This window comes from Cuneatibacter sp. NSJ-177, from assembly GCF_022867805.1.
Classification (GTDB): Bacteria; Bacillota; Clostridia; order Lachnospirales; family Lachnospiraceae; genus Pseudolachnospira.
In genome coordinates this window covers 1-57,671 of the sequence record NZ_JALIFO010000014.1, presented here as the reverse complement: position 1 = coordinate 57,671, position 57,671 = coordinate 1, and the positions used below count along the sequence as shown (strand labels likewise).

Genomic DNA, 57,671 nt, shown 5'->3' with positions numbered 1-57,671 from the left:
TTCGGCCTGGCCTCCCTTTTCATCTTCAGTTTGGGCATGAGAAAAGACAATTCCAAACTTTTCCGGTGGGGGCTTCTCATTTTCGTCGTGCTTTTATTGGGAGAAACCTGGTCTAAGCTGATTCGCCTGGTGCAGGAGCGGATTCAGATGGAAGTATATAAGAAGATGGCCTACCAGGATGTTCTGACCGGTTTAGGGAATCGAACGGCTTTTGAAGAAAGGATCGAGGAACTGGAGGAGAGCCTCGCTGCCGGGAGTCTGGTTTCGCTGGCGATGCTGGATCTGAACGGATTAAAGCAGGTCAACGATACCGGCGGACACCGGGCCGGGGATCAACTTCTGCGGGATATCGCCGGCTGTCTGCGGCGGGCTTTTGAAGGCATGGGGGAGTGTTACCGGATCGGCGGAGATGAGTTTGCGGTGCTGTTTCCGGGGACAGAAATGACGAATGATACCTGCCGGACCATGGTGCACCGGGAGCTTGCGCGTTTTCATGAGGAGACGGGAAGAGAACTTTCCATATCCGGAGGCTGCGTCAGCAGCCGGGTGGAGGAAAAAGGAAAATTCCGGATTTCCGGAATGATGGAACAGGCGGATGCCTTGATGTACGAAGAGAAGAGAATGTTTCATGGCAGCCGGGACGGAGAGGGGAAATAGTCCTTGACTCCGCCCCGGATTCGGGTGCGCTCAGGCAGAGCGTTCAGGTTTTCGGGATTTGTTTTCCGGTAGGGTCAACGGTGGCTTCCCCACTGTGCAGAAGCTGGGAGATCGGGACCAGCTCATAGCCCTGGGCCTCCAGCCCGGTGATCACGGATTCCAGGGCTTCCGCGGTATAAGTCGCTCCGTTGTGCATCAGGATGATGGATCCGTTTGCCAGATTTTTGTGGTTGCAGACGGTTTTGATGATCGAATCCACCCCGTAGTCTTTCCAGTCCAGACTGTCCACGTTCCAGAGGATACACTGATAGCCGAGGGAGTTGACGGTGGTGACCAGCTTATCGTCGTAATCGCCGTAAGGCGCGCGGAACAGCGACATTTCGACTCCGGTCAGTTCCTTTACTTTTTTATGTACGGACTGGACTTCTTCCCGGATTTCTTCTTCGGTCAGTTTGCTCATCTCTTTGTGATTTTCACTGTGATTTCCCAGATCATGGCCCTCGGCCGCGATCATTTTTACATTTTCCGGAAAGCTGTCCACCCAGCCGCCGGTCATAAAAAAGGTAACTTTGACATTGTGCTTTTTTAAAATTTCCAGGATTTTTGCAGTGTCTTTGTCACCCCATGCCGCGTCGAAACTGAGCGCAATCTGTTTTTTGTCGGTATCCACGGAGTAAATGGGCATTTCCTTGCCCAGCATCACGCTGACCGAGGCCATCACCGAAGGCCAGTAGGAAAAGGCTTGGGAAAGAAGCCCGGCCAGGAAGAGGAGGAGAATCCCTCCAAGGAGAAAGTGCTTTTTCCGTTTGCTTTTTTGTTTCATTTGGTTTTGCTCCTGCTGTTTGTCACTAATATATGCGAAGGCCTATCCCCTTCATTCCCAATGGGAGCAATATCCAGTTGCTCCGGGAGGTTTTCGCATGATACAATACGGATGTCGTACTGTATCTGATAAAAATGTAACGAAAGGAGTTAAAAGCAGCGAGTGAGACAAAATACGAATGACAAAAAAATTATGTGGTATGGTCTGGCATTCATGGCGTTCTCCACGGTCTGGGGTTTCGGGAATGTAATCAACGGATTTTCCGAATACGGCGGCCTGAAGGCGATCGTGGCCTGGATCCTGATTTTTGCCATTTATTTCGTGCCCTACGCGCTGATGGTCGGAGAGCTGGGAAGCGCTTTTAAAAGCGCCGGCGGAGGGGTAAGTTCCTGGACCCTGCGGACGATTGGACCCCGGATGGCGTATATGGCCGGCTGGACCTACTGGATTGTCCATATGCCCTATATTTCCCAGAAGCCGAACGGGTCCCTGATTGCAGGAAGCTGGGCGATCTTCCGGGATAACCGAATCAGCTCGATGAATACGATGGTGCTGCAGGCCGCGTGCCTGGTGCTGTTTCTGTTTGCCATCTTTGTCGCGTCACGAGGCCTGAATGTGCTGAAAAAACTGGCGACTCTGGCCGGCTCCATGACCTTTGTGATGTCGATCCTGTTTGTGCTGATGATGATTGCGGCGCCTTCGATCACGGGCGCATCGACGCTTTCGATCGACTGGTCCTGGAAGAATTTCCTTCCGGCCTTTGACAGCAAATTTTTCCTGAGTCTTTCCATTCTGGTTCTGGCCGTCGGCGGCTGCGAAAAGATTTCCCCATACGTCAATAAGATGAAGAACCCTTCGCGGGATTTTCCAAAGGGAATGATTGCCCTTGCCATTATGGTGGCAGTCTGCGCCGTGCTGGGGACTGTGGCTCTGGGAATGATGTTCGATTCGGAAAACATTCCTCCGGATCTGATGACCAACGGAGCCTATTATGCTTTCCAGCGTTTGGGGGAATACTACCATGTAGGGAATTTCTTCGTGGTAATCTACGCTCTGACGAATCTGATCGGGCAGTTTACGGTCATGATTCTTTCCATCGACGCGCCTTTGCGGATGCTGCTGGACAATGCGGATGAGAACTATATTCCGAAGTCCTTGCTGAAGCAGAACCGCCATGGTACTTATGTAAACGGGCATAAGCTGGTCTTCGCCATCGTCTCGGTTCTGATCGTCGTGCCTGCGTTCGGGATCGACAGCGTGGACGTTTTGGTGAAATGGCTGGTGAAGGTGAATGCGGTCTGTATGCCTCTGCGGTATCTGTGGGTGTTTGTCGCCTACATTGGCCTAAAGAGGGCGGGAGATAAAATCCCGGCGGATTACCGGTTTGTAAAAAATAAAAAGCTGGGAATCTTTTTCGGCGCCTGGTGTTTTGCTTTTACGGCGTTTGCGTGTATCTTAGGAATTTACTCCGAAGATCCGTTTCAGTTGATTCTCAACATTGTGACACCATTTGTGTTGATTGGTCTGGGCTTTATCCTGCCGATGGTCGCAAAACGCTCCCGGCAGGCGTAGGCGGACCGGAAGAAGGAGGAGTACAGGATGTATCAGGAAACATCAAGGGAATTGCTGCGGTTTATTGAACAGAGTCCGAGTCCTTTCCATGCGGTGGCTTTCCTAAAGGAAACGCTGATCCAAAATGGATTTCAGGAGCTGCCGGAGGAGGATCGATGGCAATTAAAATCCGGGGGGCGTTATTTCACCACCCGGAACGGCTCCGCTCTGATTGCTTTTTCCCTGCCGGAGGGCGAGTGGAACGGGTTTCGGATCGCGGCGAGCCACAGCGACTCTCCCAGCTTTAAGATTAAAGAAAATCCGGAGATGGAGGCGGAGGGGCACTACGTCAAGCTCAATGTCGAGCGGTACGGCGGAATGCTCTGCGCCCCCTGGTTTGACCGCCCCCTCTCCGTGGCCGGCCGGGTGGCCGTAAAGGAAGGCGGGAGAGTGACGGCAAAGCTGGTCAATGTGGACCGGGACCTGCTGATGATACCGAATCTGGCGATTCATATGAACCGTCAGGCCAACGAGGGATATTCCTATAATGCCCAGAAGGATCTGCTGCCTCTCTACGGAAGCGCCGCCGCCAAGGGAACCTTTTTCCGTGTGGTGGCGGAGGCGGCCGGGGTCCGGGAAGATGAAATCCTCGGACATGATCTGTTTTTATACAACCGGCAGAAAGGAACCATCTGGGGAGCGGAGGAAGAATTTCTCTCCATCGGCCGGCTGGACGATCTGCAATGTGCCTTCTCGACCCTAAAAGGATTCCTGGCCGGAGAAAAGAAGCGGTACGGAGCGGTTTACTGCGTGCTGGACAATGAGGAAGTGGGAAGCGGCACCAGGCAGGGCGCTGCCTCCACTTTTTTGAAGGACGTGCTGATGCGCATCTCGTTCTCCCAGGGCGGCGGCATGGAGGATTATCTGCGCCGGATCGCCGCCAGCTTCCTGGTCTCAGCGGACAACGCTCACGCCGTACACCCCAATTACGGGGAGAAGGCGGACCCGGTGAACCGTCCGTATCTGAACGGCGGCATCGTGCTGAAATACAGCGCGAACCAAAAGTATTGTACCGACGGCCTTTCGGCTGCTGTGTTCAAAGATGTCTGCCGGGAAGCCGGGGTGCCGTTCCAGGTGTTTACCAACCGTTCGGATCTGCCGGGCGGCTCCACGCTGGGGAATATTTCCACCTCCCAGGTGGCGGTCAGCGCCGTGGATATCGGCTTGCCGCAGCTTGCGATGCACTCGCCTTATGAGACGGCGGGGACCATGGATACGGTCTATTTGATCCGCGCGGCAAAAAAATATTTTGAATAGGGAAGATAGAAGCAAGGAACGCGTTTTCAGTGGGAAATTCCGCAGGAAACGCGTTCTTTTTCTTGACAAGAATCGCCTAGATGTTATAATAAAAAAGACTGGTTAGTCAGGATATTGATAAGAAAATTCTATTTATTCAATTTTTTCATGGTGGCAGGCCGCAAATCTCCGGACAGTGAGAATCGATGGAAGAAATTGCCGGATAGAAGCAGCCTGTTTTTTTACAGCAGAATTGTTTTAGCTGATGACCGGGCGGATAAGCAAAAGTTTCGCATTCCGCAGCGGGAGACGGCTATTGCGATCATAGACCTTTTATGAATCAGAGGAGGAAGCGATGAGTAGACTGAGGATTTCAACGCCGGATGAGGCACAGCTCACCATGGAGCACCTGTATCTGGACCTGGAACGGCACATTGCGGCCAGCGCTCCAGGACTCTGTCCCGTGGATCTGCAGATTTCCTTTCTGCGCCTGTGCCACGCCCAGTCCTGCGGGAAATGCGTCCCCTGCCGGGTCGGTTTAGGGCAGCTGCAGCGACTGATGACCGATGTCCTGGAAAACCGGGCGACGCCCCAGACGTTGGATTTGATTGAGCAGACGGCGAGGAACATTGAGGCGTCTGCGGACTGCGCGATCGGTTACGATGCGGCGAGGATGGTGCTGAACGGCCTTTCAGGATGCCGGGAGGATTACCTGTCCCATATCCGCCGGGGCCGCTGCGCAGCCGGAATCACCCAGCCGGTTCCCTGTGTGGCGCTCTGTCCGGCCGGTGTGGACGTGCCTGGATATATCGCACTGGTAGGAGAAGGCCGTTATGCGGATGCAGTGCGCCTGATCCGGAAGGACAACCCGTTCCCGACGGCCTGCGCCATGGTGTGCGAGCATCCCTGCGAAGCCAGGTGCCGCCGGAATATGATCGACAGCGCCGTGAACATCCGCGGCATCAAGCGCGTGGCGGTGGATCATGCCCACGCGGATACCGTATTGGTCCCGTCCAACGAGCCCTCCACCGGCAAGCGGGTGGCCATCGTCGGCGGCGGTCCCAGCGGACTCAGCGCGGCCTATTACCTGGCCCTGATGGGGCACCGGGTGGATCTGTATGAGGAGAAGCCCCATTTAGGCGGCATGCTCCGCTATGGAATCCCCGCCTACCGGTTTCCGAGAGAACGGCTGCAGGAAGATATCGACGCGATCCTCTCCACCGGAATTGAAGTACATATGAATGTGAACGTAGGAAAGGACGTTACGATCCGTGAGCTGCACGAACAGTTTGACGCGGTTTACGTGGCGATCGGCGCCCAGACCAATAAAAAGGTCGGCATTGAGCCGGACGGGAAGGTGAGAGAGGGCAATGTGATCTCCGCCGTGGAGATGCTCCGGGATGTGGGCATGGACCGTCCCATCGACTTGAAGGGAAAACGGGTGGTGATCGTCGGCGGCGGAAACGTGGCCATGGACTGCACCCGCACCGCCATCCGTCTCGGCGCCTCTCAGGTCATGGTGGCTTACCGGCGGCGCAGAAACGATATGACGGCCATGCCGGAGGAAGTGGAAGGAGCCATCGCGGAAGGCGCTGAGCTGATTACTTTGAACGCGCCTTTGAAAATAGAGACCGACGAAGAGGGAAATGTGGCTGCGCTTTGGGTACAGCCGCAGATCTGCGGCGCCATGGATTCCCAGGGACGGCCCCGTCCGGTCAATTCCCACGAGGAGCCGGAGCGGATCCCCTGCGACGTGGTGATCACAGCCATCGGCCAGGGCATTGAGACCGCCCACTTTGAAGAGTTCGGACTGGAAGTCAAATGGGGCGTTTTGCAGACGGTGGACGAGAGCCTGGAGGGCGATATCCCCGGCGTGTTTGTCGGCGGCGACTGCGTGACCGGACCGGCTACGGTGATTCGGGCCATTGCGGCAGGGAAAGTGGCGGCCGCCAATATTGACGAGTATCTGGGCTTCCACCACAATATCAGCTGCGACGTGGAGATCCCCAACGCCAACCTGGCGGATAAGAAACCTTGCGGCCGTGTGAATCTGCGGGAGGTCGGCACCGGCGAGAGGCGCGGCAGTTTCGAGCACATCGAAAAGGGCATGACCGACGAGGAAGCAGCCCAGGAGTGCGGACGCTGCCTGCGGTGTGATCACTTTGGCTATGGAATCTTGAAAGGAGGCCGGAATTCCCGATGGTAAATCTGAAAATTGACGATAAGAAGGTGAAGGTTCCGGAGGGAACAACTGTGATGGAGGCAGCCGCCTCCATGGGAATCCGGATTCCAAGCCTCTGCTATTTAAAAGAAATTAACGAGATTGCGGCTTGCCGCATCTGTCTGGTGGAACTGGTTGGCAAGGACAAGCTGATCACTTCCTGCAACAATGTGGTGCAGGAAGGCATGGAAATTTACACCAACAGCCCGAAGGTGCGCTCTGCCCGCCGGACCAACATCCAGCTTTTGCTGTCCCAGCACGATAGCCGCTGCGCGATCTGTGAGAGAAGCGGGAACTGTAATCTCCAGCAGATCTCCAATGATATGGGGATCGTTTCCAATCCGTTTCCCGATGACTGGAACGTGGAGCCCTGGCCCGCGGATTTCCCGCTGGTGCGCCATTCCCAGAAATGTATCCGCTGCATGCGCTGCGTCCAGGTCTGCGATAAAGTCCAGGGGGTCGGCGTTTGGGACATCGCCAATACCGGCGGCCGGACCACAATCGGGGTTTCCGGGATCCGGAAGATCGAGCAGTCCGATTGTGTGCTCTGCGGACAGTGCGTGACTCACTGCCCGGTGGCCGCGCTGCATGCCCGGGAGGATTGGCAGCAAGTCATCGACGCCATGGCGGATCCGGAGAAGATTACAGTGGTACAGATCGCTCCCGCGGTCCGTACCGCTTGGGCGGAAGGCCTCGGCATTCCCAGGGAAAAAGCGACGGTGGGACGCCTGGTGGCGGCTCTGCGCCGTCTGGGATTTGACTATGTATTTGACACCACGTTTTCCGCGGATCTTACGATCATGGAGGAGGGAAGCGAGTTCCTCGCCCGCTTTGACGAGATCAGGGAGAGCGGAAAACCTATGTTTACCTCCTGCTGTCCGGGCTGGGTGCGCTTCGTGAAGTCCCAGTACCCGGATATGGTGGAACAGCTTTCCACTGCAAAGTCGCCGCAGCAGATGTTCGGTACGATTGCAAAGACCTACTATGCGAAGCTGTTGAATGTGGATCCGAAGAAGATTTACTGCGTTTCCATTATGCCCTGCGTGGCAAAGAAGCATGAGGCGGCGATTCCGGTGATGAACGACGGAGGCGCCGGTCCGGATGTGGACTGCGTTCTGACGACCAGAGAGCTGGCCCGAATGATCCGCGCCGACCGCATCATGGTGGAGGCTTTGGAATCGGAAGAATTTGATCTGCCCTTGGGCGTGGGAACCGGAGCCGGCGTGATCTTCGGCAGCACAGGCGGCGTGATGGAAGCCGCCCTGCGTTCGGCCTATTACCTGATTTCCGGTAAGAACCCGGCGCCGGACTCCTTCCGGATTATCCGGGAGCCGGAAGGCTGGCGGGAAGGCGAGTTCAATATGGCCGGAACCAAGGTAAAGGTTGCCGTGGTCAGCGGTCTGGCCAATACCAGAAAACTGATCGAAGCGCTGCGCCACGGCGAGGCCCGGTATGACTTTGTGGAAGTGATGGCATGTCCCGGCGGCTGTGTCGGCGGCGGCGGACAGCCGATCCACGACGGGGAAGAGCTGGCGGAACTGCGAAGCCAGTATCTCTATGAGCTGGATCAAGAGAGCCCGATCCGGTTCTCCCATGAGAATCCGGCGATCACCCAGCTGTACCAGGACTTCCTGGAAAAACCCATGTCCCACAAGGCCCATGAACTGCTGCACACGGACCATGAAGCCTGGCAGATGGGGAGATAAGAAGAGAAAGCGGAAAATCTCCGGAGGGGAGAGATTTCGGAGAGAATCAGGCTGTATCCGCAAGTCTTGAGGGAGCCTGTTAAGAAAATTTTTTAGATTTGTAGGAAGCAGCGTAATGTACGAGAGTATGTTATGCTGCTTTTCTTCTTCGTAAAAAGTGGCGATAATTATAAAAACGCGTGCCGCCAGACACGCGTTTTTAGGGCCGGATCTATACGAAAGTTTTTATTAATAAGCGGGTTAATTCTATGATATTGATAGGCTTCGCGATATGAGCGTTCATGCCGCACTTCAAACAATGCTGTATGTCATCAGAAAAAACATCTGCACTCATAGCAATGATCGGAACCGATCGAGCATCCGGACGATTCAGTCCCCGAATGGCTGTTGCAGCCTCATAACCTGTCATATGCGGCATCCGTATATCCATAAGAATAACATCGTAGAATCCCTCCGGTGATTTTTGGAATTTCTCCAGGCAAATCTGACCGTCTTCCGCCCAATCAAGTTTTGCGCCCATGTCGGACAACAATTCATTTGCGACCTCCCAGTTGAGTTCATTATCCTCGGCGAGCAGGATCCGGCGTCCGGACAAATCAAAATTCTGTTCCGGCGTTTGGTTTTGTGGTGTTTCATCGCCCATATATTGGCGCAAAGCATAAAACAGTGTGGACCGAAACAGTGGTTTGGATATAAAACCACGAATCCCGGCTTTGCGGGCTTCCGATTCAAATTCACTCCAGTCGTATGCAGAAATCAGTAGAATCGGCACATCATCACCTAAATTACGCCGGATCTCTTTTGCTGCCTGAATGCCATTCATATCAGGTAATTTCCAATCCAAGAGAATGATTTGATACTCAACTCCCTGTTTGTGGCGCTGTATTATAAGCTCTGTGGCCTCTTCTCCGCTGAGGCAAAAATCCGCTTTGATACCAATGGATTTTAGTGTATCTATGGTCGTTTGGCAGAACAAGTCATCGTCGTCAACCACCAGCATATTCCAGGGAGGGAGAAGCAGATCCACTTCCCTCGAAGGAGCTTTTTCAAGATCAAACGTGACATGAAATTCTGTACCCTTATCAAGTTCGCTACTCACATCAATGGTTCCGCCCATTGTGTCCACAATGTACTTGGTGATTGCCATCCCCAAACCGGAACCCTCCGTTTTATGTATTCTGGCTCCATCCGCACGGCTATAGGATTCATATATTATTTTCAAAAAGTCCGGTGACATCCCAATTCCATTATCCTTTACATGGATATGAATTCGGACATGGTTTTCGCCTCTCGGAGATTTTTCTTCAGAGAGGGATAAGCGTATGGAACCGCCCTCCGGCGTATACTTCGTTGCGTTAGATAAAAGATTTAGAAGGACCTGATTCAAACGAACGCCGTCGCACCAAACATTTTCCGTTAAGATATTTTCTATATGTATGTCAAAGGTTTGCTTCTTTGCCTTTACCTGTGGCTGCATGATGCCAACAATTCCGTCCACAACCTCTTTTAGAGAGATCTGATCATTTGTTAAAGTTAATTTTCCGCTTTCAATTTTGGACATATCCAAAACATCATTGATCAATCCCAATAGATGTTTACTCGACCGTGTAATTTTTTTCAGACAATTTTGTATCTGTTCCCGGTCATCTATGTGGGCTGCCGCAATCGCGGTCATCCCTACGATTGCATTCATGGGCGTACGGATGTCATGGCTGATATTCGCTAAAAATTCACTTTTTGCTTTGCTTGCTTTCAGCGCAGTCTGATGGGCTTTCTCCAGTTCCTGTAATTGAGAGCGCGTCATAGAAAAATATCGGAGAAAAATCAATGTCAGAATGATTAAAACAGAAGTACAAGACAGCAACGTCATGACCATGCGTTTCCCGCCCAGACTGTTTATGGTATCGTCCAATATTCCGTAAGGCATTACCGATACCAGATACCACTCGGAACAAGATAATGGTATGCCGTATATTTGTACTTTTCCACCGTCCACGTCAAGAGTTGCAGCATATTCTTTACGGGATTTCAGTGCATCGCCAAACTCTTTTATGGGATTTTCAGCAGAAAGGTTCTTTGTTGCAGGATCGAGCTGCTTTTGTATCTGATTAAAAAAATCCCACAATTCCGTGTTGGGATTTTTTAAGATAAAACTTCCATTTGGCCGGACAATGTGATAATACAGCAACTGCCCTTCGCTCTTTAGTGAAAGAAATTTGGTGACATACTCGATCGGAACGGCTGCTACCAAGCCATTACTCATATCGCCATTCTGCATGGGATAAGCAACTTGGACACCAAACAATACCACTTCATTTCCAGCGGAATCTACACCTACAGCAACTCGTTGCTCCCCTGCTGTCAAGGCTTCTGCGAAAAGTGCCGGATTAAGCGGCTGTATTGGCTGGCCGTAAAGCGTTTCGAAGTCTCCCTCGGCAGAACAAAGGGCTAAATAGTCAAAATTCCTGACTTGAGCCCTGTAAACAAGTTCCTCATATAAGTTCTCTTTCGCATTTTTATCTGCCGGAACGACGGATACAATGCCGCTGACTTGGTCAAAACGCAATGAAATTACGCTTTCAAAGTGTCTGGATATTTGTTCATTCAGTCCGGACATGTAGATTTCCCCGACTTTATAAATGGTTTTTCTGCTCTCTTGATTCATATAAATTCCGAGCAGGCTGAAATTGGCAATACTAAAGATAAAAAGTACAATGAAACTCCATATTAAAAATTGTGTGGTAGGATTCTTTTTCTTGTATTTTCCTGCCAGCATGATTCCTCCTTGCTGCTCTTATGGATTCCGACGTCTGATTGATCTTACAGAATATCTTTCAAAGAGTGCAATTCATTTCTGAATCGCCGCTAATTGGGTTTTTCTTCTTTCCCTGATGCGCAATCTCTTTCCTAACAATTTTACGGTAATATTATAATGGCAATTTTACTGTGTTTTCAACAACCATATTGGACAGGTGCGCATATAGGTTGGCTTTTTTGATACTGACACAAATGGCTGGTTATGTTATAATACAGATAGATGGGAGATATGTTATGGAACCGCAGGAAACAAAATTTGCATTTGTATATAACGAATTGAAACAGTACATTTTGGAGGGCCAGATACTTCCTGGAAATTCCCTGCAATCCTCAAGGATGTTATGCAGCCAATTTCATGTAAGCAGATATACGATTAATCGTGTCTTAAACGCATTGCAGGAAGAAGGCTTGATTCAGCTCCAGCCTCGTCTTGCTCCAATCGTTGTTTCAAGAAAAGATACCCTTAAAACATCGGGGGCTTGTTTTGACATTTTGAAGCATAAAGATAGTATTTTACAGGTATATCAAACCTTGGCTCTCGTTATGCCGTCTATTTTGGTTTTCTCTTCACAGGGCTGCGATATCGAGATCATGCCTCACTATAAGAAGGCTATGAAAGTATCACGCTTCGGGCTTTCCGCCGGCGGGTGGCGTCCCCCTGCTAATTTAGGTTATGACATACTAAGAACAAGCGGCAATTCCTTATTCGGCGAACTTTACTCTACCTTTGGTCTTTATACGAAGATTGCCTTTTTTACAGAAGAGTGCCCCTATTTCTCTAAACGTTTTTTCCAGGGCTCCGTATCTGGGACAGGCACTATGATAGAAGCGCTGAAAGGCAAGAATCCGCCCATGAAGCACAAACAATTATCAGATCTGTATCATAGGCTTGCGAATTCTATTGCAGACACATTAGAATACTTGGCGGATACGATGCCTATGTGTCCGGAACAGACCGGGGGGTTGTTTGCATGGAATCCCCTGCGCGGTCAGGATTACTATCACTCAAAAATCGTTGACGACTTGAATCGAAAAATTGGTCTTGGAGAATATCCTGTTGGAATGTATCTTCCCTATGAAAAGCAGCTGGCTCGTCTGTATGGTGTCTCTTTATCGACCGTCAGAAAAGCATTGTCCGAACTCCAACAAAGAGGTTTCGTAAAAACACTAAATGGAAAAGGTACTATCGTTGTTGAGCCGGATTATACCAAAATTCATCAGTTGGCTCTGAATTCCGGATATGCGGAAAAGGCAGTGCGCTATCTTCATGCCCTGCAGCTAATGGTGCTAATTATTTATCCGGCTGCGCTAGAAGCTGCTCCGAGGTTCACCAGAGAAGAATTGGACAAGCTGGCAGATCAATTCACTTCTCCCGGGACGGTCTATTTGGAGGATATTTTTAAAGCCATATTAGAACATACTGCTTTAGAACCGTTGTTTATTATTTTATCGGAGACCAATCGCCTTCTTGAATGGGGACACCATTTTGCTTATTACCCGTCCAAAAGACACACGATCCCGCATCTCAACAAACAAGTCGTTGCAGCGCTTCTTCAGTTAAAGGATGGCAACGTATGTTCTTTTGCAGATGGGATGGCAGATTGCTACCGTTACATTTTAGGCCGTACAAAAAAGCATATGGTAGAAAAATACAAATTAAATTATGCAGCAAATATTCGGATCCCAGAAAAATATTAGGTGAAAGCAGCGGTACGAAATATCCATTCTGTTTGTTGGGGAGTTCGCCGGGCTCCCGGCCTGCTGCAAAAAATATCTTGTCAATCGGCTTAATATGTCGTATCCTAGGTAAGGATTAAAAGAAAAAGGAGGAGCATACATGATTCGAGGTTTGGATACCGCGGTGAAGCGGTTGAGAAAACAAGTGTTTACCGAAGTTGCCCGTGTGGCGTTTGAGTCCACCAATCTCAACGACGACATTGAGGCAATTCCTTATAAAATTACTCCGGGAGACGAACCCCAGTACCGGGAGAGCATCTGGCGGGAGCGCGCCATTTCTTCGGAGCGGGTGCGTCTGGCTATGGGGATGAGCCTTCGGCCGGAGGATGCGCCGGTCCATCTGACTGCGGGACTGGATGAGAGCAATATTTCCGAAAAATACTATGAGCCCCCTCTGATGCAGGTTATTCCATCGGCTTGCGACGCCTGCACGGCCAATGAATACAAGGTGACGAACAACTGCCGCGGCTGTGTGGCCCACCCTTGCGTGGAAGTCTGCCCGAAGGGCGCGATTTCCATCGTGAACGGCCGTTCCTGCATCGACCAGGATAAGTGCATCAAATGCGGCAAGTGCAAGGCGGCCTGCCCTTATGACGCCATCGCTCACGAGATCCGCCCCTGTGCCGAGGCCTGTGGGGTCAACGCCATTGAGAGCGATGATCTGGGACGGGCCTACATCAATCCGGACCGGTGCGTTTCCTGCGGTATGTGTATGGTGAACTGTCCGTTCGGAGCCATTGCGGACAAGTCTCAGATTTTCCAGCTGATCCGCGCATTGAAAGAGGGTGGTGAGATTGTGGCGGAGGTAGCCCCGGCCATCGTGGGCCAGTTCGGCCCCCACGGAAGCCCGAAGAGGGTCAAGGCTGCTCTGATGGAGCTGGGCTTTTCCGAAGTCTACGAGGTGGCTCTTGGAGCCGACATGGGAGCCGCCACGGAAGCCCGCCATTATGTGGAGGAAGTGGTAAACGGAGATCTGCCGTTCCTTTTGACTTCCTGCTGTCCGTCCTGGTCCATGCTGGCAAAGGTGTACTTTCCGGAGATGATCGATAAAATCTCCAACGCCCTGACCCCGATGGTGGCCACGGCGAGAACCATCAAGCAGAAACATCCGAATGCCCGCGTTGTATTCATCGGGCCCTGCGCTTCCAAAAAGCTGGAGGCGTCCCGCCGCAGCGTTCGCAGCGATGTGGATTTTGTCATCACCTTTGAAGAGCTGGACGCAATCTTTGAGGCCAAGGGAATTGATATGAGCAGCTACGACAAAGAGGTGGAGCTTCACGATGCGACCGGAGCCGGCCGCGGCTACGCGGTGGCCGGCGGCGTGGCGGAAGCCATCGAGAAGTGCGTCAACGCTTATTATCCGGGCGTGGATGTGAACATCGAACACGCCGAGGGGCTGGCCGAGTGCCGGAAAATCCTGATGATGGCCAAGGCCGGGAAGATGGACGGCTGCCTGATCGAGGGCATGGGCTGTCCCGGCGGCTGTGTAGCCGGAGCCGGGACCGTCCTCCCGATCAACAAAGCCTCCCAGGCCATTAAAAAGTCGGTGAAGGATTCGACGAAAGCGATTCCGCCGAAGGAGCTGGCGGAGATTCATTTGGATTAAACAGGACCGCCTGGTTGGCGAAAGCACAACGGGATTCAGTTGTAAAAGAGGCGGCGCGCCTATCATCCACGCGGGAAGATAGGCGCGCCGCCTCTCGATTGCAATATCGCTTATTTCGCTGCGATCAATTCCACTTCGCAGAGCACGCCCTTCGGCAGCTGCTTTACCGCCACGCAGGAGCGGGCCGGTTTGCCGGTGAAATACTTGGCGTACACTTCGTTAAACACGCCGAAATCGCTCATATCCGCCAGGAAACAGGTGGTCTTGATCGTGTTCTCATAGCCGATTCCATTGGCGGCAAGGACAGCGCCCAGATTCTTCATAACCTGTTCTGCCTGCTCGGCAATCGTCGTGCCGGCTACCTCGCCGGTCTGAGGATCCAGCGGGATCTGGCCCGATGTAAACAGCAGATTTCCCATGGCGATTGCCTGAGAGTAAGGGCCGATTGCAGCCGGAGCGTTTTTCGTATTTGTAACTTCAAACATGAGAATAATCTCCCTTCTATGTAGACTACCCCTAAAATAGCACATCCCCGGCTAATTGTCAATTGCGGCCCTTCCCGCGAATTCCTCTTTTCGAACGTTTTTCTTTGTGTTAGAATAGCTTTTAGCGGAATCTGTCTATCGGGAAATCCGCGCCTAAACCCACACAGAAAGGAACTATCATGAAAATAGCAAAAAACCTCATGGATCTGATCGGCCACACTCCCATTTTAGAGCCTGCCAATTTTGAGCGGGAAACCAAGGCGAAAGCGACGATCCTGGTAAAGCTGGAATGCCAAAACCCTGCCGGGAGCAGCAAAGACCGGGTGGCGGCTTCTATGATCCTTCAGGCGGAGCGGGAGGGAAAGCTTGCCCCCGGCGCCGTGATCATTGAGCCTACCAGCGGGAACACCGGCATCGGCCTGGCTGCGCTGGCCGCATCCAAGGGCTACCGGGCGATTTTTACCATGCCGGATACCATGAGTGTTGAGCGCAGAAATCTTCTAAAGGCCTATGGGGCGGAGATCGTTCTGACGCCTGGAGAGAAAGGCATGGCAGGAGCCATCGCCAAGGCAGAGGAACTGGAGAAGGAGATTCCCGGAGCCTTTCTGCCCGGCCAGTTTATCAACCCGGCCAACCCGGCGGCCCATTATGGATCCACGGGACCGGAAATCTGGGAGGACACGGAGGGAACCGTGGATTTTCTGGTGGCGGGGGTTGGCACCGGCGGTACGCTGACCGGAACCGGAAGATACCTGAAGGAGCAAAAACCCTCGATCCAAGTGGTGGGCGTGGAACCTTCGGATTCTGCGGTGCTCTCCGGCGGGCAGGCAGGCCCTCACAAGCTGCAGGGAATCGGCGCGGGCTTTGTTCCGGAGATTTTGGATACGGAGTTGTACGATGAGATCATACCCGTCGGCGGGGAGGATGCTTACGAGACGGGCCGCCTGTTCTCCAGAAAAGAAGGCATTTTGATTGGGATTTCCGGGGGAGCCGCCCTCTGGGCTGCCTTGAAGCTGGCGGAACGGCCGGAAAACAAAGGAAAGCGGATCGTGGTGATTCTGCCGGATTCCGGGGAGCGGTATTTATCCACGGAAGGTTATCTGGTTTAAATAAACATAAGATGTAATGTGATACAAGGGGATGGGAAAATGGTAGATATGGACAGCCTGCTGGAAATGCAGGGAATGATGTTTTGCATGGTGCTGATCGGGATGCTGCTGGCGAAAAAGAAGATCATCACCCCGGAAGCCAAAAAGAGCCTGACGGATATCACGATCAATCTGCTGATCCCCTGCAATATGTTTGCGGCGTTTTTGAACGCGGATCATTCGATGATAACCCAGATGATGACCGTCATGCTGGTGTCCCTCATGATCCAGATCGGCTGCTATACGCTGAGCAAAATCCTGTTCCGGAAGATGGATGACGGAAAGCGCAGCGTGATGCGCTACGGCACCATGGTTTCCAACGCTGGTTTTTTAGGGAATCCGATGGTGGAAGGGATGTACGGTTCCCAGGGGCTGCTGCTGGCCTCGGTCTTCCTGGTTCCGGTGCGCCTGTTTTACTGGACCGTGGGTCTCGCCTGCTTTGTGCCGGTGGATAAGAAAAATGTGGTGAAAACCGCTCTGACCCACCCCTGTATCATTGCCGTGATCCTGGGACTTTTGTACATGTTTTTCCCGGTTCCGCTGCCGGTCTTCGTGACGAAAACCATCACAGGTTTTAGCTCCGCCATGACGCCGGTGACCATGCTTTTGATCGGGGCGATCCTGGCGGAGGTGGATCTCCGGACGATTGTGTGCCGGGAGACACTTTATATGAGCCTGCTCCGCCTGGTGATCCTGCCCGGCATTGTGCTGGCAGGGGTGAAACTGGCAGGGCTCCCGGAGCTGATGGCCAGTGTCAGCGTGATTTTGATCGCCATGCCGGTGGCGACCACCACGGCCATTCTGGCGGCCCGCTACGACCGGGATTATCAGTTTGCCACAAAGACCGTGGTGCTGACAACGATCTTATCGTTGTTTACGATCCCGGTCTGGAGCATTGTGGTGGGGCAGGTGCTGTAGAGTCCGCCTGCTGACAGAAAAAAGATACGCGTCAGGGGTTGAGCTGACCCGTATCTTTTTTTGAAATGTCCGGTTATACCGGCAGCCGCTTACTAAACACAAACGGTTCCCCAGGAGCCAAGATGAGCCCCCGCTTATCGCTTTTCGTAATCTTCGGGTACACGTCTTCTGGTTCGCCGCGGTGGGCGGCAATCTCCGGGCAGTCGTAAGTGCCGTAGTGGAACGGCATCAGATAAGCCGACGGGAACTGATTCGCCAGGATTACGGCGGAAGTGTGGCCGAGGTGGTACTCGCAGGTGGAGACATCCAGGGCCAGCAGGTCAATGTCCCGGATCCGGTAATGCTGCTCCATCAAACGGGTATCTCCCGGAAAATAGATCCTTCCGTCCGGCGTGTTTAAAATAAAGCCGCAGCAGTCTCCCAGGCGGTAAGGCCGTCCGCCCCGCTTTAAGTCTTTTAACTGCCAGGGGTGATCGGCCAGGGTTGACTCGATTCGGATTCCGTCGATCTCCATGGTCTCCTCGGTCCGAAGCACCTCGATCTGCTCCGGCGGGACGCCAAGCCGCGCCAGGCGCTCGAATACAGCCAGAGTGCCGGTCATTGGGATCTTTTTTTTCGCTAAAGTCTGCGCCGTCACCGGGCCCAGGTGATCCGCATCGGCGTGGGTATAGAGGACGTGGCAGTGCGCCGGGATCGCGTCGGCCAGGATCGGGAAATCCACCTTCAGGGGAAGCCCGGCCTCGCTGCGGCTGCTGTCTTTCGGGTCTTTGGTCAGGACCGGATCAATCAGCAGACAGGTTCCGCGGCAGTTGACCAGGAAACCTGCGCCGGAAAGCCAGGTGACTGTTGTTTCAGAACTTGCCTCAAAAGCGGAAGCGGGAATCGGAACCGCGGGTTTTCTTTTTGGGATGTACAAGAGAGATTCCTCCTTTACCATAGAATTTATCCTATCATACCAGGCGGCATCCGGCAACATTTCACGCCCATATTTTAGAGCGGTGCGTGAAAGGCCCGGCAAACCGCCGGCGGTTCTTTGGTTGATTTAGGCCCGGAAATTTCATGGAAATTTCCGGGCGCATAAAATGATTGGTGAGAGAGCGGGGATTTACTTGGATGCGGCGTCGATGGCGGCCAGATAATCGTCAACCAGCGTATCGCCGACAGCCTCGCGGACCATGTCGTAGACCGGCTGTGCCTTTTCTTTCATCTGGGCAATCGTAGCGTCGTCCAGTTCGATCAGGGTAACGCCTTTATCCTTTACTGCCTGGATGTTCTTCTCCTCGGCTTCCTGCGCTACCTGTGTGCCGTACTGGCCGATTTCGGTAAAGCACTCATTCAGTGTCTGCTGCAGGTCGGCCGGAAGGCTGTCCCAGGTTTCCTGGTTCATCAGGATCGTGGCGACGAACGCAATGTGCTTGGTGTTGATGACGTATTTCTGCTGCTCATAGAAGTTGGAGCTCAGGAAGATGTCCAGCGGGTTCTCTTGTGCATCGACCAGACCCTGCTGCAGTCCGATATAGAGCTCGCTGAAATCCAGAGGAGTCGCCGTGGCGCCCAGAGCGTTCCAGTAGGCCATGTGGTTGTTGTTGGTCATGGTACGGATTTTGATGCCGTTAAAGTCGTCTGCGCTCTTGACTTCCTTATTGCTGGACATATAGCGGAAAACCGTCGGGAAAAGCTGGCACAGGTGCATCTGGGTTCCATCGAAACTGCTGGCCATTTTCTCGGTGAAGCCGGCCAGAACCGTCTGTGCCACGGAGATGTCACTGTAAGTGTTCGGCAGGTCGAAGAGAGCCAGGCCGGGAACAAACGCTACCTGGGGAGCCGTATTTCCGATGACCATGGTGACGTTTCCAAGCTGTACGCCTTCCACCAGTTCTGCGTCGGAGCCCAGCTGGGAATCCGGATAGCAGGTGATGGAGATTTTTCCGCCGGTGCGCTCAGCGATCAAATCGGCCGCATACTGCATGGTCTTTCCGATTGCGGAGTCTTTGGTGGCGGAGGTGCCGATGGTGAAGTTGTACTCCGCCTCGCCGGAACCGGAAGCAGTGGTGGCCTCCTCGGAACCGGCGGAAGCTGCCGCGGTGGTTCCGGCAGGAGCCGTGGTGGGAGCCGCTGTTGTGGATGTGGAAGAGTTCCCGCAAGCGGTCAGTACGAGGGAGCAGGCAAGCGCCAGGCCAATGAGTTTTTTCATAGTATTTTTCCTCCTTTTTTTATCATAGCATGATTCAGCGCGGCGGACCGGTTTCAAACCGATGGCACGGCGGAATCAGGTTACCTTTAACATGGTCGAAAATGACCCGTTTAAATCAGGCAGAGAGAAATCTGCGGGATAAAAGTGATCAAAATCAGGGCGATCAGGAACATCAGAATGAAGGGAATCACTTTCTTTCCGATTTCCATCACAGGTGAGCCGGTGGTGGAGCTGGCGACAAACAGGTTCAATCCAAAGGGCGGCGAAGCCAGTCCGATGGTCAGGTTGCAGACGATAATAACGCCCAGGTGCACCGGATCGATGCCGTAATTGGCTGCAATCGGCATCAGCAGCGGGGACAAGATCAAAATTGCCGGAGCGCCGTCGATAAACATGCCGAGAATCAGCAGTGCAATGTTCAGCAGGATCAGGAAAGAAACCTTGCTGGCAATGGAGCCGGAGATAAATTCGGCCAGAGCCTGGGGCGCGTTCAGCATGGTCAAAACCCGGCTGAATGCAGTGGCCAGCGCCAGGAGAGCGCACAGCGGAGCACAGGACTGAACCGATTCCAAAATCAGGCTCCAGAGGCGTTTCAGGCTGACCGACCGGTAGATCCATACGGAAACGATCACCGCGTAGACCACAGAGATACAGGCTGCTTCCGTCGGAGAGAAGATTCCGCTGTAGATGCCGCCCAGGATGATGACCGGGGAGAGCAGAGCCCAGAAACCTTCTTTGAAAACCCGGCCCAGGCTGCGGCTGTGAAGCGCTGCGCAGTTCTGGGCGATTTTCGCCTTGTCTTCTCCGTGGGACCGGCAGTAAAAGTAGCAGTATGCCATCAAAAACAGAGCGATCAGGCAGCCCGGAAGGATGCCGGCTGTAAATAAGGAAGTTACGGAGGTACCTGTCACCAACGCATAGTTTACAAAAGAAATGCTGGGAGGGATAATCAGTCCCAGGCCGCCGGCAGTGGCTACGATTGCGGAACAGAATGATTTTTCATATCCGAGAGAGACCAGCAGCGGGACGGTCATCGCCCCAACGGCCGCGCAGGTGGCAGGGCCGGAACCGGAAATCGCACCGTAGAACAGGCAGGTAACGATGACCGCGCAGGGAAGGCCGCCGGTCCGCTTTCCCAAAAAGTAGGCAAACACATCGAACAGCTTCCCGGAAATTCCGCCCTGCGCCATGATGGTGCCGGACAGGATGAACAGCGGGATGGCCAGAATCGGCGTGGAATCAATGCCCACAACCATTGCGCGGATGATGTAAACCACGTCCGCGGAGAAGGTCGGATCCACAATTCCCGGTGTGATGGCTGCGATTCCCATCGCGATTGCGACCGGGAAAGAAAGCACAAGGCAGACCAGAAAAACAATGAACATCACGGCGGTCATGACTCAACCTCCTTCTTTTTCGTAACAAATTTCACGATGGGACCCAGGATGGCCTGCACACTGCGGATCAGCGCAAGCGCGAATCCGACGACGGTGGACAGGTAAATGTACGTATACGGGATTCCGAGAGCGGCGCTGACCCGGTTGGTCTTCTGCATGGAAGCCAGGAGATCAAAGGAATAGACCAGCATACAGAGGAAAAACGCCAGGGAAACAAGATGTACAATTGCCTGCAGGACAGACCAGACCTTTTTCGGCAGGATTTCCTGAATGATGTCCAGTTTCAGCATGGAATTGCGCCGGACACAATATCCCAGGGTTAAAAATGTGATATAGACGAAACAGTATCGGCAGAGTTCTTCCGGCCAGGAAAGAGAATGGCTGAATACATACCGCATGACAATCTGCAGCAGCATAATCACGGTCAGAAGAATCAACAAGATAGCAATCAGATACTCTTCCAAATGAGAATCCAGAAATTTAAGGATTCGTTTCATCACGTCTTCTCCTTTCTCAGCGACTCTGCTGAGCTCAGTCGTCGCTGCATCCATAAACACTCAGGCCCTTGAGCTGGTTTCAGTATAAGGAGAAATAGGGAAGAAAACAATTCAAATATTTGGGAGTCAATCGCAGATTAGTGAAAAAAGTAAAAATATGAGATGGATATCAAGATATTTGATTTCCGCATGCAGAGCCGCAAAAATAGGCGGAAAACAGGAAGAAGGAATTTCCTATCAAACAAAAAAGATCCGGATTACGATATTGGGCAGTCCGGATCTTAGATAGGAACAATGAGGAATTTCATGGTCATAGGGGATTCGGCAGGCAGGGCTTGGAACAGCTAGCTGCGGTTACCTAGGTTTTGCCGGTACTCTCCCGGCGACACCCCGGTCAGCTTTTTAAAGATCCGGAAAAAGTTCTGCATGGAATTGAATCCGGTCTGGTAAGCGATGTCTTTGATCAAAAGATCGGTGGATTCCAGCAGATGTTTGGATTTCCCCACCCGGTAATCATTGACGTAGTCGACGAAGGACGTTCCCATTTCTTTTTTAAACAGGCGGCTGAGATAGGACGGGCTGATCCCGGTCTGCTCGGCGGCTGTGTAGAGGGACAGGTTGCTGTCCGAATAGTTGGCCTGGATGTATTCCTTGATCCGGACCACGTGCTGAAAAGCCTTTTTCTTATTCTTATGATCAATGCTTCCAATGACGTCGGCGCAGAACGTCCGGATCAGGGCGTGAAGTTCTTCCCCTCCGGTATTATGCTCCAGCGACGCTTCCAATCGAGTCTTTTTTCGAAGCAGCGCTTCCATGCTGCCGATATGCAGGGTATCCGTGGCTTCGATCAAGGTCTGCAAAAACAGATCATATTGGCGTCTGGCGCTTGCCGGATCAGGGGTATTTGCGGCAATCTCGCCGATGATTTCATCGGTGAGCTTTAGGGCTCCCACCGCATCCTCCGCCTGGATAAAAGCGAATATCTGGTTGGTCCTCTCAAAATATTGATTTTGGGAGGGGAGGCTTTCCGGCTCTCCGTCGCCGTCCTCGCTGCCATAGAAACGCTTTCGGTTCAGATTTTTCTGAGCTTCCAGATAGGAATATCGGACGTCGGCAATTCGCTGATAGATGTTTCCGCAGCCCGTTTCGATCTGATAGGCTGTGGATTGTGTCATATCCAGGAGCGCATGGGTCAGACCCAGCACCGCCTGCTGGATTTCTTCATCCGGGGCTTCCGGCGGCGTGATCAGAATCGCGGTTGCCGACTGGCCTTCCCTGGAGATCAGGCAGCTCTGGTATTCTGCGGGCAGAACGCGGGGAAGAAGATTCCGGAACTGGAGCAGGTGCAGGTTCATCTCCAGCACAGACAACTCGCGGTTTCCTTTGCTGGTAACCTCAAACACCAGCGCCAGAAAGCGGGACTGGGGAGGGAAAGGGCGGCCGATGCTGCTTAAGGCGGCGTCGACGCTTTCCTCCGTCGGAGCGCGGCCATTTAAAATATCGGAAAACAATCGCTCCAAAACCAGAGGGGTGATACTCTGGATAGCCTCGTGCAGATGCTTGTTCTGCACGGTGGTATAGTTGTAAACCTTGGTCAGGTAGTCAATCTCATTTTTCGCTTCGATGACGTCGGTGTCCGAATCCGCCAGCTCTTTCAGCAGGCCGCGGATCGGCCGGTTGGCCCGGTAGGCAATCTGCAGAGAGAACAGGAGGCCCAGCGCGAGGGCCAGGAGAAGAAAGGACAGAATACGGCTGACGGACGGCTGAAAATCAAAGGTCTGCGCGCTGGCCGGATACAGATAAAGCCAGCCTGTGGCGGGAGATACATAATAAAAATAGAGGAGATCCTCATTTTTCTGGATGGCCCCTTTGGTGAGCTCTCCGTTCTGGGAAAGCAGGAGGGCGGCTTGATTCGCCGCAGTCTCCGGGACTGTCTGGGAGAAGACGGGGGCTCCTTGGCGGTCAAAGACATAGAACGCGTTGGAGAGAGCCGGGTCGTCCTCGTAGAGAGAAAGATCCAGGGCTGATAAATTAAATTCAAAGAGCAGTACGCCGATGCTGTCAACATTATCCGGGTAGAGATGCTGACAGAGGATGAGGCGGCCCTCCAGGTTTTTGATAAAGAAGGCGTCCGGTGAATCCGAGGGGCGGGCTCCGGTGTAAGACATCAGGGCACCGGGATCCTGGAATAAGCTGTCGCTGGAGCTTTCCGCCGAAAGATAAAACAAATCAGAGCTGTAGACCATCTGATCATCCGGGGTGTAAAGGTATGCTTTTTCGATAAAGGGATAGTTTTCTGCCAGGCGGTGCAGTTGAGAAATAATGTTGAGCGTACGGGTATAGTTGTCCGAAGAAGGAAGAATCAATGCGTTGGCAAATTCTTTGCGCCAGATGGTCTGCTGCATGAGCTGCTGCAGGTTCTGCAGGGTCAGCTCCGTGGCGGTGCTGGTGGTTTCCAGCATACTTAAATAGGAAAACTCGGCGTTTTCTTTGAGATTTTTGTTCTCCTGATGAAGCGTATAAAAGCAAAAAGCTCCAAATAGGAGGGTACTCAAAATCAAAACAACGAGAAAGGTCTGAAAAAAAGTACTGTTAAATCGAAAAGCTTGGCGGAAACGTCCGACATAATTGCGAGGTTTTTTCACGGTTATTTTCTCCTTGGCCGGAAAGAAAACAAAATCTTTACAAAATGTTTATATACGACTATCCTATATATTAGCCGGAAAGGAAGGCGGTGTCAATCCGGAAATTCTTACCTTGCCCCTTTGGAGGACCGGACGGAGAAAAAATGGAAAAGGAAAGTGCGGAAAGGGAACTTTTGACGGTTTCTTGACATGGCCGCGGTATGATGGGAAAATCAAAATGGAAAAGTGCGAGGAGAAAAGATATGGTCATTTTAGATCCCCCCTATGTGTCTGAGGAACTGATCGGATATCTCTCAAGAAGCCGGGAACCGGTGCTGGATAATGAAACGGCCCGCCGGGCGGCGGAATCGGGGGATTTGAATTTGATTTCGCCCGGCGCATTCCGAAGGGAATACCGGGAAGGAACGCGCCTGTACACGGCTTCTGAGTTTTCTCTGGACTGGGTGACGCGGAATCTGGAGGATCCGGGTTTGAAGGATCGGATTGTCAAGATGAAAAACAAGGGCTTGTTCCGCCGTCTCGTGGCCCCTATGTATCCGGACTTTGCCTGTATGGAACTCTCTCTGGAAGAACTTTCCACCGTGGATATCCGGCGGATGGCGTTTCCGTTTGTCTTAAAACCCGTACTCGGCTTTTTCAGCGTCGGCGTATATTCGATTGCCGGGGAGGAGGATTGGGAGCGCGCCGTGGCGGAGATCACAGCTCATGCCAGGGACTGGAATCGCCTCTATCCGGAGAGCGTGGTCAACAACCGGTTTCTTCTGGAACCCTATATCGAGGGGGAAGAATACGCCTTGGACGCCTATTATAATGAAAAAGGAACGCCTGTTATCCTGAATATTTTGAAACATGATTTTTCCGGAAGCCAGGATGTCAGCGACCGGCTGTACTATACGGGAAAGACAATCATGAAAGAACATTTAGGGGAGTTCACCGAATGGCTGGAAAAATTGAACCAGTATCTCCAGATCCGGGATTTCCCTTTTCATGCGGAAATCCGGGTTAAGGACGGAAAGATCGTTCCGATTGAATTCAATCCGCTTCGTTTTGCCGGATGGTGCTGCACCGATCTCAGCCTTTATGCCTATGGTTTTTTGACGGTTGAGTATTATCTGCGAAACCAGGCGCCGGATTGGGAAAAACTGCTGGAGAAAAAGGACGAGGATTCTTATATCCTGATGGCTTTGGGAAAAGCGGATCTGAACCGGGGAGAAGGCGTCTATGACTATGAGGCTCTCTTGGCCGCGGTGCCGGAGACGATTCGTCTCCGGCGGGTGGAGGATCCGGATCAATCCACCTACGGCTTTCTCTTTGCGCGTATTCCTGCGGGACGCGAGGCTCGTTTGGAGGAACTTCTCACCATGGATTTGGAGCGCTTCTACCGGCGCTGAAAATGCTTTAAATAATGATGCCCAGTTTTTTGATGCGGTACTGGAGACTCTGCCGGCGGATGCCCAGGGCTTCCGCCGCTCTGGAAATATTGAAACCGTGGTGTTCCAGTACCTGCCGGAGCACCTGTTCTTCGTACTGGTCCATAATCTGCTGGAGATTGGAATGGAAGATGTCTTCCCCTAAAACCGGCTGGCCGGAGGGAGCGGCCGGTTCTTTCTGCTTTTGCAGATAAGCAGGAAGATGGGCCAGTTCGATGTTCCGTCCCTCCACCACATTCAGCGCATAGTCCAGCACGTGATAGAGTTCCCGCACATTGCCGGGCCAGTGGTAGTGGCGGAAGAGGGCCAATACCTCCGGGGAAAAAGCGTCGATCTGCTTGGCAAAATGTTTGCTCTCCTTTTCAACATAAGAAAAAACAAGTTCTTCCATGTCTTCGATGTGCTCCCGCAGCGGGGGGAGTTCGATCATCACTACGGAGATCCGATAGAACAGATCTTTGCGCAGCAGGTTTTCCGCGATCAGATGGAAGGGGTCCGCGTTGCAGGAAGCAATGATGCGCACATCGGTGCGGCGTTCTTTTTGACTGCCGACCCGCCGGAAGACGCCTTCCTGGAGAACCCGGAGGATCTTGGACTGCATGTTCAGGCTCATGGAGTTCAGCTCATCCAAAAACAAAGTGCCTCCGTTCGCTTCCTCAAAAAGGCCGGGGTTGTCGGTGCTGCCGGTAAAGGAGCCTTTCTGTGTGCCGAACAGCAGACTTTCGATCAGGGCATCGGGAAACGCGGCACAATTAACAGCCACAAAGTTTTTTTCTTTTCTCAGGCTGGCTTTATGGATGCTCTGGGCAATGATTTCTTTTCCGGTACCGGTCTCTCCGACCAGAAGAATGTTGCAGTTTTGAGCCGCGACTTTCTTGGCCAGGGAGACGGCGGAGGACAGCTTGGCTCCATGGCCGATGATGCTGTCGAAGGTATAGCCGGAGGATTTAGCCGGTTTCCAGGTTTCAGCTCGTTTCTCCAGGCTCTTTTGCAGCTCTTTGAGATTTTTGTTCTGGGCGCTGGCGCTTTGCAGGCTTTGTTCCAGGACCGTGGCGCCCATGACTTGTGAACCCCGGCAGATCGGATAGCCGGTATTGATTGTCAGCATATTTACGCCGTTTTTGGCATTGTAATCATCGATCCGGTTGATCACAGGGGCCCCGGTCCTAAGGGTGGTCAACACGGTGCTGAAATCTTTGTCCACGTCGAAAATATCCAGCAGATGACGGCCGTCGATTTTGGAGTAATCCGGAATCTCCCACAGCTTGCGCGCCGCCTCATTCATATAGATGAGAAAAGCAGATTTGTCATAGATGGACAGCGGATAAGGAATGTAGTCCATTGCTTTCTCATAAAGGTATTCCCGGTAATTTTCACCCTTCAGGAAGAAATAAATCCGGTTGTATTTTGTTTTTAGCTTTATGTACGAGTACTTCTCATCTTTCCACTCTAATTCTCCGAATTCTTTTTTCAGCTTGATATCAAAAACATCGCCGAGCGGCTGTCCGATGTACTGGTGCCAGGTGGGACCGTAGTTCTTTTCCATATCCGGATGATACCACTGGATATCCAGTAAGGTATACTGATCATCCAAAATCAGAATAATATCGAATACTCTCATTGAAATCTGCCTCCTTCTTTTTGAGTATAGTAAACCTAAGGGAAAAAGTCAAGGACAAGTGCAAAAGAATTAGGCATAGGGCAAAAAAAATATGCAATCGTGACTAGAAAAAAATGCGGGGAACGAAAAAACAGGGCGAAAACAGGGGAGTGAACAGATGGCATGAAAATTGCTGTATTTAAAATGAGATAGGTTGCACCGAGTATGGGACAGGAGGAAATCGGTAATGGGAGGAGCACAAAGTAAAGTGGTATTAAAGGATACCAATCAGGTTACCCTGGAGGAGTTTATTGCAGTCGTCAAAGATGGGGCGGCGCTGGAATTCGGCGAAGAATTCTGCCAGTGCGTGATGATGAGCCGAAACGTGATTGAAGAGGCTTTTGCAGAAAACAAGAAGATTTATGGCGTTACTACCGGATTTGGAGAAAATGTACGCTATACCATTTCTCAGGATGATGCGGAAATTTTACAGCGGAATATCGTCCGTTCTCATTCCTGCGCAGTGGGGGAGCCCCTGAAAGAAGTGGAAGTGCGGGCCATGATGATGATGATGATTCTCAATCTGGGCAACGGACACTCCGGCATCCGTCTGGAGACTTTGGATCTGATCCGGGAGATGCTCAATCATAGAATCGTTCCCTTTGCTCCGGGCGAGGGATCGGTGGGATATCTGGGCGTAGAGGCACATATCGCCCTGACCTTCATGGGCGAAGGTTACGTGATGGTGGACGGAAAGAAAACCGAGAGCCGCCCGGTTTTGGAAGCAAATGGACTGCGGCCGGTGGTCTACCAGTGTAAGGAGGGGCTTTCCCTGCTGAACGGTTCCATGACTGTGACGGCGTTGGCTCTGCTGGCCCTTCATGAGATGACGGTGGCGGTGAAAAACGCTGAGGTGGCAGGCACTTTGGCATTCGAGGCGCTGAAAGGAACGATCAAGGCGCTGGATCCGCGGATTTTAGCGGCAAAGCATCACACAGAGCAGCAGGGATCGGGCCGTAATATTCTGCGGATGCTGGAGCACAGCGAGATCTGCGAGAAATATATCGATGATAAAGTACAAGATCCGTATTTGCTGCGGGCCATGGCACAGATCAACGGCTCGGTAAAACGGCTGGTCAACGAAGCCCATCAAGTGATCGTGGATGAGATGCACTCCTCCAGCGACAATCCGGAGGTCTTTAAAGGAGAACTCCAGAGCGATGTGCTGATGTGCGGCAATTTTGACGGTTCCTATGTGGGATCCCACTGTGATATGCTGTGCATGGCCGCGTCCATCATGGGCGGCCTGGCGGAGCGGTGCATTGACCGCATGGTAAACCGGAATCTAAACGGCGGGCTGCCGGCCTTTTTGGTAGCAAATCCGGGCCTGAACAACGGCTACATGATTCCCCAATACACAGCCGCCGGACTGTTGGGTGAGATTCGTACTTTGTCCCATCCTTCCACCATCGACAGCGTGTCTACCTGCGCGAACCAGGAAGATCCGGTTTCCATGGGATATTTTGCAGCAAAAAAAGCGTGCCAGGTGGCGGAAAAACTGAAATATATGGTTGCCATTGAGTACATGGTGGCTCTTCAGGCAGTAGATTTCTTGAAACCTTTGAAACAGGCCCCGGTGACCGGCAAGGTTCACGATGCCCTGCGGGAAAAAATTCCTTTCCTGGACGAGGACCGCTATATTTACCCGGACATTGAATATCTCTACGAGCAGATTTCGAACCAATCCATCTTGGAAATCGTGGAAAAAGAATTGGGGAAATTGGAATTTTAAAGAGCAAACATGCGTGCTTCCCGCCCCTTCAAAAAGAGGGGCGGGAGACTGGTGAAGATCCGGAAAAGGAGGAAGTGCGATGGAACAGGAACGACTGCGGCAGGCACAGGAACTTTTTGAGGTACCCGAAGAATTCTACGAGGTTTCCTGCCAGATGGTTCATGACGTGGAGTGGGAACTGATTCTGGCCATGGATAAAAGGACGATTCCTTACGAGGAATTAAAAAAGCTGGTGGAGAAGGAGCGTCTTGCGGCAGATGCGGCGGATTTTATCCGGGAATGCTACAGCCGGGCCATTTTGAAAAAGGTGATTGCGGAGGATGGGAGCCTGTCCTACACGGCGACCAATTTTTATGCCCGTTATCCATACTACACCCAGTATGAATACTACGAGTATGGAAAGCTTCCGAGAGAGATGAAGGAACGTCTGAACGAATGGGACAGAGCGGTATATGTAAGTATCTATAAGGATGATGTGGAGAAAAAGAAACAGGGAATCGAGACCTGGATCCATAACAGTACGTTTCTGACTTTGGCGGAAGCAAACGCGGTTCTGGAACAGCATCCGGAACACATCACGCTTCACGCCTGCAACTGCAAAACCATGATGTATTACCACGACCGGCCGCTGCAGGTTTGCATGCACCTTTTTGACTGGCCGAATTCGGAATCTGACCGGGGACATGGAGAATGTCTGACCCTGGAAGAGGCCAAAGTAAAGCTGAAGGAATTCAACAAGAAGGGATTGATGCAGAACGGGGAGGAAGGCGGTTTCTGCAACTGTGACGGCTACTGCTGCTATCCGCTGCATATGGCCCGGACCCTGGGTTCCAAGGGGGCCTATCCGAAGTCCCATTATCAAATCGACTGGCATGAGGATGAATGTATTAATTGCGGCAAATGTACGACTATCTGTAATTTCGGCGCTTTCTATAAGGATGAAAATAAGAAGGTGCATTACAATCCGGATCTGTGCTGGGGTTGCACGATCTGTTCGCCGAACTGCCCGAAGGGCGCCATTCATTTGATCCCCAAAGAAGAAAACGAAAATTCGTAAGATTTTGAGATAAGGTGATTTGACAAGGAGGGTAATAGATGGAGCAAGAAAGACTGCAGCGCGCAATGGAATTATTTGAAGTTCCGGAAGAATTCTATGAAGTGTCTCAGCTGATGGTAAAGGAAGCGGAATGGGAGCTGATCTTGGCCATGGGCAAAGAGGTGGTTTTTGAGTCGGAGCTGAAAAAAAGGATCCGGGAAAAGAAACTGGCGGCAGATGCTGCGGATTTTATCCGAAATTGCTATCATCGGGCGATTATCAATAAGATGCCCGGCGGAAAAGAAGGCGTGGATCTTCATCAAGGAGTCGGATCCCAGGATGGGGAGGAAGCGGAGCAGGGGGAGATGGCCTACCAGATCTCTAATTTGTATGGACGTTTTCCTTTTTATGCACAGTATGAATATTACGATTATGGCCGGAAAGTGTCAAAGGAAATGAAAGAACGGCTGAATGCCTGGGATTTGGAGCAGTATGTAGGCATTTTCGGCGACGATGTGAAAGCCAAGATGCGGGGGGATGACACTCACGTACATAACAGCACATTTCTGACTTTAGAGGAAGCTTATGCTTTTGCAGAAAAACACGAAGGCCACATCCATCTTCACGCTTGCAACTGTAAATCGATGATGTATTATCATGAGCGGCCGACCTGCGTATGTATGGAGTTTTACGATGGGCCGAATTCCGAAGTGGACAGAGGTCACGGCGAAGCGCTGACCGTGGAGGAAGCAAAGGCAAAGCTGAAGGAATTTAACAAAAAGGGACTGATGCAGAACGGGGAAGACTATGCGATCTGTAATTGCGACGGCTATTGCTGCTACCCGCTGCAGATGGCCCGCCAGGTAGGGTCCAAGGGAATGTACCCAAAATCCCACTATGAGATCGACTGGCATGAGGATGAATGTATCAACTGCGGCAAGTGCACAAAGATCTGTAACTTCGGGGCATTTCAGAAGGGCGAGGATAAAAAAGTCAGCTACAACAAAGAGCTTTGCTGGGGCTGCACCATCTGTGCTCCCAACTGCCCGAAGGGTGCGATTCACTTGAAACCCAAAGCAGAGGAATGACCGTAAGGCCTGACGTGACTTCGGGCTGACGTTAGCCCAGAGAGAAAGGAAGATTGTTCATGAAAAAAGAAGTGTTTACCCCGAAAGGAATGAAATGTTTTGGAGGGCCGGTGGCGGAAGTGGCGATCGCCGGAGGTTTTGCCTTTGTATCCGGCCAGATTTCCCTTAATCCGGCTACCGGTGAGATCCGTCATGGGACCATTGAAGAAGAAACGGAGCAGGCGTTATCCAACCTGAAACTGATTGTGGAGGAGCTGGGCGCAGAGCTTGCGGATGTGGTGAAATGCGACGTGTTTTTGTCCACGATGAAAGATTTTGACGCCATGAATGTTGTCTATGAGAAATATTTCGGAACGGAAACGCCTCCGGCCCGCTGCGGCGTGGCCCTGGAGCTGTGGGGCGGCATGAAGATCGAAGTAGGCGCCGTCGTCAAACTGTAGGCTGGGAAAAAGGAGTTTAAAATGGTGCAATTGACCAAGGAAGAGCAGGGGATCCTGGCGGGAGAACATGGGCGCCTGCAGCAGGTGGCTCTGGAAAATATTGTGAAATATGCCGAAGTTCTGGGAGCCGAGCGTCTTTGCAAGGTGACCAAGGCCACGGTATTCTGCGGCAGCCACCATTATCTGGAGGTTTGTGATTTCCCGGATTTCCACGAAGTATTCAGCCGTTTGAATCTGGCTCGGGATGAGCGGATTGTCTGGGATGAGATCTGCCCGGACTGTTATGCCCAGTCCTGCGTGGCGGCCTGCGACCAATATGAGTATGAGCCCTTCCATCAGACGAAGGAATTTTTTGAGAAAAATAGCTACTACCTGGATGAGGCCAGGAAAGCGGGCGTCTCCATTGCCGGTACCTGCTCCCCTTACCTGACCGGGTGGATTCCCATAAAGGGAGAACATTTTGTCACCACGGAGTCCAGTATGACGACCATTGGAAATTCGGTCTGGGGCGCCTGCTGCAACGCCGACGGCATCGAGGCGGCTTTCTGGTCGGCGATCTGCGGACGGACGCCGGAATGGGGATTCCACGTGGCGGCCAACCGGTATGGCACCCATCTGATTCACATCGAGGCAGATCTGGCCGCGGAGAAGGACTGGGAGCTCCTGGGCCGGGTGCTGGGACGCCTGCTGCCGCCCACCGGAAGCACGCCGGTTATCGTCGGGAATTTTCACGATGTGGATTTTGTCAAGCTGAAAGTGTTTTTGGTGGCCATGTCCATCTCCAGCAACTGCCGCATGTGCCATATCGTCGGGATCACCCCGGAAGCGCCTACGGTGGAGGCTGCCTTTGCCGGTCATCCGGTGGAGGGGGAATATGTGGTGCGGGAAGAAGACCTGCAGTCCGCCTACGAAGAAATCTGCGATGACGGTGAAGGAAAAGTGGAGCTGGTCAGCTTGGGCTGCCCCCATTATGATATCCATCAGATCAAGAATGTGGCGGATTATATCAAGGGGAAGAAAGTCCGCGACGGCGTTCTTTTCATGGTATGGACCGTATATCCCATCAAGGCTATGGCGGATCTCAACGGATACACCAAGACCATCGAGGATGCGGGAGGCCATATCTTCACTTCCACCTGCCCCACTACCATCGGAAAAGATTTTCTGGACCGGTACCAGGGGCACGTCTATGACAGTTTTAAACAGCAGGGGAGCGTGCGTTCCGATCTGACCGGAGAGAACCGGGTATATTTCACGGATCAGCGTCACTGTATCGACGCGGCGGTTGCCGGTGAATGGAGGGAGGAATTCCGTTGGAAAAAATAATCTTAAAGGGCCGCGGCGTGATCCCCGGTGTGGCGGAAGGGACGGCTCTGGTCTGCCCCCACAGCATTACCGGATGGAACGGAGTGGATCCCGAAACCGGCGTTATCACTGATTTTGAAAATGAGAATAAAGGAAAAACCATCAAAGAGACGATTCTCGTGATGCCCGGCAGCAAAGGCTCCAACGGCTGGTCCTGCTACTTTGGGGCGGCAAGGGCTGCGGGAAGCGCGCCGAAGGGCTGGATGTTTTCGCGGATCGATTCAGCGGCCGGCGTGGCCAGCTCCGTGATGAATATTCCCACGATCGTAGATTTCCCGGAGGATCAGGATCCATGCAAGATCATCCGAAACGGTGATCATGTCCGCATGGACGGAGAGACCGGTGCGGTCGAAATTACCCGGATGGAAAAGTCTGAATGAATAGGAGAAAAAAATGATTGTAAAACAAGTCAAGCAGAGCGAAATTGAGTTGATTCATGAGAAAACCCTTGAGGTTCTGGCGAACATCGGCGTGGTTTTCGAGCATCAGGATTTGATCGATTATTTTAAGCGTCTGGGCCTGAAGACGGATGGCTTTCGGGTGTTTTTTGATAAGGCGACGGTGGAAAAGGCGATCAGCACGATTCCTCCCAGCTTTACCATGAAGACTCCCTATGAGGAGCTGAAAATCGGCGAAGGCGGCCGGGCCATTTCCACCGCATCCGGCGCCCGCAATATTCTGAAAAAGGGAAAATTGGTCGCGCCGACCATGGAAGATTACATCAACATCCGGAAGCTGGACGCAACCAACCCGGCGGTGAATCTTTCCAGCTCTCCTTTGACCTATCTGCCTGGAATTCCGATTGACAGAGTGGATGTGGTGAAGGCGGCCCTGACCTTGAAGTATTCCAAACACCCGATGATTGCTTCCTGTATCAAAAAGACAGATGCGGAGGAGACCATCGAATTGGCCCGCCGGTTCTACGGTGTGGACAGCGGCTACTATGTGGTCGGCGTGGGAAATACGATTTCTCCGCTGCGCTATGACAAAAACGATGTGGAGGCGATTTTGTCCTACTCGGTGCGGAATCTTCCCGTTGTAATCGCCTGCTGTTCGACGCCTGGCCTGACCAGCCCGATCACGGTGGCCGGCACTGTGGTGCAGAACAACGCGGAGGTCCTGGCCGGATTGATCATGGCGCAGTTGGTAAATCCCGGCTGCCCGGTGGTCTACGGCAACGTCAGCTTTGGCTCCAATATGCGTGTGGCGGCGCCGACTTCCTGGGGACCGGAGGTGGCTGTGATCATCCAGTATGTCGGGGCGATGGCCCACTATTACAAGATTCCCTGCCGGATCGGCGGAAATATGTCTGTGGCCAAGGAGGTGGATTGGCAGGACGGCGCCCAGGCAGCGATGTCTGTGATGACAACTCTGGACTGCGGCTGCGATTTCTTCTTCCATGCCTGCGGCGAGCTGGACTGCTTCAATATTTTCAGCCTGGAGAAGTACATTTTGGATGAAGAGCTTCTGATGCAGAGGCTGAATGTGGAGGGACGCGAGTTTATCACCGAAGAGGCCATCAACATGGAGTCCATAGAGGAAGTGGGGCCCGGCGGAAACTATCTGCTGGAAGACGATACCCTGGAGCTGTATCCGAGCGAATATTGGCTGCCGAAGCCGTTTAGCTGTGAATCCTATGATAAGTGGCAGGCAGACGGATCGCCCAGCGTTATGGAGCGCGCGGAAAAGATTGTGGAAAAACGTCTGGCTGATTACCAGGCGCCGGAGTATACGCCGGAGCAGATGGCAATTTTGGAAGAGGCGATGAAGTATTAAAGCAAACGAGAAGGAATGAGTTGCCTGCGTTAGACATGGAGAGTTCCGCTGGGCGGAATTCTTTAATGAAGAATAACGCTTGTTCGAGGAGCGGGTGTGGAGGGGAAACGGAATGGAACTAATTAAGGTGATCGTCGTTTTTGTTGCGATACTGGTTCTTTTGAATTTGAAGCTGCCATTGTTTTCAGGGATGCTGGGAGGCACGGTTCTCCTCTTGATATTCTTTGGAATCGGCATTCCAGAGTTTGGAGATATTGCCTTCCGGTCGGTGACGAGCTGGGGGACCCTGGAAGTGGTGATCGCCCTTTATGTGATCACTCTCTTACAGCGGATGCTGGAAAAAAGGAAATTTTTGACCCTGGCTCAGGAATCTTTGAACGGGCTGATGAAAGACCGCAGGCTGAATGCGGCATTTGCCAGCATTTTTATCGGAATGATGCCGTCAGCGGCTGCGGTTACCATCTGCGGGAAAATTATGGATGATACGGCGGGAGATCACCTGACCAAGCCGGAGAAGGCGTTTTGCGCCAACTATTACCGGCATATTCCGGAGGGGGTGCTTCCCACCTATCCGCTGATCATCATTGCCTGCAGCCTGAGCGGCGTGCCGGTTTCGTCTTTTTTGTTCGGAATGATCCCGCCAGTGATCATTTTGATCGCGCTGGGGTACTTTTTCTATCTGCGTAAGATCCCTAAAATTGACGACCGTCCGAGCTCCGGACCTACGGTGAAACTGAGCAAAAAGGAAAACTTGAAGAACCTGGCAAAAAGTCTGTGGACGATCTTTTTTGCGATCGTATTCATTATTGCCTTTGATATTCCTACCTGGATTGCTGTCAGCGGCGTGATTGTGGTCAGTATTTTTGTGGATCATTTTAAGCCTGCGGAGATGAAAGAAATGATAATCTCTGCTTTTGAGTGGAAGACCGTGCTGGGGACGTTCTGCGTCTTCATTTTTAAGGATGTGCTGATCTCGGCCGGGCTGCTGGAACTTCTGCCGGGATATTTTTCGAAACTTCCGATTCCCGTCTATCTGACCCTGGCACTGTTATTTTTCTTTGGTACGATGGTAGCCAGTTCCACCGCGGTCGGATCGGCGTTTGTACCGCTTGCTTTCACTATGCTTCCCGGCGGCATGCCTTTGCTGATCCTGCTGATGGGCTTTTCCTTTGCGGCCAGCCAGATGACGCCGACCCATGTATGCCTGGCGGTGGTTACCGAATATTTCGGAATCAGCCTGGGTGCGCTGTTGAAGAAAACACTCCCGGTAATGCTTACCTATTGTGTGATATTAGTGGGGTATTATCTGTTGTTGGGAATTTTTTAGGGGGAAATAAACATGAAACTGGAGGATTATACCAGAGAACAGCTTGAGGAAAGAAAAAAGACACTAGAGAGCAAATATGAAAATTTCCGCTCCCTTGGGCTGAAACTGGATCTGTCCCGCGGCAAGCCGGAGGCAAAACAGCTTGATTTGTCTGCGTCTCTGCTGTCGATCTTGAAAGAAGGGGACTACTACGATGAAGAAGGGCAGGACTGCCGGAATTATGGCGGGCTGACCGGACTGCCGGAGGTTCGCCGGCTCTTTGGAGAACTGTTCGGCGTGCCCGCCGAGCTGGTGCTGCCGGGGGGGAACTCCAGCCTGGCCCTGATCCATGACGCTTTGTGCCGCGCTTTCTTAAACGGTCCTCTGCCCGGCGATACCCCTTGGTGCCGTCTCCCGAAAGTCAAATTTATCTGCCCGGTGCCAGGGTATGACTGGCATTTTCATACCTGCGAGAACTTCGGTATCGAGATGCTGTCTGTGGAAACCAGGCCGGACGGCCCGGATATGGACCGGGTGGAGGAATTGGCGAAGGATCCGTCGGTGAAGGGCATGATCTGCGTGCCCATGTACGGCAACCCTTCCGGCGTGACCTACAGCGATGAGGTGGTGGAGCGGCTGGCGGCAATGGAAACGGGAGCCTCTGATTTCCGCTTATTTTGGGATAATGCTTACTGCGTCCATCATCTGTATGACGAGGAGGAAAACAGGGATCATCTGGCCAATATTTACGAGGCGTGCCAGCGGTACGGCCACGAAGACCGGGTGCTCCAATTTGCCTCCACCTCAAAGATCACCTTTGCCGGAGGCGGTATCTGCGCCATGGCGGCGAGCCCGGCAAATCTGCGGGAGACGCTGAGGATTCTCACGTATCAGCTGGTGTGCTATGACAAGGTAAATCAGCTGCGCCATGTGCGCTTTTTGCCGGACCGGGCTGCCGTGGAAGTACATATGAAGAAGCAGGCAGCCATTCTGCGGCCGAAATTTGAATTGGTCCAGAAAGTTTTGAAGGAGACGGTGGAGCCTCTGGGAATCGGACATTGGCATGCTCCGCGGGGCGGATATTTTATTTGCTTTTATGCGATGTCCGGCTGTGCCAGGCGGATTGTCAGACTGTGCCGGGGGGCAGGGCTTACTTTGACAAAAGCAGGCGCGGCATATCCTTATGACACGGACCCGGAAGATCGCGCCATCCGAATTGCTCCTTCCTATGCTCCCATGGAGGAATTGAAACAGGTGATGCAGATTTTTCCTGTCGTGGTGGAATTGGCGGCGGTGGAAAAACTGTTGGAAGAAAAATGAAAAAATGGAATTATGCTGCATAATGAATTTGCATTAAGCTAAAAAATTATGCACATGTTTCGGAAAAAAGATTGAAAAACAACGTAACGACAATGCTGTTAAATTGGCATAAAATTTGCTTCTTTTAATGATATAGGAAAATAGAAAGTGCTCCATTTCTATTGAATAGTGGTAATGATACTGCGTGGAAGCAATACGGGGAAAATGGCAAAAAAAAACAGAAAAAGGAGGGCAGCGAATTAAAGTACGTATTGTTTCCGGGAGCTGATGATAAAAAATTAAAAGGTATGGAGAGAAGCGGAAAAGCGCGGTATGGCAACTGTTAATCGCATAAAAAGAGAAATGGGAATATTTCTCTGTAGAAGCTCTTATCTCTATTGTGCAGAGGGGATAAGCCCGCGGCCTGTTTAGGCCCGGAACGCTTATCAGGAAAGGAGAGAAGAACCGCATGTTAAATTTGATTGATAACCTAGTTATTCTAGCAGCCTTTATCGGTATTGTCGCAGTTGCGATTCATTTCGCGAAAAGCTCTCAGGATATGGATGACTACTACCGCGCCGGCAGAGCGTTGCCCTGGTCGCTGGTTGTCGGAACTTTGATGGCATCCTTCTACGGCGGCAACGGAGTTATCGGTACGGTGGGATATTCCACCACCATGGGCCTGGCCGGATTCTTTATCTGGTCGATCGGCTGCCATGCCTCGCGTTTCCCGCTGGCTTTGTGGATCGCGCCCCGTGTTTCGGTCCGCGCCCGCGGAACCATGCCCGAACTTCTGAGACGTCATTATGGCAAGTTTACCGCCATTTTAGGTGCGGTCGTGCTGGTCATTACCTGTATGTCGATCAGTGAAGTAGGGGCGACCGGGTATGCCGGAGAGGCGGCTTGGGGGCTTCCCGCCGTCGTCGTATCCATTGTTGTTGTATTGATTTCCATCGGGATCACCTGCTTAGGCGGTTTGATGGGCGTGGCTGTGACGGATATGATTTTCTTCGTTTTGATGCTGTGCGGCGTCTGCGTTGCATTCCCTGGCATGTACAATGCAGTGGGCGGAATGGCCGGAATGAAAGAAACCATGAGCCAGGCTCCGGAGCTGTTTACCGCCACCGGCGGCCTGCCGGCGCTGAAAGCTGTTGTCTTGATTCTTCTATGTATCAACTTGTATAAGGATCCTGCTTTTTATCAGCGGTTCGCGGCGGCCAACAGCCCGAAGACCGGCAAGCGCGCGATGCTGACCTGTTTTTCCATTTTCATGTCCTTTGATGTTATTACCATCATCAGCGGCTTGATTGTCCGCACCCTTGACTTTAACCTGACAATTCAGCCGGAACTTCACTATGTGCAGTTGGTATTACAATACCTGCCGACCGGTGTCCGAGGCTTCTATATTGTCGGTATATTGGGGGCGATTATCTCAACCATTGATACATACTACCTGGTTGGAGGCGAGATTATCTCCAATGATATCATATTTATGCTACGAGGGGATAAGGCATTGCCCGGAAAGACGAGTATTTTGATAACCCGGCTTTCCTGCGTGGCTTTTGGAGCAATTGGCCTGGCCGTTGCCTTCCAGTTTGACTTTATCTATGAAATTACGCTGCTCCTTGGCAGTATGAGTATGTCGATCTTGTTTGTACCTTTGATGATGGCGATTCTCTACGAAGGGAAGAAGACCAATGTGGCAGGAACCGCCGCAGCCGTAGTCGGTGCTGTCGTGTGGCTTTGGTTCCGCTTTAACCCGGTCTCCATGGAAGGCCTGGGCGCGGTGGATCCGGTTCTGATTGCTCTTCCGGCATCCTTCTTTGCTTTCGTCATCGGCAATTTCTTCGGCAGAGATTACTCGGCGGAGAGGCGGTCTGCTATTGACGCTGCTGTGAAGTCGGGGAAAGACCCGGTTACCGTTGCTACCACGGATTTCGAACGGCAGATGATTACCTACGAAGTATACGAGGCAAAGCAGCCAAAAGGGGAGTTCAAGGTGGAATGGTTCGGCGTGGACGGCGCACTGATTCTGCTTTATGTGGCTTTGGCTTGTATCTATGGCTACGGTATGCTAAACTGTGTGGAGTGGATCGTCGCCTATATGGCGCCCCTGGTGGCCAGCGGTATGGCTGTCGGCATCTTTATCAAGTACTGCACCGAGATCCTTTCCTTTGCAACTGGAAAGAAGAGCCTGCACGGAGACCAGAAAAAATAAAAGAAATAGTTTTGCTTCTCCTGCCCCGGAACCCATCCGGGGCAGGAAGAGGTTTTAGCGCGGGGGTAGAAATATGAAAATTGAGTGTTTTCCTGTATTAATGTCGGAGGAAGAAGCCTTAAAAAGGGCCAAAAAAGGATTGGCCGGTCTGTACGGCAAGAATAAGAAGATCAATCTGCGTCTGATGTGGCTGGAAAATCGATATATGGAATTTGAAATGACTTATCAGGATAATATCTTGCGGAAATTATTGAGGAAAGATAAAGGAAAAGTGGATCGCCAGATGATTCGTTCCATCGTGGAGGCGACTACCTGCTCCGGCGCTTATGTGGAAGATGCCATTCATACCGTGTACCGGGAAGTGGATGAACTGGATATCCAGCCTACCTACTATTCCGATGACCGCCTGATCCATACGGGCCGTGAGTCCGTACGGCGTATGGTGCGCCGCCATGCAGGCCGCCATGTGATTGCCGAGCTGAAGGAGATGAGGAAAGTATACCGTCCCTACTGGATTGCAATATACGGTGAGATGATCGAGGGGACGAAGGCCCGCTACCTGCCGATTCCTGCCGACGGCAACTCGGTTAACAGGACCTTCTAAAACAGGAGAAGGGGAAGGGTTAAATCCGGCGGATCCAGTCGGATTTAACATGGAAAAATCTCTGCAAAGTTTTTGGATATTCACTGTGCAGGGATTTTTTGTTCTATATGAAATGATCTGCCGGCCTTGTGGGAGCACTTACTTTTTTTTCGTTTTCCCCGGAAAAAAATGAGATGCCGAGGTTTTTTTGTGTTATGCGAAAAAATACTTCACTTTTTTATTGCTTGTGTTATAATTAACGGGAACAGTTACAATTTCTACAGAGTGTGCGGTTCAAGTGATTATAGAGGCGAAAAGAAGGGAGTGATTCGATGCACGACGGGCACGATGAGCATATGGGACACCACCACCCACAGGAAGCGGCGTCTGCGACCAAGGAAGAGGCAGTCGCATTGCTGGGATACATGGTTGCGCATAATGAACACCATGCGGAGGAACTGACCGAGCTGGCCGAAAACATGAGAAGCCTTGGTTTGGAGGATGCCGCGGAGGAGATTGAGGGCAGTGTGGAAGATTTCAAGGAAGGAAACCTGAAACTTCGTTCCGCCTTTACTCTGTTACAGAAATAAGAAAAAGGAGGATGCGCCGATGTGTTTAGCTGCGGCTTATAAAAATAAACAGACACCGGAGAACCTGATCTGCAAGTATGTCAGCAATATCGGATTTAACGAAGGGAAAATCGTTCTGACCGATGTGCTGGGCGAGGAGATTGCCCTGGAAGGGAAACTCAGCGCGGTAGATCTGGTGAAAAATGTTGTTGTGATAGAATGTGCATAAGGAGGCCTTATGAGATCCTACGAAATTGTCCGGGAGATTTTTAACCAGTGTTCCAACAACCAGATGCGGGATGTCCACATCGAAGAGAAGGAAGTGGAGGATCCGGAAGCTTACGTCAGAGAATTCTGCCAGGGCAAAGACGCGTCCATTGAGAAGGACGTAAGATCCGATGGGACGGAAATCTTCGACGTGAATATCGCGGGACTGAGGCAGCGTTTTTCCTTTACGCCTTTCGACTGAGGCGGGATCGGGAATTACCTTTAGAAGAACAGAAGCTGCTGCGGCAGACCGGGTTTTGCAGGCAGCAGCTTTTTTTAGCCGAATATATATAGAAAATATATTTGGTTATAAATGTGTGCGTAAAAAATATCCCCCGTAGGGGGATTTCACTTGACAATTCTACAGTGAGATGTTATTGTCAATGGTGATGATAAATTTGTGACATGGATGTTAAGTTATTAACAAAATACATAGTTACGTATCAGGAGGTATGAGATGAGAGTAAGCGAGATCATGGAACAGAGGATGGCCTTTTCCTTCGAGGTGTTTCCGCCGAAGACGGATGAGGGCATGAAGAAGCTGGTAGGCGAGGGAGGCACCCTGGAGCACCTGTATGAGCTGCATCCGGATTACATTTCCTGCACCTACGGCGCCGGCGGCGGAAATGTCGGAAAGAACCTGGAAGTTCTGGATGCCGTCAAGGCGGCTGGAGTTGCTACGCCGGTAACGCATTTTACCTGCATCGGCAACACGAAAGAGGGAATCAAAGAGCAGCTTCAGACTTATCTGGACCATGGCATTGACCATATGCTGGCGCTTCGCGGCGATCTGCCTTACGGATGGACCGGCACCAATGGAGACCTGCACTATGCGACTGAACTGGTAAAATTCGTACGCCAGGAGTTTGATGACAAATTCAGCATCGCAGTTTCCGGTTCCCCGGAAGGCCATATCGCCTGCCGCAGCCTGGAAGCCGACATCTCTTTCCTGAGACAGAAACAAGACGAAGGCGCAGACTATATCATGACGCAGCTCTGCTTTGATATGGATGCGTTCCGTTACTGGATGGATGCGATCCGCAACGCCGGCATCTGGCTGCCGGTTGACGTGGGTATCATGCCGGTTCTGGACAGCCAGGCTGTGATCAACATGTGCCTGTCCCGCAACGCCTGCGTGATGCCGAGAGAGCTGTGTGAGGTGATCACCCACCACTGGATCTTCCCCGGCGAGTCCGAAGAATCCATCGCAGCGAAGAAAGCGGCGTTTAAGGAAGAGGGAATCGAGTACACCATTAAACTGATTGACGAGTACAGAGTCTGCGGCATCGACGGCGTTCATCTGTACGCACTGAACAAATATCAGGACGTTGCCCGCATCGTAAAAGAATCCGGCATTGTAGATTTACTGTAATACTGTAATGCGGCGGATTTGGGACCGGAGACTGCCCGCCTGGGCGGTCTCCGGTACGGCGTCCCCGGAAGAAAAAAGGAGATTACCGAAATGGCATATACAATTGCGGTAGCCGGCAAAGGAGGCGTGGGAAAAACCACGATCTGCGGCCTGCTGATCGATCATCTGTGCAAAAAGAAAAAAGGCCCGGTTCTGGCGGTGGACGCGGATGCCAATTCCAATCTGAATGAAGTCCTGGGCGTCGATGTGGAGTTGACGCTCGGCGATCTGCGGGAGGAGGTTGCCAAGGCGGACCTGGTGAAGGACAGCCCGATCCCCCCTTCCATGTCAAAGCAGGATTACATGAATTTTAAGTTCAATGAAGTCATGATCGAGGAAGATGATTATGACATGCTTGTGATGGGACGAACCCAAGGTGCGGGATGCTACTGCTTTGTCAATGGGCTGCTGCAGGCGCAGCTGGCCCGGATTTCCGGAAATTATCAATACATTGTGGTGGACAACGAGGCCGGTATGGAGCATATCAGCCGCGGAATCCTGCCGAAGGTAGACGTGATCTTACTGGTCAGCGACTGCTCCCGCCGCGGAATACAGGCGGTTGGCCGGATTGCACAGCTGGTCAGAGAAGTGCAGATGGACGTGAAGACGGTGAAGCTGGTCGTGAACCGCGCGCCGGAAGGTGAACTGGATGCAGCAATTCAAGCGGAGATTGAAAAGCAGGGCCTGGACCTTCTGGGCGTGCTGCCGGCGGATCAAACGGTCTATGAATTTGATCTGGCCGGGAAGCCGACCGTTCAGCTGCCGGAGGACGCGCCGGTTCGAAAAGCGCTGGCCGGACTGCTGGGCCAGCTGGGTTTATAAAGGAAACGAAAACGGCTATAAAGCCACATGGCTATGATTTGATAGAAAGTAAAAGTAAAGGACAAGAGAGATACAAGAGGAGGAGTTATGGACAATTTTAAACTCACAACAGTAGAGGAAATGGAAACCGCTACTGAACGGCTGCTGGAGACCGGCGCCAAGGTCGGCGCAGATTCTTGGCAGCAGCGCGTGAAGAATCAGACCCCCCACTGTAAATTCGGCGAGGAAGGAACCTGCTGCCGTATTTGCTCCATGGGACCTTGCCGGATTACGCCCCGCGCACCGAAGGGGATCTGCGGCTGCGACATCCATGGTATTGTAGGCCGGAACTATCTTCGGTTCACGGCCGGCGGTTCTGCGACCCACTCCGATCACGGCCGCGAGATCTGCCACACGCTGTATAATGCCAGCGCAGACGGCAATTACCATGTCACGGACACGGAAAAGCTGCTGAAAATTGCCAAGGAATGGGATATCCCCACGGAAGACAGAGACATCTATGACATTGCCCACGAGGTGGCGGAAGCCGGCCTGATGGAGTACGGCAAACCGTTCGGATATCAGCGCTTCCTGAAAAGAGCTCCCGAACGCCGTCAGAAAATCTGGGAAGAGCAGGAGATCGCGCCCCGCGCCATTGACCGCGAGGTATCCCGCGCTCTGCATATGACCCATATGGGATGTTCCTCCCTGGCGGAAGCTCTTGTAAAACAGAGCCTACGCTGTGGCCTGTCCGACGGCTGGGGCGGTTCCATGATGGGAACGGAATTCTCCGACGTACTGTTCGGCACCCCGATGCCGGTGGACACCGAGGCGAACCTGGGCGTTCTGGAAGAGGATATGGTGAATATCGTCGTCCATGGCCATGATCCGTCCCTGTCCGAGATGATTGTAAAATATGCCGAGGACCCGGAAATGCTGGCCCTGGCAAAGAAAGTAGGAGCCAAAGGCATCAATATCGCCGGCGTCTGCTGTACCTCCAACGAAGTTGCGATGCGTCACGGGATTCCCATGGCAGGAAATTTCCTGCAGCAGGAAAACGTGGTTCTGACCGGCGCCTGCGAGGCCATCGTCGTGGACGTACAGTGTATCTTCCCGGCGTTGGGGCCGCTGAGCAAGTGCTTCCACACCAAGTTTATCACGACCTCCGACGTGGCCCGGATGACCTACACCAAGTTCATCCATTTCGACTGTGAATCCGCAGGCGAGAAGGCGAAGGAAATCGTGAAGCTGGCGGTGGAGAACTTCCCGAACCGGAAGAAGGACCTGGTACATATTCCGAATATGAAACAGAAAGCCACGGTCGGCTATTCCTACGAAGGAATTGTCAAGACCCTGGATACGGTTACCAACAGCTTTGTGGATCTGACCGGCACCACCAAACCCCTGGTAGACTGCATGCGCTCCGGCGTACTCCGCGGCGCGGTCGCCATGGTAGGCTGCAATAACCCGAAGGTGCGCCCGGACACGGCTCACATTGAGCTGATGAAGAAACTGATCAAAAATGATGTTATTCTGGTTGTCTCCGGATGTTCTGCCCAGGCTGCGGCCAAAGCGGGTCTGATGGACAAGAGAGCCAAAGATCTCTGCGGCGACGGCTTAAAGCGCGTCTGCGAGCTGGCGGACATTCCGCCTGTGCTGCATATGGGATCCTGCGTGGATATCAGCCGTATGATGATTCTGGTCAGCGAGCTGGCGAAGGATTCCGGCTGGAACATCGACGAGCTGCCGGTTGTCGGCTGCGCGCCGGAGTGGATGTCCGAGAAGGCGGTTTCCATCGGAAACTATGTGGTTGCCACCGGTATTGACACGTATCTTGGCGTATATCCTTACGTGAAGGGTTCCGAGGTGGTCGACGGACTGCTGCAGGAAGGCTTGAAGGATTGGGTCGGCGCATCGTTCCATGTGGAGCTGGATATCGACAAGCTCGGCGATGCGATGATCCATGCGATTGAGGAGAAGAGAGAGGCTCTGGGCATTTAAGCCCAGCCCCTCTCTGCCGTGAAAGAAGGAGTCAGACATGAAAATTGCAGTGACCGGAAAAGGCGGCGTCGGCAAGACGACCTTTGCGGCGATTTTAGCGAGGCTTTACGCCGAGGAAAACCGCCCTGTCCTGGCGGCGGACGTGGATCCGGACGCGAACTTAGGGCTTGCCCTTGGATTCCCGGAAGAGGAGCTTGCCAGTATCACCCCGATTTCCAAGATGAAGGATTTTGTCAATGAGCGGACCGGAGTGGATCCCAGCGGCATCATGAAGTTCTTTAAACTGACGCCGAAAGTGGACGATATCCCGGATCTGTTTGCAAAATCCTGCAACGGAGTGAAACTGCTGGTCCTCGGAACCGTGGATGTGGCGGGAGCCGGATGCGTCTGTCCGGAGCATGTGATCTTAAAACGCCTGATCTCTCATCTGGTCATCATGGATGACGATGTGGTCATCATGGACATGGAAGCCGGCCTGGAGCATCTGGGCCGCGGCACCGCCGAGAACATGGATCAGTTTGTGGTCGTGGTGGAGCCAGGAGCCAGGAGTGTCCAGACCTACAATAAAATCAAAACTCTTGCTACTGACCTGGGAATCAAGCGGGTGCGCGTGGTGGCGAACAAAGTCCGGAACGCGGAGGACGAAGAATATATCCGCAGCCGGATCCCGGCCGGGGATCTGCTCGGCTTTGTCCATTACAGCGCGGAAGTAATCGACGCGGACCGTCAAGGAAAATCACCGTATGACTACGATGGGAAAGCCGTCGAGGAGATTCGGGCCATCAAGAAAAAATTGGAAAAAGAATAACATTTTGGAGGATAACCGTGGCAACTTTATTTGGAAGAGTCTTTAGCGGCTCAGATGAAATGTACAGGCTGGCACAGGAAGCACTGGACGACGTCAGCAAGCGTTTTGCCGACAGCGAGCCGGTGGCATTCCCGGATACCGCTTACTATCTGGCATGTATTTACGCGATGTCCGGAAAGAAGATCACCAATCTGGGTGAACTCAAAGAGATCATGGAGTGGATCAAATCCCAGATGACCAGAAACAATAAGACCCACGATATTTTCACCTCCGGCGTGGCTACCGCCTGCGCTGCAGAGGTAATCGAGGCCTGCAAATACATCGGCAATCCGGATCCCTACGGTCATGACCCTCTGTGGGGCCACTGTACGGACGCCGAAGTCCGTGAGCTGGGCGTGCCGCTGGTAACCGGCGACATTCCTGGTTTCGTCGTGTTTATCGGTTCTGCTCCCACTGACGAGCAAGCTTTGGCCCTCGTAAAGAGCTACCAGAGCAAGAGCGTATTCGTATTCATGGTCGGCGGCATCATTGACCAGGTGAAGCGCCTTGGCATGAAGACCGGATTTAACGTCCGCGTTGTGCCGCTGGGATATGATCTGTGGAGCGTTTCCCACGTAGTTTCCGTTGCCATCCGCGCGGCCCTGATTTTCGGCGCGGTACAGCCCGGCGACTACGACGGCATCCGCCGCTATACCTTTGACCGTGTGAACGCCGTGATCAATGCCTTTGCCCCGGTGGACGACATGACCGTGGCCTGCGGCGCCGGCGCGATTTCCTTAGGATTCCCGGTTGTCACCAACGAGACCGAGAATATGTGGAGGGTTCCGAAGAGCCTGATCATCCAGGAGGATGTGGACAAATTCGTGGAGACTTCCCTGGAAGCCCGCGGAATCAAGATCAAGATTACCAACATCGATATTCCGGTGGCGTTCGCCAATGCCTTTGAAGGCGAGATCATCCGCCGCGGCGATATGCAGTTTGAGGCCGACGGCTCCCGCGTAGACTGTCTGGAGCTGGTGCGCACCCGCGAGGCTTCCGAGGTGGAAGACCACAAGATCGAAGTGATCGGACCGGACTTCGACGAGTTCGAAGTTGGCTCCAAGATCAGCATGGCCACCATCGTGGACGTGGCCGGAAAGAAGATGCAGTCTGATTTCGAGCCGGTGTTCGAGCGGAAGTTCCATGCTTACCTGAACTGCATCGAGGGCGTGATGCACACGGGCCAGCGTGATATGATCCGGATCCGTGTCAGCAAGGACACCTACGAGGCCGGTTTCCGTGCGAAGCATTTCGGCGAAGTGCTCTACGCAAAGATCAAGAGCGAATTCGACGTGGTTGTGGATAAATGCCAGGTAACCATCGTGACGGATCCCGCCAAGGTCAGTGAGCTCCGCAAGGAAGCAAATGAGATTTACGATAAGCGTGACGAGCGTCTGCTGTCTCTGACGGACGAGAACGTGAACGAGTTCTATACCTGTATCATGTGCCAGTCCTTCTCCCCGTCCCATGTCTGCATCGTTACCCCGGAGCGCCTGGGACTTTGCGGCGCTGTGTCGTGGTTGGACGCCAAGGCGACCCACGAGCTGGATCCCAGCGGTCCTTGTCAGGTAGTGGAAAAGACCGGCGTGATCGACGAAGAGATCGGAAAGTGGGACAGCGTCAACGATGCCGTCCGCAAATACTCCCAGGGCGCCCTGGAAGTGGTATCCCTGTATTCCATCATGGAAGACCCGATGACCAGCTGCGGCTGCTTTGAATGTATCTGCGGAATCGAGCCTTTTTCCAACGGCGTTGTTATCGTGAACCGTGAGCATGCGGGACTGACTCCTCTGGGCATGAGCTTTTCAGAGATGGCTTCCATGACCGGCGGCGGTGTGCAGACCCCCGGCTTCATGGGACACGGCAAACACTTCATCGCTTCCAAGAAGTTTATGAAGGCTGAGGGCGGTGTACAGCGTATTGTCTGGATGCCCAAGGCACTGAAAGACCAGGTGGCGGAAAAGCTGAACGCTACGGCGCAGGAGCTTTACGGAATCGAGAATTTTACAGACATGATTGCCGACGAGACCGTGACGGACGATGCGGAAGCTCTGGTGGAATTCTTGACCGAGAAGGGCCATCCGGCTTTAAGCCTGGATCCGCTGATGTAAAACGGATTTTCGGGAAAATAATTCCAGATATCGCCATATTTTCTTGCCCCGTACATAGCAAGATGATATAATAGCGTATGAGAAACGTATTGACCGGCTGGGCGGTGAATTCCGCCCGGCCGGCAGAAATATTTTTGATGTAACCTCCGGCGGCCTTATCCAGCCGTTGGGACCTTTATTTTCTTAATTTAGGTATAGAAGAAAGAAAAAAGGAGAGTAAGACAATGCCGTTTAAAAACAAACCTCAAACATTTTCTGCTGCTATCAAACCAGTAGAACTCGGCACCGGTGACAAAGCCATTACCATCGGTGGTGAGAACGTACTTCCGCTGTACTCCTTTGACGCGCCGATCGAGAACGCTCCCAAGGTAGGGGTGGAGATCAGCGATACCATGCTGGAGACTGCTCCCGCACGCCTGAAAGAGTTCTATGCCGGCTGTGAGACCATGGCCGATATGGCGAAAAAGGCCGCTGAGCTTCCTGGCGTTTCCTTTATCTGCCTGCACTTTGAGAGTGCGGATCCCAACGGGGCCGACACTTCCGCTGATGACTGTGTTGCAGCGGCAAAGGCTGTTTCCGAGGCGGTGGATCTGCCGCTTGTGATCATGGGCTGCAAGAACAACGAGAAAGATTCCGAGCTGTTCAACAAAGTTTCCGACGCTCTCCAGGGCAAGAACATCCTGGTGCTGGCCGCCAAGGAAGAGACGTATAAGGCTGTCGGCGCTTCCGCCGGCCTGGCCTTTAATCAGAAGGTCGGCGCGGAATCCTCCGTGGATATCAACCTGGCCAAGCAGCTGAACGTTTTGATGACCCAGCTGGGCGTAAAGCAGGACAGCATTGTGATGAACGTCGGCAATGCCGCCGCCGGCTACGGCTTTGAGTATGTTGTCTCCACGATGGAGCGCGTGCGCCTGGCCGCCCTGGGACAGAACGATACAACCCTTCAGATGCCGATTATGACTCCGGTTGCCGCCGAGACATGGGGCGTGAAGGAAGCGATTGCTTCCGAAGCGGACATGCCGGAATGGGGCGACGTGGAAGAGCGCGGCGTGGACATGGAAGTTGTCACTGCCACGGCTGTTCTGGCCGCCGGCAGCGATGCGGTGATCCTGAGACATCCGGAATCCATCGCAACCGTGTCTAAGCTGATCAGCGAACTGATGTAATCGAGCGGAAGGAGGAAAAAACAATGGCATTAAAAGGTTTAGATATTTTTAAATTGTCTCCGAAGACAAACTGTAAAGAATGTGGTGTTCCCACCTGTATGGCATTCTGCATGAAGGTGGCCCAGGGCGCCCTGCCCATCGAGAAATGCCCGCACATGGGTGCGGACGTAATCGCAAAACTTTCCGAGGCCACCGCGCCGCCGATGAAGACCATCCAGGTCGGCGACTTTAAGATGGGCGGAGAGACGGTATTGGCCCGTCATGAGAAGACCTTTGTCAGCAAGAACCTGTACGCGGTATCGGTTTCCGACGCGGACGCCGATGCGGATGCGAAACTGGCGGAGATGACCAAAGTGGATTACGAGCGGATCGGCGAGCGGATGTTCGTAGAGATGGTATTCGTGACCTACGCAGGAAATAAAGACGCTTATGTGGAGCTGGCGAAAAAGGCTGCGGCGGTTCCCGGCCGCGCCGTGATTTTGGATGTCAACTGCCCGGAGACGGCGGAGGCTGCTCTGGAAGCGATCAAGGATGCAAAGCCGGTATTAAACGGCGCTACCGAGGAGAATGCCGAGGCCATGAACGCGCTGGCCGTCAAGTACGGCGTGGTTCTGGGCGTGAAAGCGGACAGCCTGGATGCGCTCTATGATCTGACTGCAAAGATCGAAGGCCTTGGCAACAAGAACCTGGTCCTGAACGCCAGCACGGCGTCCATCAAGGCTGCGTTCCAGTTTGCCGTGGAGATCCGCCGCGCCGCCGTCAAGAACACCGACCGTACCTTTGGTTACCCGGTGATCGTAAACGCCGCTGCGCTGGCAGCAGGCGATAAGACGATGCAGGCTGCTTTGGCTTCCTTGTTTACGTTAAAATATGGTTCCATCATTGTGATGGAAGGAATGAATTATGCTCAGGCTCTGCCGCTGTACGGCCTGAGACAGAATATTTATACCGACCCGCAGAAACCGATGAAGGTGGAGCCGGGCATCTACCCGCTGAACGGCGCCGACGAGAATTCGGTCTGTGCAGTGACCGTAGATTTTGCTCTGACCTACTTCGTGGTATCCGGCGAAATCGAGCGTTCCGGCGTGCCTTGCAACCTGCTGATCTCCGACGCAGGTGGCTATTCGGTGCTGACTGCATGGGCGGCCGGCAAGCTGAGCGCTTCCTCCATCGCCAAGTTCTTCAACGAGATGGATATTGCCGGGAAGATCAAGAACCGTACGCTGATTCTGCCTGGCAAGGTGGCCGTGCTGAAGGGCGAAGTCCAGGATAAGCTGCCGGATTGGAATATTGTAGTAGGACCGACCGAAGCGGTACAGCTGGTTCAGTTCCTGAAAGACTATAAATAAACAATAAAGGAGAACACAATTATGGCAAAATTCATTACGATCGGTGAGCGCATTCACTGCATTTCTCCGTCCATCCGCGAGGCGATGGCGACCAGAAATCCGGAACCGATTTTAAAGCGTGCAAAGGAGCAGCTGGACGCAGGTGCGACCTACCTGGATGTGAACATTGGTCCGGCCGAGAACGACGGCGAGGAGCTGATGAAGTGGGCGGTAACCCTGCTTCAGTCCGAGTTTGACAATGTGCCTCTCTGCCTGGACACTGCCAATAAGAAAGCGATCGAAGCCGGTATCTCGGTTTACAACCGCTCGAAAGGCAAACCGATTGTGAACTCCGCCGACGCAGGCGACCGGATTGAGAATATCGACCTGGCGGCCGCCAACGATGCGATCGTAATTGCTCTGTGCTCCGCCCACGGCATTGCCGCCGACAACGACGAGCGCATGATGCACTGCCAGAACATGCTGGAGAGAGGCATGTCCCTCGGCATGGAAGAGACCGACCTGTGGTTTGATCCGCTGTTCCTGGTGGTTAAGGGAATGCAGGATAAGCAGATGGAAGTCCTGGAAGCCATCAAGATGTTCAGCGAGATGGGCCTGAACACCACCGGCGGCCTGTCCAACAACTCCAACGGTATGCCGAAAAACATCCGTCCGATCATGGATTCTGCCATGATTGCCATGGCGATGATGCAGGGCATGACTTCCGCGATTGTGAACCCTTGCGATCAGAGACTGATGGAGACCATCAAGTCCTGCGACGTCCTGAAAAACAACGTTCTGTATGCAGATTCTTATCTGGACCTGTAAGAACGTTACATGAAATGTCTTCAAGAAAACCCGCCTTTATCAGCGGGTTTTCTCTGATACAGCATTCGTTGTACCAGACGGAATCCGGGGTATACTAGGAAAAGGGGTGTACCCGGAATTCTAATTTGGAACGAAAATTGTCCGCCGGGCAAGATGCGGCGGACGCCTGGGCATCCGTCCGGGAAGGCCGGATGCCGGTCTCACTGCCTGACAGGCGGTGAAAAGATAGGAGGAGTTGCGATGAGCGTATTGACGGATTTGATTTATGGCGGTTCTCATGCGGTGGCCGGTCTGACGGAGGGCGCGGTGAAGGATGCGATTGCCAAGCACGGCGCGGACGCAAAGGTGGCGTTTCCCGACACGGCGTATTTTCTTCCGACCATCTATGCAGCCACGGGCGTGAAGGTGAAAACCCTTGGAGACCTGACGGCCTGTGTGGAGGTACAGAAAAGTCTGATCTCCGACAAAGAGGACCTGGGGGAAGCGCTGAATGCCGGCCTTGCCACTGCGGTCGGCGCAGAAATCATCGAAGCTCTGAAATATGTGGAAAGCAGCGAGCCCTACGCGAATGACAGCGGCATCGGCTTTGTGCCGGATCCGATCATCCGTTCCCTGGGCGTGCCGCTGGTAACCGGCGATATCCCCGGTGTGGCCGTGGTTCTCGGAAAGGCGGAGAATCCGGCGGACGCTGTAAACGTGGTGAAGGATTATCAGAGCAAGGGAATTTTGACCTTCCTGGTCGGCGACGTAATCGAGCAGTGTGCCGAGGGCGGCGTGAAGATGGGCCTGGAACTTCGGGTTGTTCCGCTGGGACATGATGTGACTGCGGTGACCCATGTGGTTACGGTTGCGATCCGGGCGGCTTTGATTTTCGGCGCCACCGAGCCCGGAAAGCTGGCCGACCTTTTGGCCTACACGAAGGAGAGAGTGCCGGCTTTCGTCAACACCTTCGGCCCCATCGATTCGGTGGTGGTTTCCGCCGGAGCCGGAGCGATTGCCCTTGGCTTCCCGGTTGTGGTGGATGTTGACCTGGGCGAAAACCAGGTTCCGGGCGCGCTGGAATCCGTGACGGACCACGCAATGACCGTGAAGAAATCCTTAGAGCTTCGCAATATCAAGATTAAGGTCAAAGAAATGCCGATACCGGTGGCCTTTGCCGCTGCCTTTGAGGGCGAGATCATCCGCAGAAACGACATGCACACCGAATTCAGCTCCCACGCCAATCCGACCTGCGAGCTGGTATCTGCGGCTGCCTCCGCCGAGGTGGACGATCACAAGATCACCGTGGTGGGACCGGACATCGATGCCGGAGGAGAGCTGGCGCTTGCGACCTGCGTAAAGGTATACGGCGCAAAGATGCAGCCGGATTTTGAGTCCGTTATCGAGAGAAAAATTCATGCCTGGTTCAACTATATGGAAGGCGTAATGCACACGGGCCAGAGAAACCTGATCCGGATCCGCGTCAGCAACGATGCCTTTGAGAAGGGCCTGCGGCTGAATCATTTCGGCGAAGTCCTCTACAATATGATCATGGATGAGTTCGACACGGTTGTGGATAAGTGCGAGGTCACCTTCTATACGGAACGCGACAAAGTACAGGAAATCCTGGACACCAAGGCCATGCCGACCTACAATGCCCGCGATGACCGTCTGGCTTCCCTGACCGATGAGAGCGTCGATGAGTTCTACACCTGTATTCTCTGTCAGTCCTTTGCCCCGTCCCACTGCTGCGTGGTGACGCCGGAGCGGTTGGGCCTGTGCGGAGCGGTATCCTGGCTGGATGCCAAGGCGACCAAGGAGCTGACGCCCACCGGACCGTGCCAGCCGATCCCGAAGGAAGGCTGCACGGACGAGAGAACCGGCGCTTACACGGCGGTCAACGAAATGGTGGAGAAGATGACCCAGGGCGCGGTTTCCCAGGTGACGCTCTACTCTTTGATCGAGGATCCGATGACCAGCTGCGGCTGCTTTGAGTGTATCTGCGGCGTGGAGCCCGCCTCCAACGGCGTGGTGGTGGTAAACCGGGAATATAAGGGCATGACCCCGACCGGCATGACCTTCGGTGAGCTGGCTTCCATGACCGGCGGCGGCGTTCAGACTCCGGGCTTCATGGGCCATGGACGTCACTTTATTTCCTCAAAGAAATTTATCAGCGCCGAGGGCGGCATTGAGAGAATTGTCTGGATGCCGAAGGAGCTGAAAGACGATGTGGCGGAACGGCTGAACAAGACCGCGAAAGAATTGTATGGAATTGAGAATTTTACCGATATGGTCTGCGATGAGACCATCGCGACCGACACCGAGGCCGTGTTGGAATTCCTGACCGAAAAAGGACACCCGGCCCTGGAAATGGATCCGATCATGTAATCGGTTCCGGATAAAAAGGAGGACCGCCTGTCGTACCGCGGGTGGTTCTGTGACCGAATAGGATTGGTACAGACGGGCCGCTGCATTCCTGCCGGTTTGCAGCGGCCTTTTAAAAAGACATCAGTCATGAAGGAGATTAATCCCCATGTTTACGATAAGATTTTGTTTTGAAAACGGCGATCCGGTGGAAGCTTCGGCCCAGGAGGGCGATAATCTGCTGGAAATCGCCCGCCGCCATAATGTGGCCATCGACGCCCCCTGCTCCGGCAACGCGTCCTGCGGAAAATGCCGGGTCCAGCTGCTGAAAGGGCAGCTAAAGTCTGAGCGTACGCGCCACATTACCCGCGCCGAATACGGAGCCGGATGGCGGCTTGCCTGTGTCAGCACCGTATGCGCCGACGCCGATGTTTTGGTGCCGGATATTGCTTCTGCCTACCGCTCCCGCATGAAGATCGCGGATCTCGGAAGCGGAGAAGAAGTGGCGATCTTTGAGCAGGTGGTTCAAAACATTAAGGACGCAGGAATTGAGTGGAAAAACAATTTTACACTTCTGAATCTGGAGCTGACGGAGCCGACTTTGGACGATACGATGCCGGACAATGAACGCCTGTTGCGCGCGGTCCGGATTGCCACGGGCATTGGAACCGGACATATCCAGATGGCTTTCTCTGCTTTGAAAAAACTTCCGGATTCCTTGCGGGCCGCTAATTTTAAGGTACAATGCGTGCTGGAGCGGTTTAAAGAGGAACTGATTATCCACGATGTGATTCCCGCCGGAGAGCGGGCTACGATTGCCGGAATGGCTGTAGATATCGGAACGACCACGGTTTCCGCCCTGATGGTGGACATGGAGACAGGGAAGATCCTGGCGAAAGCATCCACCGGAAACGGCCAGATCCGCTACGGCGCCGATGTGATCAACCGGATTATTGAGTCCACCAAGACAGGCGGACGGGCCCGGCTGCAAAATGCAATCGTCGAAGAGACGCTGTTCCCGCTTTTAGAGGGTCTTTGCCATGAGGCGCGGATTCCTTATGACGGCGTGTACCGGATCTGCGTGGCTTCCAATACAACGATGAACCATCTCCTGGTCGGCGTCAATTCCGATCCGATCCGGATGGAGCCTTACATCCCGGCCTTTTTCGAGACCAGGTCGGTCAAAGCAATCGATCTTGGCATCGAGATTTCCTCCGACGCCAAGGTGATCCTCGCTCCCAATGTGGGGAGCTATGTGGGCGGAGATATTACGGCGGGAACCTTGGCCAGCGGAATCTGGAACCGCCCGGAATTCTCTTTGTTTATCGACCTTGGCACCAACGGGGAGCTGGTTTTCGGAAATGAAGACTTCCTGATGACTTGCGCCTGCTCCGCCGGTCCTGCCTTTGAGGGCGGGGACATCAGCTGCGGCATGCGAGCCACCGACGGCGCCATTGAAGCCTGCAAGATTGATCCGGAGACCCTGGAGCCGGAGCTGACCGTGGTCGGAGGGCCGAACGAAAGGCCGGTGGGTATCTGCGGCTCCGGCATCATCGATGCGATCTGCCAGATGTTCCTCTGCGGCATCATCAATGCCAAGGGCGCTTTTGTCAAGGAGTGCCGCCGGATCCGCCGCGATGAGCACGGCGTGGCCAGCTATGTCCTGGCGTTCCGGGATGAGGCAGGATCGGTCCGCGACGTGGAGATCAATGAGGTGGATATCGACAATTTTATCCGGGCGAAAGCAGCGATTTTTTCCGGCATTCACATTATGCTGGCTTCCCTGGATTTTGACGTCTCCGTGATTGAAAATGTGTATGTGGCCGGAGGCATCGGCAGCGGAATCAACATGAAAAATGCGGTGACCATCGGCATGCTGCCGGATATCCCGCTGGAGAAATATCATTATATCGGGAATTCCTCCCTCTGCGGCGCTTACGCCATGCTGCTTTCCGATGCCGCGGCGAAAAAGGTGGTGGATCTCTCCAAAAATATGACCTACATGGAGCTCTCCACGAATCCTGCTTATATGGATGAATTTGTGGCCGCCTGTTTCCTGCCCCATACCAACGAGATGCTGTTCCCTTCGGTGACCGAAGAGCTGAAACATTGATAGGAGTGTATGATGATCGATCCTGAGAAGAGGAAAAACAATAAAGAGGAAATTCCCTGGGAGCACTACCAAAAGCTCTATGAAAAACTGGATCCGGAAGAGGTCAGTCTGCGCTGCGGGGTGGATTACGACGAGGCAGCCGGAGGCTTCCTGATCCGGCTGATGGGAAAATCCTACCGGGTCAGCCATCCGGATTTCGTTGTGACCACGGAGGATGCCGGTTTTGCGGCTCTGCGGGATACGTACCCGGCTAAGATCCTGGTGGCCCGTTATCTGATTGAAGGCCGCTGCACTCCCTTTGGCGGCAGTTACGTGACCTACCGGGATGTCCCATGGGGAGAGCTTTACTTCCGGAACTTCCAGGGGCGCTGCCTGGCCCGCCTGGCTTTTGGCTTTGGTTCCCGCCTGGAAGAGTTCTCAAAGGCGCTGGAAAGTATCGGCGGAAAGCGGGTGAAGACCGGGGATGCCGGTTATGAATTCGAGTTTATCAATCATGTGAATCTGCAGTTTATCCTCTGGAGCGGGGACGACGAATTTCCCCCGTCCTCTCAGATTTTATTTTCGGATAATGTCACTTCGGCGTTTACGGCCGAGGATATGGCGGTGATTGGGGACGTCTCCATCGGAACCTTGAAGGCTATGTGCGATGCCGGGAAGAAGGGATAATCTGGTTACGGTTTACAGCCGTATCATCTGCGGGAAAAGCCGGAAGATAGAAGGAAAGGAACGGCAAATGTCATGAATTATGAAGAAGCACTGAAATACATACACAGCGTCACCTGGATGGGAAGCCGTCTGGGGCTGGAACGCACGTTTGAACTGCTGGAGAAGTTGGGAAATCCCCAGAAAAGCCTGAAATTCGTCCATATTGCCGGAACCAACGGAAAAGGCTCCACGGCCGCGATGCTGGCTTCGGTCCTGGAGGCATCGGGCTATCGAACCGGGCTCTACACTTCCCCGTTCATCCACTGTTTTAACGAACGGATGCAGGTTGACGGAGAGATGATTGGAAATGAGGAGCTGGCCGAGCTGACCGGCTATATCCGGCCCTTTGCAGAGTCCATGGAGGATCCGCCGACCGAGTTTGAGCTGATCACAGCCCTTGCATTCGAGTTTTTTAAACGGCGCGGCTGTGAGATCGTGGTATTGGAGGTGGGCCTTGGCGGGGCTCTGGATTCCACCAATGTGATTGATACGCCGGAAGCGGCGGTGATCACGGCCATCGGCCTGGACCACACGCGGGAGCTGGGTGATACCATTGCGAAAATCGCCTCGGCCAAGGCGGGAATCATCAAGGAAGACGGCGACGTGATCCTTTACGGGCAAAATCCCGAAGCGGAGGCCGTCTTCGAGGAGATGGCGGCACAAAGACACAGCCGTTTGCACCGCCCGAAATATGATACCCTGAAACTGGTTTCCCACAGTTTGGAAGGGCAGGTGTTCTGTTATGACGGCTACACGGACCTCCATGTGCCTCTGCTCGGCACGTACCAGATGAACAATGCGGCGGTGGCTCTGGAGACTGTGTCAGTATTGCAGAAAAAAGGGTGGAACATCACGGAAGAGAGTTTGCGGAAAGGCTTGTCCTCCACCCGGTGGAGAGGCCGCTTTGAGCTGCTTTCCAAGGAGCCGGTGATTCTTGTGGACGGTTCCCACAATCCCCATGGGATCAAGGCTACGGCCGAAAGCCTGCGGACTTACTTTCCGGAAGGCGGCATCACGTTTGTGACCGGCGTTCTGGCCGACAAGGATGGGAAGACCATGATGGGAGAAATTCTTCCGCTGGCAAAGGAGTTTATCACCGTGACTCCGCCGAGCCCGCGGGCCATGCAGGCGGAGGATCTGGCGGAACTTTTGCGCTCCCTGGGGGCAAAGCAGGTGACGCCGGAGAAATCCATCGAGGACGCCTGCCGCCTGGCCCTTGAAAGGGCCGGAAAGAACGGCGTGATCTGTGCGCTGGGATCCCTCTATATGGTAGGGGATATCACCCGCGCCTTTGAAAAAAACAGATAGAAAAAGGAGCGAAAGGCTTCCGATTGGCGGGACGGATACCGTTGAAGGATCCGGCCGGCCGCATGGGTAAGATTACAAGCGCATTGGCGCTGGTAAAATAAAAAAGGTAGAAGGAGACGAGAATTATGGGCTACAAATCCGACATCGAAATTGCGCAGGAGACTGAAATGCAGCCGATTTCCGAAATCGCAAAGACCGCAGGAATCGACGAGAAATATCTCGAACATTACGGTAAGTACAAA

The 57,671-nt window shown here is 53.0% G+C and carries 46 protein-coding genes (1 of these 46 running past the window's edge); 37 read left to right on the top strand and 9 right to left on the bottom strand.

Going from position 1 to position 57,671, the window contains the following annotated elements; translation table 11 throughout:
* Positions 1–657, top strand: partial view of a GGDEF domain-containing protein gene (locus MUB23_RS17080; protein ID WP_244801962.1) — the end only. Its footprint begins 1,029 nt before the window's first position; only the last 657 of its 1,686 coding nucleotides appear in the window; its start codon lies off the left edge, out of view; the stop codon is at positions 655–657.
* Positions 658–700: 43 nt separating this feature from the next.
* Here the strand turns inward: MUB23_RS17080 and MUB23_RS17075 are convergent, their stop codons facing one another.
* Positions 701–1,480 (bottom strand): polysaccharide deacetylase family protein, encoded by a 780-nt coding sequence (locus MUB23_RS17075; protein ID WP_244801961.1) that lies wholly within the window; start codon positions 1,478–1,480, stop codon positions 701–703.
* Positions 1,481–1,672: 192 nt separating this feature from the next.
* On the opposite strand from MUB23_RS17075, the gene MUB23_RS17070 reads away from it, so the two are divergent.
* The 4 genes from MUB23_RS17070 to MUB23_RS17055 all read left to right on the top strand — a co-directional run bounded on the left by MUB23_RS17070 (position 1,673) and on the right by MUB23_RS17055 (position 8,254).
* Positions 1,673–3,052, top strand: coding sequence for an APC family permease (locus MUB23_RS17070; protein WP_244802093.1), 1,380 nt, complete (start codon positions 1,673–1,675; stop codon positions 3,050–3,052).
* A 27-nt stretch (positions 3,053–3,079) separates the two neighbouring features.
* Entirely contained in the window at positions 3,080–4,348 is a 1,269-nt protein-coding gene (locus tag MUB23_RS17065; RefSeq protein ID WP_244801960.1) for a M18 family aminopeptidase, read from the top strand.
* 334 nt (positions 4,349–4,682) lie between these two features.
* The gene (locus MUB23_RS17060) at positions 4,683–6,533 is read left to right on the top strand and encodes an NAD(P)-binding protein (RefSeq protein WP_244801959.1); all 1,851 of its coding nucleotides are present in this window, start codon (positions 4,683–4,685) and stop codon (positions 6,531–6,533) included.
* The gene (locus MUB23_RS17055; protein WP_244801958.1) at positions 6,527–8,254 is read left to right on the top strand and encodes an NADH-dependent [FeFe] hydrogenase, group A6; all 1,728 of its coding nucleotides are present in this window, start codon (positions 6,527–6,529) and stop codon (positions 8,252–8,254) included. The genes MUB23_RS17060 and MUB23_RS17055 overlap by 7 nt, the downstream gene beginning before the upstream one ends.
* A gap of 211 nt (positions 8,255–8,465) precedes the next feature.
* Here the strand turns inward: MUB23_RS17055 and MUB23_RS17050 are convergent, their stop codons facing one another.
* Complete coding sequence (locus MUB23_RS17050; protein WP_244801957.1) at positions 8,466–11,030, bottom strand: hybrid sensor histidine kinase/response regulator; 2,565 nt, start codon at positions 11,028–11,030, stop codon at positions 8,466–8,468.
* 275 nt (positions 11,031–11,305) lie between these two features.
* On the opposite strand from MUB23_RS17050, the gene MUB23_RS17045 reads away from it, so the two are divergent.
* Entirely contained in the window at positions 11,306–12,769 is a 1,464-nt protein-coding gene (locus MUB23_RS17045; protein WP_244801956.1) for a GntR family transcriptional regulator, read from the top strand.
* Between the two features lie 139 nt (positions 12,770–12,908).
* Positions 12,909–14,414: a 4Fe-4S dicluster domain-containing protein gene (locus MUB23_RS17040; RefSeq protein ID WP_244801955.1), complete on the top strand. Its 1,506-nt coding sequence runs from the start codon at positions 12,909–12,911 to the stop codon at positions 14,412–14,414.
* Positions 14,415–14,524: 110 nt separating this feature from the next.
* Here MUB23_RS17040 and MUB23_RS17035 read toward each other — a convergent pair whose 3' ends face one another.
* Positions 14,525–14,899 (bottom strand): RidA family protein, encoded by a 375-nt coding sequence (locus tag MUB23_RS17035; RefSeq protein ID WP_244801954.1) that lies wholly within the window; start codon positions 14,897–14,899, stop codon positions 14,525–14,527.
* Between the two features lie 176 nt (positions 14,900–15,075).
* On the opposite strand from MUB23_RS17035, the gene cysK reads away from it, so the two are divergent.
* Both cysK and MUB23_RS17025 read left to right on the top strand, forming a co-directional pair.
* The gene (gene cysK, locus MUB23_RS17030) at positions 15,076–16,008 is read left to right on the top strand and encodes a cysteine synthase A (protein WP_334302807.1); all 933 of its coding nucleotides are present in this window, start codon (positions 15,076–15,078) and stop codon (positions 16,006–16,008) included.
* 39 nt (positions 16,009–16,047) lie between these two features.
* Positions 16,048–16,965, top strand: coding sequence for an AEC family transporter (locus MUB23_RS17025; RefSeq protein WP_244801952.1), 918 nt, complete (start codon positions 16,048–16,050; stop codon positions 16,963–16,965).
* Positions 16,966–17,038: 73 nt separating this feature from the next.
* On the opposite strand, the gene MUB23_RS17020 is transcribed toward MUB23_RS17025, so the two are convergent.
* The 5 genes from MUB23_RS17020 to MUB23_RS17000 all read right to left on the bottom strand — a co-directional run bounded on the left by MUB23_RS17020 (position 17,039) and on the right by MUB23_RS17000 (position 23,698).
* Positions 17,039–17,881, bottom strand: a complete 843-nt coding sequence (locus tag MUB23_RS17020) for an MBL fold metallo-hydrolase (RefSeq protein ID WP_244801951.1) — start codon at positions 17,879–17,881, stop codon at positions 17,039–17,041.
* 189 nt (positions 17,882–18,070) lie between these two features.
* Entirely contained in the window at positions 18,071–19,159 is a 1,089-nt protein-coding gene (locus MUB23_RS17015) for a TRAP transporter substrate-binding protein (protein ID WP_244801950.1), read from the bottom strand.
* A gap of 110 nt (positions 19,160–19,269) precedes the next feature.
* The gene (locus MUB23_RS17010; RefSeq protein WP_244801949.1) at positions 19,270–20,556 is read right to left on the bottom strand and encodes a TRAP transporter large permease; all 1,287 of its coding nucleotides are present in this window, start codon (positions 20,554–20,556) and stop codon (positions 19,270–19,272) included.
* Entirely contained in the window at positions 20,553–21,053 is a 501-nt protein-coding gene (locus MUB23_RS17005; RefSeq protein ID WP_244801948.1) for a TRAP transporter small permease, read from the bottom strand. Before MUB23_RS17005 ends, MUB23_RS17010 begins: the two co-directional genes overlap by 4 nt.
* A gap of 344 nt (positions 21,054–21,397) precedes the next feature.
* Entirely contained in the window at positions 21,398–23,698 is a 2,301-nt protein-coding gene (locus tag MUB23_RS17000; protein WP_244801947.1) for a helix-turn-helix domain-containing protein, read from the bottom strand.
* Between the two features lie 242 nt (positions 23,699–23,940).
* On the opposite strand from MUB23_RS17000, the gene MUB23_RS16995 reads away from it, so the two are divergent.
* Positions 23,941–25,089 carry an ATP-grasp domain-containing protein gene (locus MUB23_RS16995; protein ID WP_244801946.1) on the top strand — a complete coding sequence of 383 codons (1,149 nt, stop codon included), beginning with the start codon at positions 23,941–23,943 and terminating at the stop codon, positions 25,087–25,089.
* 7 nt (positions 25,090–25,096) lie between these two features.
* Here MUB23_RS16995 and MUB23_RS16990 read toward each other — a convergent pair whose 3' ends face one another.
* A complete protein-coding gene (locus MUB23_RS16990) occupies positions 25,097–26,749 on the bottom strand; it encodes a sigma-54 interaction domain-containing protein (protein WP_244801945.1) in 1,653 nt (550 codons plus the stop codon).
* A 226-nt stretch (positions 26,750–26,975) separates the two neighbouring features.
* Between MUB23_RS16990 and MUB23_RS16985 the strand changes: the two genes are divergently transcribed.
* From MUB23_RS16985 to MUB23_RS16855, 27 genes are all read left to right on the top strand, one after another.
* Complete coding sequence (locus MUB23_RS16985) at positions 26,976–28,520, top strand: HAL/PAL/TAL family ammonia-lyase (RefSeq protein ID WP_244801944.1); 1,545 nt, start codon at positions 26,976–26,978, stop codon at positions 28,518–28,520.
* Between the two features lie 79 nt (positions 28,521–28,599).
* On the top strand, positions 28,600–29,577 hold the full coding sequence (locus tag MUB23_RS16980; protein ID WP_244801943.1) for a 4Fe-4S dicluster-binding protein: 978 nt from the start codon (positions 28,600–28,602) through the stop codon (positions 29,575–29,577).
* A gap of 38 nt (positions 29,578–29,615) precedes the next feature.
* Entirely contained in the window at positions 29,616–30,644 is a 1,029-nt protein-coding gene (locus MUB23_RS16975) for an ATP-binding protein (RefSeq protein WP_244801942.1), read from the top strand.
* Between the two features lie 59 nt (positions 30,645–30,703).
* Positions 30,704–31,084, top strand: a complete 381-nt coding sequence (locus tag MUB23_RS16970) for a RidA family protein (RefSeq protein WP_244801941.1) — start codon at positions 30,704–30,706, stop codon at positions 31,082–31,084.
* Between the two features lie 21 nt (positions 31,085–31,105).
* Positions 31,106–32,410 carry an aconitase X gene (locus MUB23_RS16965; protein ID WP_244801940.1) on the top strand — a complete coding sequence of 435 codons (1,305 nt, stop codon included), beginning with the start codon at positions 31,106–31,108 and terminating at the stop codon, positions 32,408–32,410.
* Complete coding sequence (locus tag MUB23_RS16960; protein WP_244801939.1) at positions 32,398–32,829, top strand: aconitase X swivel domain-containing protein; 432 nt, start codon at positions 32,398–32,400, stop codon at positions 32,827–32,829. The genes MUB23_RS16965 and MUB23_RS16960 overlap by 13 nt, the downstream gene beginning before the upstream one ends.
* A 13-nt stretch (positions 32,830–32,842) precedes the next feature.
* Positions 32,843–34,225: a trimethylamine methyltransferase family protein gene (locus MUB23_RS16955; protein ID WP_244801938.1), complete on the top strand. Its 1,383-nt coding sequence runs from the start codon at positions 32,843–32,845 to the stop codon at positions 34,223–34,225.
* A 112-nt stretch (positions 34,226–34,337) separates the two neighbouring features.
* The gene (locus MUB23_RS16950) at positions 34,338–35,552 is read left to right on the top strand and encodes a DUF401 family protein (protein WP_244801937.1); all 1,215 of its coding nucleotides are present in this window, start codon (positions 34,338–34,340) and stop codon (positions 35,550–35,552) included.
* 12 nt (positions 35,553–35,564) lie between these two features.
* Entirely contained in the window at positions 35,565–36,851 is a 1,287-nt protein-coding gene (locus tag MUB23_RS16945; RefSeq protein ID WP_244801936.1) for an aminotransferase class I/II-fold pyridoxal phosphate-dependent enzyme, read from the top strand.
* 448 nt (positions 36,852–37,299) lie between these two features.
* A complete protein-coding gene (locus MUB23_RS16940) occupies positions 37,300–39,048 on the top strand; it encodes a sodium:solute symporter family protein (RefSeq protein ID WP_244801935.1) in 1,749 nt (582 codons plus the stop codon).
* Between the two features lie 73 nt (positions 39,049–39,121).
* Complete coding sequence (locus MUB23_RS16935) at positions 39,122–39,652, top strand: hypothetical protein (protein WP_244801934.1); 531 nt, start codon at positions 39,122–39,124, stop codon at positions 39,650–39,652.
* Between the two features lie 311 nt (positions 39,653–39,963).
* On the top strand, positions 39,964–40,221 hold the full coding sequence (locus MUB23_RS16930; RefSeq protein ID WP_244801933.1) for a cobalt transporter: 258 nt from the start codon (positions 39,964–39,966) through the stop codon (positions 40,219–40,221).
* A 19-nt stretch (positions 40,222–40,240) separates the two neighbouring features.
* Complete coding sequence (locus MUB23_RS16925) at positions 40,241–40,429, top strand: CooT family nickel-binding protein (RefSeq protein WP_244801932.1); 189 nt, start codon at positions 40,241–40,243, stop codon at positions 40,427–40,429.
* Between the two features lie 9 nt (positions 40,430–40,438).
* On the top strand, positions 40,439–40,669 hold the full coding sequence (locus tag MUB23_RS16920) for a hypothetical protein (protein ID WP_244801931.1): 231 nt from the start codon (positions 40,439–40,441) through the stop codon (positions 40,667–40,669).
* A gap of 255 nt (positions 40,670–40,924) precedes the next feature.
* Entirely contained in the window at positions 40,925–41,839 is a 915-nt protein-coding gene (locus MUB23_RS16915) for a methylenetetrahydrofolate reductase (protein ID WP_244801930.1), read from the top strand.
* 90 nt (positions 41,840–41,929) lie between these two features.
* Entirely contained in the window at positions 41,930–42,700 is a 771-nt protein-coding gene (locus MUB23_RS16910) for an ATP-binding protein (RefSeq protein WP_244801929.1), read from the top strand.
* 87 nt (positions 42,701–42,787) lie between these two features.
* Positions 42,788–44,680 carry an anaerobic carbon-monoxide dehydrogenase catalytic subunit gene (cooS, locus tag MUB23_RS16905; RefSeq protein WP_244801928.1) on the top strand — a complete coding sequence of 631 codons (1,893 nt, stop codon included), beginning with the start codon at positions 42,788–42,790 and terminating at the stop codon, positions 44,678–44,680.
* Between the two features lie 37 nt (positions 44,681–44,717).
* Positions 44,718–45,488: an ATP-binding protein gene (locus MUB23_RS16900; RefSeq protein ID WP_244801927.1), complete on the top strand. Its 771-nt coding sequence runs from the start codon at positions 44,718–44,720 to the stop codon at positions 45,486–45,488.
* Between the two features lie 17 nt (positions 45,489–45,505).
* Positions 45,506–47,638, top strand: coding sequence for an acetyl-CoA decarbonylase/synthase complex subunit alpha/beta (gene acsB / locus MUB23_RS16895; protein ID WP_330641924.1), 2,133 nt, complete (start codon positions 45,506–45,508; stop codon positions 47,636–47,638).
* Positions 47,639–47,862: 224 nt separating this feature from the next.
* Positions 47,863–48,804: an acetyl-CoA decarbonylase/synthase complex subunit delta gene (gene acsD, locus MUB23_RS16890; RefSeq protein WP_244801926.1), complete on the top strand. Its 942-nt coding sequence runs from the start codon at positions 47,863–47,865 to the stop codon at positions 48,802–48,804.
* Positions 48,805–48,827: 23 nt separating this feature from the next.
* On the top strand, positions 48,828–50,153 hold the full coding sequence (gene acsC, locus MUB23_RS16885) for an acetyl-CoA decarbonylase/synthase complex subunit gamma (protein WP_244801925.1): 1,326 nt from the start codon (positions 48,828–48,830) through the stop codon (positions 50,151–50,153).
* Between the two features lie 21 nt (positions 50,154–50,174).
* On the top strand, positions 50,175–50,960 hold the full coding sequence (gene acsE / locus MUB23_RS16880; protein ID WP_244801924.1) for a carbon monoxide dehydrogenase/acetyl-CoA synthase methytransferase subunit: 786 nt from the start codon (positions 50,175–50,177) through the stop codon (positions 50,958–50,960).
* A 240-nt stretch (positions 50,961–51,200) separates the two neighbouring features.
* Entirely contained in the window at positions 51,201–53,327 is a 2,127-nt protein-coding gene (acsB, locus tag MUB23_RS16875; protein ID WP_244801923.1) for an acetyl-CoA decarbonylase/synthase complex subunit alpha/beta, read from the top strand.
* Between the two features lie 145 nt (positions 53,328–53,472).
* Entirely contained in the window at positions 53,473–55,416 is a 1,944-nt protein-coding gene (gene acsV / locus MUB23_RS16870) for a corrinoid activation/regeneration protein AcsV (protein WP_244801922.1), read from the top strand.
* A 12-nt stretch (positions 55,417–55,428) separates the two neighbouring features.
* The gene (locus tag MUB23_RS16865; protein WP_244801921.1) at positions 55,429–56,082 is read left to right on the top strand and encodes a DUF3786 domain-containing protein; all 654 of its coding nucleotides are present in this window, start codon (positions 55,429–55,431) and stop codon (positions 56,080–56,082) included.
* Between the two features lie 72 nt (positions 56,083–56,154).
* On the top strand, positions 56,155–57,429 hold the full coding sequence (locus tag MUB23_RS16860) for a bifunctional folylpolyglutamate synthase/dihydrofolate synthase (protein ID WP_244801920.1): 1,275 nt from the start codon (positions 56,155–56,157) through the stop codon (positions 57,427–57,429).
* Between the two features lie 125 nt (positions 57,430–57,554).
* On the top strand, positions 57,555–57,671 hold a 117-nt coding region (locus tag MUB23_RS16855; RefSeq protein ID WP_244801283.1), incomplete at its 3' end, for a formate--tetrahydrofolate ligase.

What these genes read in the sequence shown, in the direction of transcription:
- MUB23_RS17075 (WP_244801961.1), bottom strand. Translation starts at nt 1,480, where the DNA reads ATGAAACAAAAAAGCAAACGGAAAAAGCACTTTCTCCTTGGAGGGATT.
- MUB23_RS17070 (WP_244802093.1), top strand. Translation starts at nt 1,673, where the DNA reads ATGTGGTATGGTCTGGCATTCATGGCGTTCTCCACGGTCTGGGGTTTC.
- MUB23_RS17065 (WP_244801960.1), top strand. Translation starts at nt 3,080, where the DNA reads ATGTATCAGGAAACATCAAGGGAATTGCTGCGGTTTATTGAACAGAGT.
- MUB23_RS17060 (WP_244801959.1), top strand. Translation starts at nt 4,683, where the DNA reads ATGAGTAGACTGAGGATTTCAACGCCGGATGAGGCACAGCTCACCATG.
- MUB23_RS17055 (WP_244801958.1), top strand. Translation starts at nt 6,527, where the DNA reads ATGGTAAATCTGAAAATTGACGATAAGAAGGTGAAGGTTCCGGAGGGA.
- MUB23_RS17050 (WP_244801957.1), bottom strand. Translation starts at nt 11,030, where the DNA reads ATGCTGGCAGGAAAATACAAGAAAAAGAATCCTACCACACAATTTTTA.
- MUB23_RS17045 (WP_244801956.1), top strand. Translation starts at nt 11,306, where the DNA reads ATGGAACCGCAGGAAACAAAATTTGCATTTGTATATAACGAATTGAAA.
- MUB23_RS17040 (WP_244801955.1), top strand. Translation starts at nt 12,909, where the DNA reads ATGATTCGAGGTTTGGATACCGCGGTGAAGCGGTTGAGAAAACAAGTG.
- MUB23_RS17035 (WP_244801954.1), bottom strand. Translation starts at nt 14,899, where the DNA reads ATGTTTGAAGTTACAAATACGAAAAACGCTCCGGCTGCAATCGGCCCT.
- MUB23_RS17025 (WP_244801952.1), top strand. Translation starts at nt 16,048, where the DNA reads ATGGTAGATATGGACAGCCTGCTGGAAATGCAGGGAATGATGTTTTGC.
- MUB23_RS17015 (WP_244801950.1), bottom strand. Translation starts at nt 19,159, where the DNA reads ATGAAAAAACTCATTGGCCTGGCGCTTGCCTGCTCCCTCGTACTGACC.
- MUB23_RS17010 (WP_244801949.1), bottom strand. Translation starts at nt 20,556, where the DNA reads ATGACCGCCGTGATGTTCATTGTTTTTCTGGTCTGCCTTGTGCTTTCT.
- MUB23_RS17005 (WP_244801948.1), bottom strand. Translation starts at nt 21,053, where the DNA reads ATGAAACGAATCCTTAAATTTCTGGATTCTCATTTGGAAGAGTATCTG.
- MUB23_RS16995 (WP_244801946.1), top strand. Translation starts at nt 23,941, where the DNA reads ATGGTCATTTTAGATCCCCCCTATGTGTCTGAGGAACTGATCGGATAT.
- MUB23_RS16990 (WP_244801945.1), bottom strand. Translation starts at nt 26,749, where the DNA reads ATGAGAGTATTCGATATTATTCTGATTTTGGATGATCAGTATACCTTA.
- MUB23_RS16985 (WP_244801944.1), top strand. Translation starts at nt 26,976, where the DNA reads ATGGGAGGAGCACAAAGTAAAGTGGTATTAAAGGATACCAATCAGGTT.
- MUB23_RS16980 (WP_244801943.1), top strand. Translation starts at nt 28,600, where the DNA reads ATGGAACAGGAACGACTGCGGCAGGCACAGGAACTTTTTGAGGTACCC.
- MUB23_RS16975 (WP_244801942.1), top strand. Translation starts at nt 29,616, where the DNA reads ATGGAGCAAGAAAGACTGCAGCGCGCAATGGAATTATTTGAAGTTCCG.
- MUB23_RS16970 (WP_244801941.1), top strand. Translation starts at nt 30,704, where the DNA reads ATGAAAAAAGAAGTGTTTACCCCGAAAGGAATGAAATGTTTTGGAGGG.
- MUB23_RS16965 (WP_244801940.1), top strand. Translation starts at nt 31,106, where the DNA reads ATGGTGCAATTGACCAAGGAAGAGCAGGGGATCCTGGCGGGAGAACAT.
- MUB23_RS16955 (WP_244801938.1), top strand. Translation starts at nt 32,843, where the DNA reads ATGATTGTAAAACAAGTCAAGCAGAGCGAAATTGAGTTGATTCATGAG.
- MUB23_RS16950 (WP_244801937.1), top strand. Translation starts at nt 34,338, where the DNA reads ATGGAACTAATTAAGGTGATCGTCGTTTTTGTTGCGATACTGGTTCTT.
- MUB23_RS16945 (WP_244801936.1), top strand. Translation starts at nt 35,565, where the DNA reads ATGAAACTGGAGGATTATACCAGAGAACAGCTTGAGGAAAGAAAAAAG.
- MUB23_RS16940 (WP_244801935.1), top strand. Translation starts at nt 37,300, where the DNA reads ATGTTAAATTTGATTGATAACCTAGTTATTCTAGCAGCCTTTATCGGT.
- MUB23_RS16935 (WP_244801934.1), top strand. Translation starts at nt 39,122, where the DNA reads ATGAAAATTGAGTGTTTTCCTGTATTAATGTCGGAGGAAGAAGCCTTA.
- MUB23_RS16930 (WP_244801933.1), top strand. Translation starts at nt 39,964, where the DNA reads ATGCACGACGGGCACGATGAGCATATGGGACACCACCACCCACAGGAA.
- MUB23_RS16925 (WP_244801932.1), top strand. Translation starts at nt 40,241, where the DNA reads ATGTGTTTAGCTGCGGCTTATAAAAATAAACAGACACCGGAGAACCTG.
- MUB23_RS16920 (WP_244801931.1), top strand. Translation starts at nt 40,439, where the DNA reads ATGAGATCCTACGAAATTGTCCGGGAGATTTTTAACCAGTGTTCCAAC.
- MUB23_RS16915 (WP_244801930.1), top strand. Translation starts at nt 40,925, where the DNA reads ATGAGAGTAAGCGAGATCATGGAACAGAGGATGGCCTTTTCCTTCGAG.
- MUB23_RS16910 (WP_244801929.1), top strand. Translation starts at nt 41,930, where the DNA reads ATGGCATATACAATTGCGGTAGCCGGCAAAGGAGGCGTGGGAAAAACC.
- cooS (WP_244801928.1), top strand. Translation starts at nt 42,788, where the DNA reads ATGGACAATTTTAAACTCACAACAGTAGAGGAAATGGAAACCGCTACT.
- MUB23_RS16900 (WP_244801927.1), top strand. Translation starts at nt 44,718, where the DNA reads ATGAAAATTGCAGTGACCGGAAAAGGCGGCGTCGGCAAGACGACCTTT.
- acsD (WP_244801926.1), top strand. Translation starts at nt 47,863, where the DNA reads ATGCCGTTTAAAAACAAACCTCAAACATTTTCTGCTGCTATCAAACCA.
- acsC (WP_244801925.1), top strand. Translation starts at nt 48,828, where the DNA reads ATGGCATTAAAAGGTTTAGATATTTTTAAATTGTCTCCGAAGACAAAC.
- acsE (WP_244801924.1), top strand. Translation starts at nt 50,175, where the DNA reads ATGGCAAAATTCATTACGATCGGTGAGCGCATTCACTGCATTTCTCCG.
- acsB (WP_244801923.1), top strand. Translation starts at nt 51,201, where the DNA reads ATGAGCGTATTGACGGATTTGATTTATGGCGGTTCTCATGCGGTGGCC.
- acsV (WP_244801922.1), top strand. Translation starts at nt 53,473, where the DNA reads ATGTTTACGATAAGATTTTGTTTTGAAAACGGCGATCCGGTGGAAGCT.
- MUB23_RS16865 (WP_244801921.1), top strand. Translation starts at nt 55,429, where the DNA reads ATGATCGATCCTGAGAAGAGGAAAAACAATAAAGAGGAAATTCCCTGG.
- MUB23_RS16860 (WP_244801920.1), top strand. Translation starts at nt 56,155, where the DNA reads ATGAATTATGAAGAAGCACTGAAATACATACACAGCGTCACCTGGATG.